Below are 57,671 nucleotides of genomic sequence, written 5' to 3'. Positions count from 1 at the left end.
CAAAGGGAGTTCCTTTACCATATATCTTCCAAAAGAAGCGTAAACTCAAAACATCTAAGCCATACTTTACTTTGTATGGCTTTTTTATTGCTTCTTAATCAAATAGTGGAAATTCTATAACATTTAAAAAAATTGTTATAACACATACCTCTTTTTCTGTTTGCATCTTTGTAATGTAATCAAACATTAATATTTACAAACCTAAATAATATAAATCATGCAAAATTTACTTTACATCGCCGCGATAGTTTGTATCATTCTATGGGCACTGGGATATTTTGTTTATAGCTTAGGAAGCTTAGTTCATGTTTTATTGCTTATAGCAGTAATAGCAGTTCTATTAAGGATAATAAAAGGAAAACCATTATAAATTTAAAAATTAAAGATTATGAAAACAGACAAAGTAGTATTAGGAATTTTAGGAGCAGCGGCCGTAGGAGCAGCATTAGGAATTTTATTCGCTCCAGATAAAGGAAGTGTAACTAGAAAAAAAATTTCATCTAAAGGAAAAGATTTGAAAGACTCATTAAAAACAAATCTGAATAATTTATCAGAGAAAGCTAATGAAGTTTATTCTTCCTTGAAAGGTGAAGTAAAAGAAGCTAAGGATGATTTTGATCATGAGATAGCTAACCTAAAAAATATCAATAAATCTATTATGTAACATAAAAGCAAACAAAATGGACAATCAATCAGCAAATACAAATCCTCTTTTTGAAAAAATAGAAAGTTTTACTAAAACTAGTTTAACCCTATTCAAACTGAGTTCTGTCGAAAAATCAGCCGATGTGGTTTCATCCCTTATTACCCGAATCACCATTATCGTAATTGCCTCATTGTTCATTTTGTTTGCTAATATAGGTTTAGCCTTTTGGATAGGAAAATCATTGGGAGAGTACTTTTTAGGTTTTTTCATTGTTTCTGGTTTTTACATTATCCTTTTAGCTTTTGTATTTATTTTCAGATACAAAATGATAAAAAAACCAATCAGCGATATGATGATACAAAAAATGATTCATGAAGCAGAAATAGACAACATCATTCAAAACAATTAAAAATGAAAGCCATGAAAAAGGATAATCTTTCTATAAAACTAAAAACTGCCATTTCGATTTTGGAAGAAAAACAGAAAGCAGAATTTAGAGTTTTAAAAACCGAATGCGAAACAGTAATTAATGATTTTAAGCCTCTGAATATGATGGGGCAAATTTCAAGGGTTATTACATCTGAACCAAATATAAAAAATGGTATTTTAAACTCACTTATTAGTTTAGGAGTAGGATATGTATCTCAGAAATTTATTCCTAAAAAAGTAAATTCTTTTTTGAATAAGATAGTCCATTTTGCCTCAAATTTAAAACTAGCATAAAAACATATTTAACCATAAAATTATAAATCATGAAAGCAATTAAATTATTTGCTGCACTGACAATACTTGTTTTTGTAGCCACGTCGTGTAAAAATGAGAACGAATTAAAAGCAGAAAAAAATGTCAATCAATATGCATCTTATGTTGATTCTATTATTAAAGTTGAGCCAGAAGTTGCCGCAGAAGATTGGGTAGATATTGAAGCGAGTGCCGAATTTAAAAAATCTGAAGCATTAGAAGCTCTTGATGCCATTGAAGGAAGAGAGATTTTCGACAGCAAATTAGAAGAAAGTTCTAAAAAATTTGATGTGTATAAAGAAGGTGTAGAATCTAAAATGGAAGTTGCTAGTGGAACTGGAGCAGGAAACACGACACAAACAACTCCATTAAGTAAAAGCCTTTTTGGAATCGTGATTGGCAAAGATCTTAACTTTAATTGGGTGAATAAAGACAATATTCATCAAGTGTATAAAAATTTTGTAAATACCGTTTCAGCCAATAAAAAAACATATTCTCGAGAGGATTGGGACGAAATCAAATTACTTTACGAAGCATTAGACACTCGTAAAAACACTGTTGAAAAAGAAGGCCTTTCTACTAAAGACAATTTAAAAATTGCAACTTTAAAAACAGAATTTGCCACTATGTTTAAACTTAACAGAATAGGAGCAAAATCTGAAGAAAATTCAGATGCGAAAAGTTAGTAATAAAAAAAGACCAGCCATTACAGCTGGTCTTTTTCACTTTAATTTATTTACTTGATTAACTTAACTTCTACTCTTCTGTTTTGTGCTTTACCCGCTTTTGTTTTATTGTTTGCAATTGGTTTTGTTTCTCCATAACCAACTGACGAAAGCCTAGAAGCATCAACACCATTTTCAATAAGGTAATTTTTTACTGCTGCTGCTCTATCTTCAGATAATTTTTGATTCAATGTATCTTTACCATCACTGTCTGTATGCCCTTCAATTGAGAATTTAGAAGATGGATACTCTTTTAAAATAGCAACCATTGCTTGCAATACAGTATAGGTTTGCTGTTGGAATGTCGCCTTACTTGTATCAAACAAAATTGTTTTAGCATAATCATTTAATTTTTTGACAACCTCATCAGTAACTTCAGGACAGCCATTGTTTTTTACAGTTCCTTTTACATCTGGACATTTATCTTCTTTATCAGCTACGCCATCCTTATCAGAATCCGGCCAAGGACAACCTTTATTTTCTTTTGGTCCTGGCACATCTGAACATTTATCGTCTTTATCTAAAATTCCATCTTTGTCTGAATCTTCCCAAGGACAACCTCTATTTTCTTTTTCTCCAGCAACAGTTGGGCATAAGTCTTCTTTATCAATAATACCATCTTTATCCGTGTCTTTATATGGACATCCTCTGTTTTCGAAAGGACCAGCAATGTCAGGACAAATGTCATCTTTATCTAAAACTGTATCTCCATCCCTATCATTTACTTTAGGAGTTCTTTTGGCTCCATAAATAGGAACTCTTAAACCTGCATAAATATCAGCTCCTTTAGATTCATCAGTAATCAAATTTGTAATTATAGAGCCAGAACCTAAAAATAATGGCCCTGCTCTAAAACCAAAACCTGCTTGAAAATCCCTATACTCCGAATAATTTACAGGAAGATAAATACCTATCCATTTTGATTCGTAACGAGGTGTCAATATAACCATTGTGGGATTAAAATTTTTATTTAATCCATCCTTAGCTGTTAATCCAAAATCGCTGTTTAAATTCAAGAAAAATCTTTGATAGATATTCCAATCAATGTTAACATGCAAGGCTGTTGGCAAAACAGCTTTTACCGATTTTACAATTTCAGGATTTGGGTCAAACAATTCCAACACATCTCTGTAATCGTTAGCATTATCAACAGCTATGGCCGAAACTGTCCTGTTATTAAATGAATACTTTCTTAGGGTATCATTTTTAAATTTTAAAGATCCTAAATCAGTAACAGACAATCCCAGTTTAAGTTTGTACTTGCTAAGACTATTAACAATAACTTTCTCAGGTCTCCATTCATACACAAGCCCTAAATCTGCAGCAAAACCATTTGATTTTGAGTCAAAATCAAAATCTTTAGCAGTTTTCTCAAAATCTGAAACTCCTCCATATGTGATTTCACCACTTGCGGTAACTGTACTTAATGCCGGAACTATATTATCGTTATATGTAATATTGACATTTTTACCACTTGAATAAGCATTGGCTATACCTCTTAAGTATTTTGCAGTTATACCCGCTTTTAAAAAATGTTCGCTTTTATCAAGAAGAATTGTACCATAGGTAAGACCTACTTCAGCCCAACTATTTCCGGTAATGCTGTAATCCCCTTCATTTATTGTAAAATCATTGTTCCCTAAAAAACCAGAATCTATTCTACTAAAAGTTGTACCATTAATATCAGTAGCGTTAACTATTGCTCTTCCTCTTGTAAAAAGTCCTAATGAATGCTTGGGAGCAATATTAAACATTACCGATAAACCTTGAGTATCAACATTTATGTAACCATTATTACTAATACTTGGGAATTTCTTAGCACTTGCTTCAAAATCATAGTCCTTTTTTAAAACATCCGTAAATTTAAATCCATAATAATCATTTGATCCAAATACACTTCCAGAAATCAAATTAATATCGATTTTATAAGGAGAATCAGCGACATTGGCTGGGTTATAGAGAAGTCCTTGAGTACCACTGTAATTATCACTAAAGTACCCTAAATATGATTGTGCCTTAACGGAGTAAACTATTACAGCCATTAAAACTATTAAAAGATTTTTTTTCATTTAGATTTAGGTTAAAATTAGCCAAAACAATAACTCCCAAACACAATAAATATTGTATTTGGGAGCATAAATTTATGAAGAAATTTTATATTGATTTTAACTAAAAATTAAAACACTTCGCTTTCTTTTAGTTTTTCAGTGTTAGATACAAGTTGAAGTTCATCAATGAATTTTTGAATTTTTCCAGCCATAACACCATCCATATCAAAAATATCCATACCAATTCTGTGATCAGTAATACGTCCTTGAGGGTAATTATAAGTTCTAATTTTTGCTGAACGGTCACCACTACTCACCTGAGAATTACGCTTTTTAGCATCTTCTTCTTGCTTAATTGCTAGCTCCTTCTCATACAAACGTGAACGTAGTACCGTTAATGCTTTATCTTTATTTTTATGTTGCGATTTCTCATCCTGACATTGCGCCACCAAACCTGTAGGAATGTGTGTCATACGAACAGCTGATTTTGTAGTATTTACCGATTGACCTCCAGGACCTGACGAACAGAAGAAATCAATTCGAACATCATTCATGTCAATTTGCACATCAAATTCTTCAGCCTCAGGCAAAACCATAACTGTTGCTGCAGATGTATGTACACGTCCTTGAGTTTCTGTTTGAGGTACACGTTGTACACGGTGCACTCCTGCTTCAAATTTCAAAGTCCCGTAAACATCTTCTCCAGTTACTTCAAAAATAACCTCTTTAAATCCGCCTGAAGTACCTTCATTTAAATCTACAACAGAAGTTCTCCAGCCTCTACTTTCACAATATTTTGTGTACATTCTAAATAAATCTCCAGCAAAAATAGATGCTTCATCACCACCAGTACCAGCACGGATTTCAACCATAACATTCTTAGCGTCTTCTGGATCTTTAGGGATAAGCATAAACTTAATTTCGTCTTCTAACTGAGGCAAACGATTCTGAGCTTCATCTAATTGCATTTTTGCCATCTCAACCATTTCGGCATCACTACCATCAGCAATAATCTCTTTAGCTTCTTTAATATTCCCATCAAGATTGATGTACTCTTCACGTTTTTCAACAAGAGCTTTTAAATCTTTATATTCTTTATTTAACTGCACATAACGCTTTTGATCGGCGATAATATCTGGCTGAATAATCAAGTCTGAAATTTCGTCGAAACGCTGTTTTACGTATTGAAGTCTGTCTAACATTTTATTGTCTTCTATTTTGGAGTGCAAAATTACAAAAAAGATTTCAGATTTTAATTTTGATTTTTCAGAAGCTATTTCCAGCTTTCGCCTTTATCTTTTTGTGGCAACTTCGAGAACACTTCGACAAGCTCAGTGTGGCACCTCAGCTACCACAAAAAGGATATCATCTCAATCTGGGCTATTTTTTTTAAATTTGATAAAAACCTAAAACCAATAAACATGAAAAAAGTAATTTTTTATTCAGTAACAATAATAATTTCATTATTATTTACTTCGTGTTTAAAAAAAGATGACAAAAAAGATTTGGCCGAAACAAAAAAATACGAAAAACTAGAAAATGCTAAATGGATAATAGGCTCTTGGGGCAACACAACTAAAGAAGGTGTTTTAAGTGAAACTTGGAGTCAGCTTAACGATAGTACTTTATCTGGAAAAACAGCTTTCATTACAGGAAAAGACACTTTGTTTACAGAAACAATCGAAATAATTCAAATTAACGATAGCTTGTTATACAACACTAAAGTCTCAAATCAAAATGAAGGTAGAACTGTTTCTTTCAAAGCATCTACCCTAACCGAAAATCAAATCGTTTTTGAAAATTCTAAACATGACTTTCCACAAAAAATAACCTACAATAAAATTTCGTCAGACAGTTTAGTCGCTAAAATTTCGGGTAAAAAAGATGGAAAAGAAGCTTCAGAAGAATACCCAATGAGGAAAAACAAACATTAAAAAGACAAAATGCCTTAAAAAATTAAATCATAAAACACTACAAAACAATCACTTAATTTATTTTTAAAAAATTTATTTAAATTTAATCTAAATAAGTTTTAGAAATCGAGAAATACATTTTATTTTTGCACTCGAAATCAAACCTTATTTTAATTAATTCTAAATAAATGAAAAAATATCTGTCTCTTCAAGCTGTATTTTTACTCCTTACTACAATTTCTTTTGCCCAAACAAGCGATCTATCAAAAGCAGAACATGATTTAGAAGATTATTCTGAATTACATGATAGCGTAAAAAACAAAAAAAGAAAAGTCCTTGACCAAATTACTATAACGGCAAACAAGCAAAGAAAGCCAGTAAGTGCGGTAAGATCTGGCTTGAAAAACATGGACAATCCCCAAAGTGTTCAAATTATTGGAAACGAAATCATTGAGCAACAACAAGCTATTCGATTGAGTGAAGTTATTAAAAACACCAATGGTGTTTATGTAGGTTCAGCTCGTGGAGGAGCACAAGAATCTTTTTGGTCAAGAGGTTATGATATGGGAGCCAATAATATGTTTAAAAATGGTTTTCGCTACAATTCTGGATCAATCCCAGAAGTATCATCTTTAGAAAAAGTTGAATTCTTAAAAGGAGGTTCTGCACTACTATATGGAAATGTTACTCCTGGAGGAATTTTAAATTTAGTTACTAAAACTCCAAAATTTACTAAAGGTGGCGAAATCAACATGCAACTAGGAAGTTATGATTACTACAAACCATCTGTTGATTTTTATGGCCCTTTAAATAATTCAATTGCATACCGTTTTACTGGATCATATGAAAAATCGAACAGTTTTAGAGATTATGTAAAAAATGATCGTATCTATATCAATCCATCCCTTTTATTTAAAATTTCTGAAAAAACAGATATTACTTTACAAGGGGATTACTTAAGTGCCGACTGGACTCCAGACTTTGGAACAGGAATTATCGGAAAAGAAATTTTAGACTTACCTCGTAACACTTATTTTGGAGCGCTTTGGTCAACTGGTAATACAAAATCTGCTAGTGCATCGTTATTATTCAACCATGATTTTAATAAAAACTGGAAATTAAGCTTTAACTCTTCTTTCCAATCATACAGAAGAACTCAAAAATCGACTGCACAAATGTCTAGCTTAGACACCTATCCTGTTAGAGGTGACTGGAAACGTGGATTAGTTCAAAATGATGCAGCTGAAAGAATATTTGGAGATCAATTAAGTTTGCAAGGAACTTTCTATACTGGCAGTATTAAACACCAAATATTCACAGGAGTTGACTTTGAAAATTCTACTGCACCAAGTTACACTTTTGGATTCTTTGCAACTCCAAATGGGACAACTGCAATAACAACTGAATCAACTGCCATAAATCTTTTCAACTATGATTATAGCACACAAAGTCTAAATGCTCCATTCCCAAGCAGAGCTACTCAACTGGCAACAACAGATACAAAACGTTTTGGTGCCTATGCGCAAGATTTAATTTCAATCACTGATTATGTTAAAGTTTTAGCAGGCATACGTTGGTCTTGGCAAGAAAGTCAAGTTACAACTACAAAAGAAGTAATAGAAAAAATAAGTGGTGTTGATGTACTAACAACAAGACTTGAAGATGCAACCCCTGTAGAAGCAAACAAGATATTAAATAGAGCTTTCTCTCCAAAAGGAGGAATAGTAATCCAACCTAATAAGGACTTTTCATTATTTGCTAGTTATTCAAACTCATTCACTCCCAACTCAGGAACAAACGTTAATTTAGAACCACTTAAACCTTCAATAATTGATCAATATGAAGCAGGTATCAAAAAAGATTTTTGGAGAGGAACTCTAAGTGCAAACATAACTGCTTACATGATTGAAAACAATAATTTGGCACAAACCGCTCAATTTTTAGCTGACGGTATTACTCAAAATGCTAACTCTAATATAAAAGAATTAGTAGGAGCTACTAAAGGAAAAGGATTTGAAATTGATGTTACTGCAAAACCTATTGAAGGCTTAAACATTATGGCTGGTTATAGTTTTAATGAAACAAAAGTTTCAAAATCATCAGGAACAAACGGAAGTCTTATCGTTGGAGATATTTTGGCAAGAACACCAAAACATACTGCCAATTTAAGTTTCTTTTACAAAGTACCTAATGGAATATTTAAAGGTTTAAGTTTGGGGGCTATTGGAAATTATATTGGAGATCGTACAGGAGGGTGGAATGACGACTATCAATGGACAGCTGTAAAGCCAACCCCTGCAAATCCAAATCCAAATCCTGCTTATATTGTAAGTATTAGAGATCGTGATATTCCTTTAGAAGGATACTTCACAGCAGATGCCTCAATAGGTTATGAATGGGATCAATTTTCATTACTTTTCAAATTATCTAACGTAACAAATGAGTTAAACTATACAGTTCACGAAAACTATAGTGTTAATCCTATTGCTCCAAGACAAGTAATGACATCTATAAAATACAAATTTTAATTTGAGTTAATTTCCAAAAGAAGATGAATAGTTGTTCTTTCATTTTCTTATATTTTTTTGTTTAGTTAATATTACACCTCTCAAAAGTCTGCTAACGCAGGCTTTTTTGTATTTAATAAGTAACTATTTTAAAGAAATTTTTATAATATTTTATTTAAAATTAGTCTAAATAAATTTTGCAATTACCCTCTTGATGACTATTTTTGTTTTACTATTTTAATTTATTCTAAATAAAAATGAGAAAACAAAACTTAGCCTTTTTTTTAATTGCGTTATGGGGCTTTAATCTTCAAGCGCAAGAAACAAACAAAATTCAACAAGACTCAATAAAGAAACTTAATGAAGTTTCAATAAACGGTACAAAAAACAAATTCAAAAGAGAAAAAAGCAATACCGTGTCAAAAATGCCACTTGCTGACATTGAAAACCCACAAGTATATAATGTTGTCTCTTCAGAATTATTGAAAGAACAAGTTGTAACAAACTTTAATGATGCTCTTAAAAATGCAACAGGTATAAGTCGTTTATGGGAATCTACTGGACGTGGAACTGATGGAGCGGAATTTTATTCGATGCGTGGATTTGCTGTACAGCCAACAATGATAAATGGCTTACCAGGCATTAATAATGGGAAAATTGATCCAGTAAACGTTGATAACATTGAGGTAATCAAAGGCCCTTCTGGAACATTATTTGGGAGTAGTTTAATTTCGTATGGTGGATTAATCAATATCGTTACAAAAAAACCATATCAATCATTTGGCGGAGAGATTGGCTATGTTGCTGGGACTTATGGTTTAAATCGTGTTACCGCAGATGTTAATACTCCATTATCAAAAGAAAATGATGCATTTTTAAGAATCACAACAGCATACCAAAAAGAAGGTAGTTTTCAAGATTCTGGCTTCAATAAATCATTTTTTATTGCTCCTTCATTAAGCTATACAGTTAACGATAGATTATCTTTCCTAATCAATACAGAATTTACACAAAGCGAAGCTGCAAACGCTCCAATGATTTTCTTGAGTCGTTATGCTCCTTTATCATTCAATTCGATGGACTTATTTAAAAAAAACTATAAAAATTCATTTAACTCAAACGAATTAACAATTAGCAATCCAACTTTTAATCTTCAGGCTCAAATGTTTTACAAATTATCCGAAAACTGGACTTCACAAACAGTTCTTTCAAGAAGTAATAGTAAAACAAATGGATACTATTCTTACTTATGGGATTCTGCAAATGGAGATGAGTTTACAAGATTCATATCTAAAGCAAACGGAGAAACATATGCAACTGACATTCAACAAAATTTCATTGGTGATTTTAAAATCGGGAGTTTAAGAAACAGAATTATTGCAGGCTTAGATTATTACAAATCTACCATTACAAGTGCAAGCCCAGGATGGGTTACCAATGGCACTGTTTCATTAGTTAACGGTACAGATGATGGAGATTTAACACAAGCAGGTGTTGATAATTTATTAGTTGGATCATATACAGGTATTTCTAAGGCAGAAAATGAAGTGTATAGTGCTTATGTTTCTGATGTTTTAAACATTTTGCCTGAATTGTCTGCTATGGCAAGTTTACGTATTGACCATTTCAAAGGAGCAACAAACACATATTCTGAAGAAAACAAAGGTCAAACAGCGCTATCTCCTAAATTTGGAATTCTATACCAACCTATAAAAGATAAAGTATCAATTTTTGGAAATTACATGAATGGTTTTATCAATATAGCCCCTCAAGAAAAAATAGATGGAACTAATTTTCTGGGCATGCAAACTTTTGATCCTGAGCAAGCAAACCAATATGAATTTGGTGTAAAAGTAAACTTATTTAGTGATAAAATATCTGCTACTGCAAGTTATTACAACATCAATGTAAAAAACAAAGTAATGACTTACAACACGTTCACATTTGTACAAGGTGGTGAAGTTGAAAGTAAAGGTTTTGAATTTAGCTTAATTGCTAATCCAATAGAAGGAGTAAACATTGTAGCGGGATTCAGTAATAATAAGAGTGAAGTGACAAAAGATATTCCAGACAATGGTTATTTAGGATTACGCCCTGAAGAGGCAGGACCAGAAACATTAGTTAACTTATGGATTAATTATACTCTTCGAAATGGCAAACTAAAAGGTCTTGGTATTGGTCTGGGTGGAAACTATGCTAGTGAATACAGAACATTAAACAGATCAAATATTGGAACCTTTGAATTACCTGATTATAGCATTTTAAATTCCACAATTTCATATAACACAAATAAATTTGGCTTATCTCTTAAACTAAATAATATGTTCAATGAAAAATATTATTCAGGTTGGTCAACAGTTACTCCTCAAAAGCTAAGAAATATTGCAGCAGGATTAACGTATAAATTTTAAGCAGAGTTCATTTGTTTATACTTTTTTTGTTTGAATAACTCCTCATTCATTTGAGGGGTTTTTTACCTTATTACATGAAAAAAAAATCAATAAAGAAAAAAATAGGCAAGCTCCATTTGTGGTTTGGATTAACCATTGGTGTATTTGTATTTATCATTTCTCTAACTGGAGCACTTTATGCTTTTCAAGCAGAAATTACTAATTATTTACGTGAAGATGTTATTTATCATGAAGAGAAAAATATTCAAACTAAATCTGTTTTACCGCTAAAAGTTTTAGAGAAAAAAGTAAACGAATATACTAAAGAAAAATACCCTGTTCATTGGGTAAATGTTCCTATTGATAAAAATTTAAGTTATATTTTTTACTACTATGAACACAATCCCAAAGCATGGAATTACTTTGACGAATATGTAATTTACAAATCGGTTTATGTGAATCCTTTCACAGGAAAAGTTCTTGGTGAATATGATGAAACTCTTGACTTTTTCAATATAGTCAAATCAATACATTATAGTTTTTTACTAAAAACCGAATGGGGAGCCTATATTTGTGGAATTCCAACATTGATTTTTGTTTTCATGCTTATCTCCGGAATTATTCTTTGGTGGCCAAAAAACAAAGCGGCAAGAAAACAGAGATTTTGGTTCAATTGGGAAAATGTTAAAAATTGGAAACGCAAAAACTACGACTTGCATAATATTTTAGGGTTTTATGCTTCTTTTTTGGCTCTAATAGTTGCCATTACGGGTTTATTTTATTCTTTCTTTTTTATCCAAGCTGGAATTTATTTCATCTTTTCTGGAGGAAGTACAGTATTTCCTGATTTTTCAAATATAACTACTAAAGCACCTATTGAATTAAAAACTGAGACTACATTAGACAAAATTGGAAAAAAAGTAGAAGAACTCTACCCAACTGCTTATGGATATTCACTTGATTTTGGTCATAAACACATTGATGATCACGAACATCCAAATTATTCAGTTTTTATAAAACAATTATCCTATTCATACCATGTAAACCATAGTTTAATTTTTGATGAAAATTCTGGTGAACTATTACTCGTTCATGATCACAAGGAGAAAAATATGGGTGAAAAAGCTATAGCTGCAAATTATGATACTCATATAGGGGCTATTTGGGGGTTACCTGGAAAAATCTTAGCCTTTGTGTTGAGTCTAATTTGTGCTTCATTACCAATAACAGGCTTCTTAGTATGGTGGGGACGAAGAAATAAAAAGAAATAAATATGTGTTGCAATTATTCAATAATAAACGAATCAAACCAAGGAATGTTGGTCTTTTTAAAAGGATGTAAAAAGTATCAGCTTACTTATAAGAATTTGTGTTTTAGTTTAAATCACAATGAGCTAATTACATTACATAAATTTCTTATTAGAATTGATAGTAATTATTGGGAAAAAGAATATTCAAATTCTATTTATTCCAAAAAAATTCCAATTCCTACATTGCAAAGCAATTTCTTAATCATGATTGATGAATTTGAATTATTTGAATTACAACATCTCACAAAACCGAAAACTAAAAAATATTTCATTTGTTTTAAAAAGCCTATTTTTCCAATCAATTGGAATTAGGCAACAAAAAATCCCTTCTTACGTAAGAAAGGATTTTTATTTCATACATAAACTCTCTTTAAAATATAAAGAACCGTAACTTAAATTATGGACATTGTTGTGTTCCACTTACCCAAAGAGTGCATACTAATACACCATTTGCGTTGTAATCATATTCACAGCATCTTCTGATTGCTGCTCCCACAATTTTTTTTTGCTCTGTCTTGCTTAATTCTTGAGCTCCTGACAGATTTGAAAGATTCTTAATCATAGTTTCTTGGTTTTTTAATTGTAAATATTTTCTTATATAAAATTAATTAAACCACTAAGAACCCATTACGGTTTTTCCGCAAAAAAAGTTAAAAACTCATCACCGAAATTTTATCTTCTTCCTCTAAAATAATCTTCAAAATAAGAACAATCACTGGTCAGTTTTATATAATCAGCACTATAATCATTCTTCAAATCTGAATAATATTTGTTTTTGCTTAAAATGTAAGCTCCATAATCCGCTATTTTACTATCATAAGTGTAAGGATATAAATATTCAAGTCTGTTTCGTTCACAACGTGCAATCATACGCATACATAAAGCCTTAAACTTTTCTGTTTTAGCATTAATTTTTGCGAGTGTATAATATTTTTTGGCTAGATTACATTGAAAATATTCAGACTCATCTTCAAGTATAGAATGATTACCATCACTACTCCACAAATATCTTCTCATCATCCATGCGTTACCATGTTGAGTCATATTATAATAACAGTTTGCAACTAGAAAATAATAATAATCCCTGTCTTTTTCTTTTTTATCATTAGCCAAGTCTATATACTTTATTAACTGACTTGTAATCGAAGTCTTTGTGAGATGTATAGTATCTTTAATAGGAATGAATGATGGTGTATATTTTAATTCATAAAAAGGATTTTTATCAAACACATTACTGCCATCCCAATTATAATTGTTACGCTCCCAAGCAGAATAACGTTCATTCCAAAAAGAAATATTCACTTTTTTAAAATTTAACAACGCTTTCGAAAGTTTATTTTGACGAATGTATTTTGTACCTACTAAATCATACAATTCTGGAAGCTGCTTTTTAAGAAAACTATATTTCCATTGTGAAAACTCATCTTTTTTTGTAGCATTAAAACGAACATCCTTAATAAGTTGTTCAACTTGTTGTGGTGTATACATTACATTTATATAATCGAAACAATCAGAATAAAAATCTGAATAAGTGTCCCCTTTGTTTTTAATAGTTTTCCAATAGGCAACTTCATAATAATCATGCCCTTCAGTCACCTCATTATCATGCATTTTTGAGTACAAGAGTGCTGCATCAGTAGTATTTCCTTTATATTCTAATTCCCTACCAATTGCAAAAATGAATTTGTTAAAACCTTTGTTTTTCAATATAATTAACTGTATTTCAGGAGAAATAAAAGCTTCTCCATTTTTCTGATTGGCAACAGTAGCCAAAGCTTTTAACATTTCAAGTTGGTTAAACAATAAATCCGATTTTTTTATTGAATTTTCCAATTCTCCTATCAATGCAAGACTTTCAGAATAGTCTTTGGTAACAAACAAAAGATATGCTTTACAGGTTTTCCAAAATTGAGAGTCATTTATTTTATTCAAATCAACTTTATTTACAAACTGTAACACTTTAAGAGCATAAGTTCTATCCTTTTCCACTCTTCTAAGGATATTTTGTATAGAAATCTCATCACTATTCCAACTATTAGTTTCTATAGAAGGGCTAAACAAAGAATAATATGGAGTGAAAACCCAGTCTTCTATTTTGTTTATTTCTCGTAACAACAAGAAATTTAATCCATCAAAATTTGAATCATACTGATAAACTTTTTCTAAGTATTCAATGGTTTTATCATGTTTCTTAATCCCAGCTAAAAGATAAATATTTGCCTTTTCTTTATTTGTTTTAGCATATTTTAAAACAGATTCCAATGGAACTTTTGAATCAAAACCTTGCGCAATCATAAACCTTTTATCAGGGGCATTTACAAATACTTGAGCAGCATAAAAATTAGCCAAAGCCTTATCGGTTTCAGCTAATGAACGAAAATACAAACTCCAATAGTCAATTATATTTTGCTGCTTATCATTTTTAAAAACAGAATCATAAATATTTCTTACTGTTTTAAGATCCTGATTATAAAATGCCAATCGAATTGCTAAAAAGGCATAACGAAATCTTAACTCATCCCTTTTAGACTGTTTAGATAATTTAATAGCTTCACTTAAAAGTTTTCCTCTTTTGGGCAAAACCATTCCTTCATTACGTTCCCAAGGATCATCCATCCAAGAGTTAAAAAACTCACATTCTTTTGCGAACTTTAAATAATTTAGGGCTTCATAATCCTTTATTTTATATAAATATTGAAGTAATTTATTCTTATTACTAGGGTTAATATCATATGAACTTAATTCATTTAAAACCAATCGTATATCAGAAATTGGAACTTGATTTTGACAATAATTCAACCATAATTTTTCATTAGGAAGAACTTCATTATCCTTATAAACAGCTCTAGGTTCAAAAGTATTCGCAGAATAATTAAACTCAGCATAAGAATAATATCTTGACTCAGCAAGTCGGAAAAATGAAAAACGTAATTCCTCTCCAAAGGGATAAAATCCACAAGCAAAAAGAGATTTACTTACTAAAATCAGTATAAAAACTAGAAAGTTCTTCATTAGAATAATTGGTTAATTGTTGTACATCAAAATGAAATAACGTTACTGTAACTTCTTTCCTTAAATTGGCATTATTCTTAATGACATTAATGGCCTTTTTAATTTTATCAGCATCCATTTCTTCATACTTTATTTTATCACCAATTCTTAGATAGGTTTCTTCAACAACAGTGTCTCTCAAAACTTCAAACCAAAGAGGTTTTATAGGTTTTAGAATTTTCCTGACAGTTTTGTTATTTGTATAAATAACATTTGAAAATTGATTGTTTTGATACACTTGCATCCAAGAATAAACAGGTAATGCAACATCTAAATGCAATGGATATTTATTATTTGTATTGAGATAACTTTTAAGTTCATCAATATCTAAAATTGAATTTTTATCATGATTCTCCAAAGGATTTATTAAGTTATAACACATTAAAGTAGCCTTATCAACTGGAGGGATACCCATTTTTTCAGGGTATTTATAGGGGTATAGACGTAATGTACAACTAATCTCTTTCTTTGAAATATTTTTTAATTTTTTCAGAAAATAAAAATAATTGTCTCTAGATTTTTGAGTCCAATCACAATCCATCTGAAATTCTTTTACTGATTGTTGTCTTTGAAATTTTTCTTTACAGTACTTATCAATTAAAAAATTCACATTATCAGCAAGTGTATCAAGACTTCCTTTACTGGCTTTTATAAAAACTGAATTTCGGAGATATACCGTTGGCACGATTTGCATGCTATCATGTCTGTAAAAATTGATATCTGTTTTTGCAACAGGATAATTCCCCATGGCATCACTATGTTCTACTTCAAAAAACTTAACATAAAATTTATTAACCTTTACATTATTAATTATAGAATCTTCTTTATCTGACAAACTCCATTCGTTACTTTTCCAATAATAAAAGGCTCTCTCAACCTTTTCTACTTTATTAGAACATGACAAAAAAAGGAATAAAATGATTATTGAAAAAAGTAACTTCTTCATAAAGTATATGGTTTTTGTTATAACTTAAAATCCTATAAAATTATATAAAGCCAACCATTTTATTACAAAAAAACCTGCTTAAAATTAAGCAGGTTTTCTAATTATTTTAAATCGATAGTATTTAATTTTTAGCAGGTATATTTTCCAATATCTCTAAAAGAAATTTCCAGAATTTTTGAGATGATTTAATCGATGCTCTTTCATCTGGGCTATGTGCTCCATGGATTGTTGGACCAAAAGAAATCATATCCATTCCTGGATAATTTGTTCCTAAAATACCACACTCTAAACCAGCGTGACAAGCAACAACTTTTGGCTTTTCATTATTTTGTTTTTCGTAAATATTAACCAAAACATCTAAAATCTCTGATTTTACATTTGGTGTCCAACCTGGATATGAACCAGCAAAAGTAACTTCGCATCCAAATAATTCATACGCTGAACGCAATGCATTTGCCAAATCAAACTTAGACGATTCTACAGAAGAACGAGTTAGGTTTTGAATAGAAATTTCCCCGTCCTTCACCACTACTCTAGCAATGTTATTTGAAGTTTCTACTAAATCCTCCATATCAGCACTCATTCTATATACACCATTGTGAGCAGCATAAATAGAACGTAAAAGCCCTTCCTGAACGCCAAGATCCATAACCTTTTGAGGTAAATCAGCTTTTTCTATAAGGATTTCTAATTTTGGCTCAGTGGTTTTAAACTCAGCTTTAATATCATTGATTACTTCCTGCATATCAAAAACAAAAGCTTCATCATACATTCCTGCAATAATTACTTTTGCAACACTCTCACGAGGAATAGCATTACGTAAACTACCGCCAGATATTTCTGAAATTTGCAAACCAAAATTTTCAAAACCATCAAACAATAAACGATTCATAATTTTATTAGCATTACCTAATCCTTTATGAATGTCCATTCCTGAATGTCCTCCGTTTAATCCTTTTACAGTAATTGTGTATCCTACAGATCCTTCTGGAGTTTCTTCTTCATTATACTCGCGAGTAGCTGTTACATCTACACCACCTGCACATCCAATATCAATTTCATCATCTTCTTCTGTATCTAAATTTAAAAGAATCTCGCCTTTTAAAATTCCGCCTTTTAGGTTTAAAGCACCAGTCATTCCTGTTTCTTCATCAATTGTAAACAATGCATCGATTGCTGGATGTGGAATATCTTTACTTTCTAAAATAGCCATGATTGCAGCAACTCCTAAACCGTTATCCGCACCTAATGTAGTTCCTTTGGCACGAACCCAATCACCATCAACATACATATCGATTCCTTGCTTATCAAAATCGAAAACTGTATCGTTATTTTTTTGGTGAACCATATCTAAATGCCCTTGCATTACAATGGTTTTACGATTTTCCATACCTGGAGTAGCTGGCTTACGAATAATTACATTTCTTATTTCGTCTTCGAATGTTTCTAAGCCTAAACTCTCTCCAAATTTTTTCATGAACTCGATTACACGCTCTTCTTTTTTTGAAGGGCGAGGCACTTCATTTAAATCGGCAAATTTGTTCCACAGTGCTTTTGGTTCCAAATTTCTTATTTCTTGACTCATTTTAAGTAGTTTGATTATTGAAAGTGTCAAAGTTACAAAGTTTAAATTCTTTTTTGACTAATTCATATTGCATATATTTACGCATAATTTAATTTTTTGTGAGCCGAAAATACTATTTATCGTTTTTTTTATTGATTCAATTCATTGGATTGAAAATACTTACCTTCTTTCCAGAATTTATTGAAAAATGCTACACCAACGGGTTATACATTTACATTTCACATTTTTCAAGAACTCTTTTTGGTTGGATTCCTTTTTCATTTGGAGATATAATCTACACTTTAGTCATTATTTGGATTATCATTTGGTTTTATAAACACAGAAAAGAAAACTGGAAACAAAAAACAATTGCTGCATTAAACTTTATATCTGTTTTTTATTTCTTTTTTAATTTATTGTGGGCGTTGAATTATTACAGAGTACCACTCTATCAAAAGCTAAACATAAAGACAGATTATACTGATGAGCAATTAATAACATTTACCAAAAAATTAATTGCAAAAACTAACGAAGTTCACCTTCAGATAACAAAAGACTCAACTAAAAAAGTTGAAAGTCCATTTGCAAAAGATGATGTTTTTAAAACTGCTCTAATAGGTTACAAAAATTTGTCTGATGAATATTCGTATTTCAAATATGAAATTCCAAGTCAGAAAAAATCGCTGATAAGTTATTTCCTTTCTTACATGGGTTTTGGAGGATATTTAAATCCGTTTACAAATGAAGCGCAAGTAAACAGTGAAATCCCAATGTATGCTTTTCCAGCTACTTTATGTCATGAAATGGCGCATCAAATAGGTTTTGGAAGCGAAAGTGAGTGTAATTTTATTGGCTTTATGTCAGCTACAAAAAATGATAACTTATACTTTAAATACGCTGGATACACTTTCGCATTGCGATATTGTTTAAATAACATTGGCTTTAAAAACGAAAAGTTATATGATGATTTAAAGAAAACTGTTCATCCTGGAATTTTTGAAAACTATAAAGAAAGTGAAGCTTTTCATAAAGCACATGAAACATTCGTAAATACTTTTTTTGAAGCTTTTTACGATAATTTCCTAAAACTTAATCAACAAAAAGACGGATTGCAGAGTTACAGTAAATTTGTTGATATATTGATTAATTATTATAAAACTAAAGAATTATAATCAAACCTCATCACTTGTGAATGTCGTAAAACTTCTCTTTTTATAAGGTCTTATAATTAATCTTCCTTCTCTATCAAAACGAATATAATTGTAAACCCAGTTTAGAAAAACGACTGCTTTATTTTTAAAACCAATCAATGAAAAAAGATGCACAAACATCCAAACAAACCATGCAAAAACCCCTTTAAAATGATACTTAGGCAAATCGACAACAGCTTTATTTCTTCCAATAGTTGCCATTGAACCTTTATCATTATACTCAAATGGTTCCATAGATTGATTTTGAGTAAATTTAATCAAGTTATCACCTAACAATTCACCTTGTTGAATGGCTGGTTGGGCCATCATAGGATGTCCTTGAGGATATAATTCTGATTCCATAGAAGCGATATCTCCAATTGCGAAAATATTATTATATCCTTTTACCTGATTAAACTGATTCACCTTAATTCTTTCAACTCTTTCAACTAATGAATTTGCATCAAGCCCAGATACTGCTGCTCCTTGTACTCCTGCCGTCCAAATTACTGTAGCAGAGTCGAAAGTCAAATCTGAATTGGTAGATATTATTCTTCCGTCATAGTTTGTTACTCTTACATTCTTCCAAATTTTCACTCCTAACCCTTCTAAAAACGCTTCAGACGCATTAGAAGAATCAACACTCATAGTATTTAAAATTCGGTCGCCACTTTGAATAAGGTTGATTTGCATTTTTTGAATATCCAAATCAGGATAATCTTTTTGCAGAATCGCTTTTTTCATCTCGGCAAGAGCTCCAGCAAGCTCAACTCCTGTTGGTCCACCTCCTACCAATACAAAATTGATTAATGCTTCTCTATCCGCTTGATTTTTTGTTAAAACTGCCTGTTCAAAGTTTTCTAAAATTAAGCTTCGAATATTCAAAGCTTGTGGTATGGTTTTCATTGACATAGAGTTTCGCTCTATTTCCTTATTACCAAAATAATTGGTTTTTGAACCAGTCGCGATTACTAAATAATCGTAATACAAATCCCCAATTTCGGATATTACTTTTTGAGATTGAGTGTCAATTTCTTTTACTGAAGTCAATCTAAAATAAAAATCTTTACAACCTTGAATTACCTTTCTAATTGGATAAGCAATAGAACCAGCTTCTAGCCCTCCAGTTGCAACTTGGTACAATAATGGTTGAAAAGTATGATAATTGTGTTTATCGAGTAAAACGACTTGTAGGTTTTTATTTTTAAGTTTTTTTGCCAATGCAATTCCTGCAAAACCGCCACCAATTATGATGACTCTTTTTTTATCAGACTGAGGTATGTTCATTCTCTTGAAATGATTGAATATTTATAAATTAAAGATAAAATTTTTACCTATTCTATTCAATTATATTTGTAACAAAATATATAATTCTACTACTTATTACACATGAGTAATGAACTAGAAAAGTCATTTGTTAGTCAACTAAAAGAAAATCAGAATATAATTCACAAGATTTGTCGGCTTTATACACATGGTGAAGAAGAACACAATGACTTATTTCAAGAAATTACCATTCAGCTATGGAAAGCTTATCCAAAATTTAGAGGTGAAAGTAAATTTTCTACTTGGGCCTATAGAGTAGCTCTTAATACTGCTATTACGTTATATCGTAAATCGACAAAAAAAGTCAACACTATTGAGTTTGAAACTGGCAGGCATTTTATTTCCCAAGAAGAATATAATTATGAAGAAGAGGAACATATAAAATTGCTTTATAAAGCTGTTCATCAATTAAATGACATTGAAAAAGCATTAGTTTTTATGTATCTAGAAGACAAAGATTACACAGAAATAGCAGAGACACTAGGTATTACCGAAGTCAATGCTCGTGTAAAAATGAACAGAATAAAAACTAAACTAAAACAAATTATTAATCCGTAAAGATAAAGGCATAAATGGAAGAGTTGGATTTATTAAAAAAAGACTGGAAAAAGAATCAAAATTTCCCAGAGATTTCTGAAAATGAAATCTATGGCATGTTACACAAAAAATCGTCATCAATTGTAAAACTTATTTTAATAATAAGCGTTTTAGAAGTTGCTCTTTGGTTTTTTGTTGGTCTTCTTTTTGATTCTGAAGAATACTTTAGAAAGCTAAACTCTAGTTTTTTAGTTGATTTCTTCAATGTATTTACAGTCATAAATTATGCAGTAATAGCAGCATTTATTTATATATTTTATAAAAATTACAAAAACATCTGTGTGGTTTCTTCAACAAAACACTTGATGAAGAGTATTTTAAATACACGAAAAACTGTCAATTATTACATATGGTACAATCTTGCAATGATTATTGTTGGTACTATTTTAGGATTTATCTTGGCTTTCAATACAGACCCTAATTTGATAAAACTTACAGAACACAATGACAGTGTATTTTATATTGCAATTGTTATTTGCTTAGTCGCAATAGTTGTATTAGTTGGTGTTTTTTGGCTATTCTACAGATTACTTTATGGTATTCTGCTTAAGAAATTATATAAGAACTATAACGAATTAAAGAAAATAGATTTATAAAAAAAGTCCCAAGTTTGGGACTTTTTTTATAAATCTATATGCCATCGGCGAAGTCTGTCTAATTCTTTTTGCTCTTCGACTTCTTCAACTGAAAGTACTTTCAAGAAAGATGGATGCTGTTCTATTGCATATTCTATTTTTTCTACAATTTGATCCACCGTGTCATTTTCATAATCTATTTCTAAAGGTTCTTTTATTATGAATGATTGTAAGATTCCTTTTTTCTTTAAGCGTAATCCTTTTTTATCAAAAGACCTTCTAAAACCATCTATTACAATAGGAACAACAACTGGTTTGTAATGTTTTATAATATGAGCCGTTCCTCTTCTTACTGGTCTAAAAGATTTTGTTGTACCTTGAGGAAACGTAATTACCCAACCATCTTCAAGGGCTATCTGAATATTTTTAAAATCACTTAAATTAACTTTTTTTTGTTCATGCTTTTCAAGATCTTTCCCATCTGCCCTCCAAGTTCTTTCTACTGAAATTGCGCCAACATAAGCCATTATTTTAGTTAAAAGATTTGCCTGTAAAGTCTCTTTTGCACCAATATAGTACATATTCAATTTTGGTTTCCATAGATAACCAATGTTTCTAATATTATCTTCTCTACCTTTTAAACTGGCATTAAAAACATGAAACATTGCTACAACATCAGCAAAATAAGTTTGATGATTAGAAATAAATAAAACATTTCTATCTGGTAAAGTTCGAATAATTTCTGAACCGTCAATCTGAAGTTGATTAAAACCACGATATCTACGATGCGTAAAGGCACCAAAAACCATTATTATTAACCGCTTTAAAAAAAGTATATGCCCAAAAGGATTTCTCTTAAATAATCCCATATTTTTAAAAAATAAGCTGCAAAATTACAAAAAGTATTGCACTATAATATCTTTTTGAACATTTCTTTAAGTTCACTCATCATCATTGCTGTTGCTCCCCAAACCAAATGTTCCTCAATTTGAAAGGCTGGAACACTAATATTTACAGCATAAGATGTTGACATATTTACATTTACAACTATACTTTCATCTAAAAACATTGCAAGAGGTAACTCTATTATATCTGAAACTTCCTCAGGATTTGGATCAAAAGACAATTCTATATTAGAAAAACCTAAAAATGGAGATACCAAATAATTGCTTGGCGGAATATAAACTTCACTAAAAGCTCTAATTACATTTACTTTTTCTTTCTCAACGCCAATTTCTTCATGGGTTTCTCTTAAAGCTGTTTGAGACAAATCGGCATCATAAAGTTCTACTTTACCACCAGGAAATGCTATTTGAGAGGCGTGAATACCAGGATATGAATTTCTCACTATCAAAGCCAAATGTGTTATTTCGTTTTTAGGGTACAAAAGCATTAAAACAGCTGCTTTTTTGGGTACTAAACTCGAAAAGTTGTTAGCTTTCAAAAAATCGATTCTCTCCGGCGGAACCATTTTTGCATGTGCATCGGTCGCAGGTAGCGTTTCTTTTGTTATTTTTGGGACATATTTTAAAAACTCAGAAAAGTCCATTTTTTTGATACTTTTTAACAATAGTTATCCTATTGATTTTCAGTCAACACTTTCATAAAGATAACTTATATTTTTTAATTTAACAATTATATCCTTTACAAACTCATGTATAGCAAAGAAGAAAGTCAGAGAATAAAACGTGAATTTTGGATTCAGTTTGCTGAAACTTATCCAAGAAAATGGATGCTTTACGATACAAAGATTAAAGATTTTTCTTTTAAATTTTTTGTAGATAATAAAAAAGCACAAGTTTTATTAGACATAGAACCTAAAGATGATGAAAAAAGAAAAATATACTATGAAAAAGTAGAATCTCTAAAATCTATTTTAGTTGAAGATTATTTACCTGATGCAGTTTTTGAAAGACATTTTTATCTAGAATCAGGAAAAGAAATTAGTCGCATTTGGGTTGAATTACTAAATGTAAGTGTCAATAATAAATCTACTTGGGATGAAATCTTCGATTTTTTTAATGAAAAAATGACCAACTTCGAAATATTTTTCTACGAAAACCAAGACTATATCAAGGATTTAGAAATAAATACATAATTTTTTTACTTTTTTTGTAACAATTGATTTCGGTTTGTATCATAAGAGAAAATAAACAAACTAAAAATCAATAATCATGAAATCAACTATTCAAAAAAACAAAAAAGTAATCATCTTAGTATTAGCAATCTTTGCATTTATAAATGTATTTGCTCAAAAACAACAATCATTTGAAGTAAAAGTAATTGGAAAAGGAAATCCAATAATTTTAATCCCAGGTTATTCATGTAGTGGTGAAGTATGGAACGAAACTGTTGATCATTTAAAAAATAATTATCAATTACACGTTATCACAATTGCAGGTTTTGGAGAAGCAAAACCTATCCAAAATGACGAAATTCTAAAAACAGTTCGTAACGAAATTATCCTATATGTAAAGGATAACAAACTAAAAAAACCAATGCTAATTGGTCATAGTTTAGGCGCTTTTATGACACTATGGCTACAAAGCACAGAACCAGATTTGTTTGGCAAAAGCATTTGTGTTGATGGACTTCCTTTTGTATCTGCTGTAGGCAAACCAGAAACAACTGCAGATGCTGTTAAAGCTAACCCTCAATTTAATAAAGAAGCAGTTATTAAAAACTTCAAATCATTACCCGCAGAAGGTTATGTAAAAAACATGACTAAACAAATGCTATATCAAGTAAATGATTCAGTGAGAGCTAAGCAAATTGCTGAGTGGAGTTTTAAAAGTGACAGAACAACTTTAGGAAGTACAATTGTAGAAATGTCTACTACTGACTTAAGAAAAGAAATTGCTAAAATAAAACAACCCATTCTAGTTATTGCAAGTCTTTGGGAAACAAAAGAAGCAAGTGAAAAAGAGTATAATTTACAATATGCTGAACTTAAAAATAAAACTATAAAAGTAGCAGATGCAAAACATTTTATTATGTACGACCAACCACAATGGTTTTATAACGAAATTGATTTATTTTTAGGTTCAAAATAACCAACTAGATATCTGTGGAAAATCAATTTAAACAAATCTACACCGATTATTCTCAAAAAGTTCACCGTCTATGTTTAGGTTATACAGGAGATAGCATGCAAGCCGATGATTTAATGCAGGAAGTCTTCATTAAAGTTTGGGAGAATTTACCAAAATTTAGAGGTGAATCTCAAGTAAGCACTTGGTTGTACAGAATTGCAGTAAACACATGCCTATTACATTTAAGAGATGCAAAAAAAAACACTAAAGTAGATATTGAGAAAACTACTTTAAAAATTAGTGATGATAATAATGACAAAGAAGGACAAGTTCAATTATTATATAAGTGTATAAGTGAATTAAATGAAACCGACAGACTTATCATCACATTAATGCTGGAAGAAGTACCTTATAGTGAAATTGCCGAAGCTACATCAATATCTGAAGGAAATTTGAGAGTAAAAATTCATCGAATCAAACAACAATTAAGCGAAATCTATTCTAAATATGAAAGACTTTGATAACATAATGGATGTCTGGAAACAGCAGAAAGAGGTTAAAATTCCAGATGCTGACTCAATCATTCAAAAAGCAAAAAAAGAACAAAACACCTTTACCAATAAAATAATTTTACAAGTAGCTATTCTTTTACTAACAATTGTAGCGTTGATTTGGGTAGGAACAACAATAAATTTCAAAATGATAACTTCCTATATAGGTTTAGGATTGATGTGTCTATGTGTATTAGGATTTTCTATAATAAGGCTCTATCAAATGTTTCAAATTAAAAAGATTGACTTCACTCAAAATCCATCTTTAACACTGATTGAATTAGAAAAAACATATACTTTCCAGCAATTTGTAAGCAACAAAGTTGGTCTAATGTATTTTATTCTATTAAACTTAGCATTTGTATTTTACTTTATTGAAGTAATGCAACCAATGTCATTACAATTAAAATTGATCGTACTTACTGTATATACTAGTTGGATGTTGTTTGCTTACTTTTATTTAGGTAAAAAACAAAAGAAGAAAGAAAATAAAAGAATTCAGAAAATGATTGATTCTATAAAAGAAATGGAAATCAATTATGAGAAATAAAAAAGGATATGCACTGCCTTCAAAAACAAAAAATGAAAAGACGACAGTGCATACTTTTAAAAGGTATTAAAAAAGGCTATTCAATAATTTGATGTTTCTTTTTATTGAAAACCCAGAAAATAATTGGAAAAACAAGCAATGTTAATACTGTTGCAGTCACTAAGCCTCCAATAATTACAATTGCTAAAGGCTTTTGGGATTCTGAACCAATACCTGTAGAAATAGCTGCAGGTAATAATCCAATTGATGCCATTAGAGCCGTCATTACAACTGGTCTTGTTCTAATTTTTACTGCTTCAATAATAGAATCGTTTAAAGTCATTTTTTCTTTGAGATTTTTATGAAATTCCGAAATCAGGATTACACCATTTTGAATACAAATACCAAAAAGTGCAATAAAACCAACTCCAGCTGAAATCCCGAAATTCATACCTGTAAGATGTAAAGCAATAATACCTCCTATAATTGCAAAAGGAACATTGGCCAAGACCAATAAAGAATCTTTAATATTTCCGAATAAGATGAATAGCAAGATAAATATTCCTATCAAACTAATTGGAACAACTTGCCCTAAACGATTAGTAGCTCTCACCTGATTTTCAAATTCACCCGTCCAACCAATTTTATAACCCGCAGGCAATTTTATGTTTTTGGCTACTTTAGCCTGTGCATCTGAAATAGTACTTCCTAAATCGCGTTCACGAACTGAAAACTTTACTCCAATGAAACGTTTAGTGTTATCTCTATAAATGAAAGCTGGTCCTGTAGCTTTTTCTACTTGTGCAATTTCTTTCAATGGAATTTTTACACCATCAATGGTAGGCACTTTAATATTAAGTACATCATTCTCGTCAGAGCGATATTCTTTTGCATAACGAACACGTACATCAAATTTTTTCTCACCTTCATATTTCTGTGTTGCTGTTTTTCCTCCAAATGACATTTCCAAAACTGCTTGTGCATCTGAAAGTGTGACACCATAAGCAGCCATTTTTTCTCTATCTAAAATTACACTAACCTCAGGTTGACCAATGTTTCGCAAAATACCTACATCTTTAATTCCATCCACATTTTTAATTTGATCAATCACTTTATTAGCTATTTCATCGAGTTTATTTAAATCATCACCATATATTTTCACTGCGTTAGATGCGTTGATTCCAGCAACACTTTCAGCAACGTTATCAATAATTGGTTGCGAATAATTATATCCAATTCCTTGATATTTACTCAATTTTGTATCCATTTCCTTGATAAGTTCTTGTAACGAAATTTTACGTTTCCACTCGTCTTTTGGTTTTAGATTAACCTGCATTTGCACATAATAAAAACCACTGGGATCTGTACCATCATTACTTCGTCCTGTTTGGGAAAGGACTCCGTTAACCTCATCAAAGCTGTTGATTTCTTTTCTTAAAACATGAACCATTTTTACAGTTTCATTTAAACTCTGACTCATAGGCATTTTCGCTTCAACCCAAAGCGCTCCTTCGTTTAGTTCTGGCAAGAATTCGGTTCCTAAAAACTTAGCAGATACAAACGTTATTATCATAAACAGAAGCGAGAAAACAAGTGTTTTTCTTTTATGTCTAAATGTCCATGCAAAACCTCTTTCTACAAGGCGATTCCAAAAATTAACAAACGGATTATTTTTCTCTCGTACATTTTTATTTAACAGAAGATGCGATAATACAGGAACAAGTGTCAATGTAAAAATCAAAGCTCCAAGTAATGCAAAACCTAAGGTAAATGCTAACGGTGAGAACATTTTTCCTTCTACTTTCTGAAATGAAAATATTGGAATTAAAGCTGTGATGATAATCAATTTAGAAAAGAAAATAGCTTTACCCATCTCTGTTCCTGTTTTTTTGATTACACTTCCAATGGCTAATTTGTTATAGGCCTGCATTCCTTTTTTATGAGCCAAATGGTCGAGCGTGACAAAAATCCCTTCTACCATGACGACGGCACCATCGATAATAATACCAAAGTCAACTGCTCCTAACGAAAGTAAATTGGCACTCATTCCCTTTAATTTCAGACATAAAAAGGCGAAGAGCAAGCATAATGGTATAATTATGGCAACGGTAAGCGTAGTACGCCAATCTGCCATGAACAAGAACACGATAACTGTTACAAAAATGATTCCTTCAAAAAGGTTATGCATTACTGTTGCAGTAGTGAAATTCATCAGATTGTCACGATCATAAAACGTTACCATTTTAACATCTTTTGGAAGGACTGAATTGTTTAATTCATCTATTTTTTCCTTAACACGTTCAAGTACTTCTTTCGGGTTTTCACCTTTTCGCATTACGACGATTCCTTCAACAACATCATCGTTCTTGTCTAAACCAACTTGACCTACTCGCGGATATGAACTTTCTTTTACATCTGCAAGATTTTTAACTAAAACAGGATTTCCTCCAGCATCAGTAACAATAATATTTTCAATATCTTTAATAGAGCTTAATAAACCTACTCCACGTACAACATAAGCTTGTCCGTTCTTTTCTATAACATCACCTCCTACATTGAGATTACTTTTATTTACTGCCTCAAAAACTTCAAGAGGTGTAATATCATATTTAGATAATCTTCCCGGATCTACACTAATTTCATATGTTTTTTCTTGACCTCCAAAAGCAACTAAATCAGCAACTCCTGGAACAGAACGAAGTTGTCTATCAATTACCCAGTTTTGAAGTGTTAACAAGTCTCGAGTATCTCTGTCTTTACTTTGTAATGTATATCTAAAAACCTCACCTGTTGGTCCATAAGGCGGTTGCACATCTGGCTCAACACCATCGGGAAGTGAAACAGTTCGTAACTGATTATTAACCTGCTGACGTGCAAAAGAATCATCAACATCATCATCAAAAATTATTTTAATAACTGATAGTCCAAACATTGTAACGCTACGAACACTCGTTTTTTTCTGAACTGAGTTCATAGAAATTTCTATTGGAGTAGTTACAAAACGCTCTATTTCTTCAGTGCTTCGCCCATTCCATTCAGTTACAATGATAATTTGTGTGTTAGTTACATCTGGAAAAGCTTCTATAGGCATATTTTTGAATGCTACAAAACCAGAAATCACAAGGATTCCAACCCAAAAGAAGGTGAATGCTTTATTCTTTAAAGAAAAAGCAATTATATTTCGAATAAATTTATTCATAATTAATCATTTAAGGCATCATAAACCAATAGTTGATTGTGAGTCATTACTTTTTCTCCATTACTCAAACCGCTAGACACATAAGTAATATTGCCTACCTGACGGAAAATTTCAATAGGTCTTGTCTCAATGTTATTCCTGTCTTTATATACCATGACAAAATTCTTGCTCTTATCAAATATTACAGCATCAGAAGGAATAGCCAACATTTTATTATTATTTTCTGTGTAGGATAATTTTATGTTAGCACGCATTTCGGGCTTTAGAATGTAACCTGGATTAGGAAGTTTTATTAAGACCTTCATAGCTTTAGTCTCTGGATCAATGATATTAAAAATTTTATCAACTTTTCCATTAAAAACTTTATCAGGATAACTCAATGTTGTAATTGCTGCGTTTTCACCCTCTTTAACCTGATTAATATCACTTTCATTAACATTCGCAATAGCCCAAACATCATTGATTTCAGCAATATCAAAAATGTTATCACTTCTGTCATTACGAAGTAACATATCTTGATTTATTTTTTTCTCGATTACGAATCCGTTTAAAGGCGAACGCACTTCATAAATGGCTCCTTGTCTGATGTTGTAAATTTTATAGGTTTCCTGAATACGATACAGCTGAGACTTAGCCTTATCAAGATTACTTTTAGCTTCAAAAACATCACGCTCAGCATTTAATTTTCCTTCAAAAAGTTCTTGTGCAACTTTTAAATTATTTTTAGCAACAACAACGTCATTTTTAGCATCTTCCAATTGCTTTTCGAAATCTGCAACTTCAGTACTTCTTATCGTAGCTAACAATTGACCTTTTTTTACATAATCGCCTAACTCGACATACACTTTTGAAACACTACCTCCTACAACAGGAAATACTTCAATAGTTTTATTATTATCAGTAGTGATTTTTCCATAATACGTTAATTCATTTTTTAACGGTTGCATGGAAACAACAGAAGTTTTTGTTGTTTCTAACATTTTGTCACTTAAAACAAAAGTTTCTTTTATTTCTCCTTTTTCAACTTCCTTTTTGCAAGAAGTTAAAGCTAAGGCTGACAAGGTTATGATAATTAAATGTTTCATTTTAAAAAACAATAGTGTTAACAATATGATTAAGTTCTTCGCTTGAAAGTATAAACTGTTTGCGCATTTCATTTATTTGAAGAATACTTTGGTTGTAACTCTCCATGAAATCTGTAAATTCAAACAACGTGATATTACGTTTTTGGAAATTTTGCAACACACCATTATAGACAGTATCTAGATTTTGATTAATAGATTGTGACATTGAGCTGTATTGCTTTTTTTGTTCATTCCAAAGTGATAGTGCATTTTTTAAATCTTGTTGCAATTCAAGTGTTTTGTAATCTTTACTGGCTCTAATTGCTCCAAGTTGAGCTTCGGCAAGTTTAATATTCCCTTTATTTTTATTCCAAAGTGGTAGCGGAATTCCCAATGTAAAATTCACTTGATTGTGAAATGCTCCACCGTGCTGATCATAAGAGAATCCAGCATTTATATCAGGTACAGATAATGATTTTTGTAGTTTTATAGCTGTTTCCTGATTCTCAACTTGTTTTACTGCAAGCAAATAATCTGGACTTTTTTCTTGGGCAAGTTTAAACAAGCCTTCTTCGTCATATTTGGGTTCATTAAATTTTTGAATTACTTCAAACTCATTCACCGTTGGTGTAATTATTTCAGAGTTTCCTGTTAAAAGAGCCAAATTTTGTCTTTGTTGACTAATATCTTTTGCAATGGCTATTTTATCGTTTTTTAAATTTAGTAGTAACGACTGTAGTCTAACAACATCTTTTAATGGAATGTTTCCTTTTTCTGCCTGAATCTCATACGATTTTAACAGCGTTTCAATTTGAGTTGTTTGCGATGCTATACTTTCAATTTTCTTCTGATCAAAATAAATTGAGTAAAAACTTTGTCTCAAATTGTACTTCAAATCATTCAAAAGTTGTTCAAACTGAAGTTCTGCTAGTTGAGCATTAGATTTTGCTAAGTCAACTTCATTTCTTTTTTTACCCCCTAAATAAATAAGTTGTTGAATAGCGACTGCTTTTTGACCATTCTTACCAATAACAAAAGTTTTATTAGCATCAGGATTTAACAAGTTTATTTCCCCAGAAACGTAGGGTTGATCCCAAATTCGGGCTTGTATTATTGCAGCTTTTGAAGCATCGATGCCATATTGCTGCGCAATTAAAATTAGATTGTTTTTTTGCAAAGCATCATCACAATCCTTAAGTGTCATATTTTTTTGCGAATAAAAAGTATGCAGAAAAAGCAAACTGGTTATTAAGATTGGTAGTCTCATTTGTATTGTAATTAAATCAATACAAATTTTCAAACACTAACCTTAAAACAGCCTTAAATCTGACCTTAAAAAAAACTTAAAAATGATTAAACTTTTTTAAGCAATAGGAAACTTGATTGTAAACAAATGTGAGTTGTTTTTATATTCGTACGAAAGTGAAGCTTTATGAATATCCAATACTCTTTTTGCAATCCTCAAACCAAGACCAGAGCCAGCAATTTTTTGGTTGTTGCTTCCTCTTAAAAAAGGTTTAAAAATTTTATTTTCTTCATCAGAATTCAATTTTTCTCCTGAGTTAATCAGTCTAATTTCTAATTCATTACTTTTAGTCTCTTCTATTAAAACATTTATTTTTTTATCATTAGAATACAAATAAGCATTTTTGAAAAGATTACAAAAAACGATTTCCAGCAATCCATAAATTCCATTAACTTCTAGACTACTCTCTTCACTTATAATTTCAAAATTCATATTGAAATCAGTAAATGATTTTAAAGTTTTCTCATAGGAACTGAAAATAATTTCATCTACACGTTCTTTTTTAAATTTTGGAGTAAAATTACTTGAGTTAATCTGCGCTAATAATAACATCGAATTAATCAAATCTGAAATCTGATTAATATCATTACGCATGCTCTTTAAATAATCAAAAGTCACTTCAGAATGATTATCTTGATTTAAAAGATTATCAAGTTGTAGTGTAAGCCTACTAACAGGAGTTCTTAATTCATGTGAAGCGTTTGATGTAAACTCTTTTTGAGCAATATAAGAAGTTTCGATACGTGACATTAACTGATTGAAAGCAATAGAAAGCAAATTAATTTCATCAGCACTAGAGTTTTCTTCCAATTTGGTATTTAATTTATTGATGGAAATTGTTGTAATTACTTTTTGAAAATCGTCTAACGGGCGCAATAATTTTTTAATGAAATAATAGGTCATTAACCAAACTAAGGTTGTTCCTGCAAAGAAGACTACAAGTAAAATTTGTAACAAATGCTCTAGTTTGTTGTTTCCATATTTATCTTCTGCGGCAATTAAAACATAATAATCTTCTTTTTCGTAGTCATAGAAAATTCCGAAAATATCGTTTTCACCATCTCTGGAATAAACTCTTTTACTTTTTTTTATTTTTTTTAATAAATCGATATTCCATTTCACAGAAGTATCATCAATACTACTGTAAATAAGCTTGAAATTGTGGTTAAAAATTAGTGTTTTTTCGTTGTAGAGTTTATTAATTGTATTTCTATCAATTACTTTTAGTATCTGATTATCAATTTCCTTTACTTCAAGAAGTAATTTAGTTGTAGTTAAAGCTTTTTCTTCTAAGCGATTCATAAATTCTTGTCTTCGAAAAGAAGAATATGAAAGATATATCAATACTGCAGAAACACCATATAATATTGAAAATGCAATACTAACATTAACAGCTATTCGTCTTTTTAAAGTCATGAGTCAGCTTTTAAATAATACCCAAAACCAGGTCGTGTATGAATGAGTTTCACCTCATGATTCCTGTCTATTTTTTTTCTTAAGAAGTTGATATAAACTTCAATCGTATTTAGATTGGTATCAAAATGTACATCCCAAATTTGCTCAGAGATACTTTGTTTAGAAAGAACTCTACCTTTTGCTTTAGCGAGTAATAATAGTAACTGATATTCCTTTTGGGTTAGATCAATAGTATTTCCAGCTCTTTTTACAATCATTGTATCTGGCGAAATTTCTAAATCTTCTACTATTATGAGGTTTTCTTTCAATTGGGGAACCGAGCTTCTTCTTAATACCGAATAAATTCGAATCAATAATTCTTCTAAGTGGAAGGGTTTTACCAAATAATCATCACCACCCAATTGAAAGGCATCCATCTTATCGTTTAAATCACCATAAGCGCTAATCATTATTATTGGTGTATTTTTATCTGTTACTCTTATTTTATTACAAACATCCAGACCATTGAGTTTGGGAACATTTATATCAAGAAGGTACAGATTGTAACTATTAGATTTTATTTGACGGAAAAACACTTCTCCATCAAAAACACAATCACAATCCATATCATTAGCCTTCAAAAAATTACTAATTTCTTTAGACAAGATTAAATCGTCTTCCAACAATAGGATTTTTGTCATTTTGTTCTCTTTGAAGTAAAGGTAAGAAAGTAAAAATAATGGAACAACCGTAAATAAAAAAAGCACTCAAATTGAGTGCTTTTTGTGGGCGATGAGGGGTTCGAACCCCCGACCCCCTCGGTGTAAACGAGGTGCTCTGAACCAGCTGAGCTAATCGCCCGAAATTATTTTGAATGTCTTCGAGAAACATTTGTGGGCGATGAGGGGTTCGAACCCCCGACCCCCTCGGTGTAAACGAGGTGCTCTGAACCAGCTGAGCTAATCGCCCAATAACATTGGAAGCATGTCTTCCGTTATTGTGGGTGCAAATATAGGACAGTTTTTTATATCTGCAAACATTATTTAAAAAAAATTACACAATTTCTGCAACAACGAAGGTACTTCCGCCTATGTAAATAAAATCATTCGAAGCTGAAACTTTCAACACTTCCTCATAAGCTTTTGACACCGAATCATATACATCCCCAATTAACCCATACTCTTTTGCTTTTTCTTGAAGAAGGTCTGCATTTAATCCTCTTGGCACATTTGGCTTAGAAAAATAATATTTTGCGTTTTTTGGAAAAAGAGGCAAGATATCTTCCAAATCTTTATCATTTACAACCCCTAAAACAAAATGAAGCGTATCGAATTTTTGCTTCTGAATCTGATTTAAGACTATTTTTAAGCCGTGACTATTGTGAGCCGTGTCACAAATCACTTTAGGGTTTTCATTTATTTGTTGCCAACGACCAAGCAAACCTGTATTTTCGACAACATTTAAAAGCCCTTTCTTAATATCATCTTCAGAAATATTCAATTGCTGTTTCAAAATAGTTATAGTTTGAAGAACAGTCTTTTTATTGCGATACTGATAGTCTCCAAGCAATCCGGAAGGATAATCTTCTGAAATCAAATCGGAAGCAAAATAAATATCTGAATTACATTCCTCTGCCTTTCTCATGAAAACTTTTTTAGTTTCTTCGGTATACTCACCAATAACAACTGGAATATAAGGTTTTATTATTCCGGCTTTTTCGTAAGCAATCAATTCTAACGTATCACCCAAAAAATGAGTATGATCAAATCCAATATTCGTAATAACCGAAACCAGTGGTGTAATAATATTTGTAGAGTCTAGTCTACCTCCCATCCCTACTTCTATCACTGCAATATCCACGTTTTCCTGAACGAAGTAATCAAACGCAAGTCCTACAGTCATCTCGAAAAAACTAAGACTATTTTCTTCAAAAAATGACTTATTCTTTGTTATAAATTCAACCACAAAATCCTCAGAAATCATTTCACCATTAATTCTTATTCGTTCTCTGTAATCTTTTAAATGTGGTGAAGTATACAAACCTACCTTTAAACCAGCTTCTTGCAATATTGAAGCAATCATAGACGATGTAGAACCTTTACCGTTGGTTCCTGCAACATGAACCGCTTTTATTTTATTTTCCGGATTTCCTAAATGATTCGTCAGTAATACTGTATTCGTTAAATCTTTTTTATAGGCTGATGCTCCTTGCTGTTGATACATTGGCAATTGGGCAAACATCCAGTTTATAGTTTCTTGATAAGTCATTTTACTTCTATTTTATCACTTCTGTACTATACACAAAATAAAACCTATATTTTTTAGTTATTTAGATTATAGACTTTTATCTTTAGTGCAAAATTGAGATTTTTTTTTAAAATACATTACAACAAATAAGACTTATGATTGGATTTTTATTACAGGCTCAAAACGACACAATTGCTCAAGCCGCAGGTGCAGTGGTTGAGAATATTGCTCCTAATACTGAAATATCTGTATTAGAATTTATTTTTAAAGGTGGTTTTTTCCTTATCCCTATTGCTTTACTATTATTTTACACGATTTATATTATAATTGAACGCTATATATACATTAAAAAAGCTACAAAACACGATCCTCATCTATTAAAAGACATTAGAACTCATTTGAGTAGTGGAAATATTGATTTAGCCGTAACAGCTGCAGAAAGAGATGGAGCAGCATCTGCTAATGTGATTAAGGAAGGCATCATGACGATAGGAAGACCAATTGCAGAAATTGAATCAAATATGGAAAAAGTAGCCAATATCGAAATTGGTCAAATGGAAAGAAAACTAGGAGTTTTAGGACTTATTGCCGGTATTGCTCCAACTTTAGGATTCATTGGTACTATTTCAGGAGTTATTAAAATTTTCTACAGCATATCAGTTACTGAAAATATTAGTATTGGTAATATCTCGGGAGGATTATACGAAAAAATGATTAGTAGTGGTGCTGGACTAATTGTGGGTATTGTTGCCTACTCGGCTTACCATTTATACAATAGCATGATTGATAACTACTCATTAAACATGCAACGTCACGTATTAGAATTTGTTAATATAATTCAGAGACCAAATGCCGATAAAACGAAATAAACGATTTGAAGCTGAAGTAGCAACAAGCTCACTCAGTGACATCATGTTCTTCTTGCTTTTGTTCTTCTTGATTATCTCGACATTAGCAAATCCGAATGTGATTAAAATGACATTGCCAAAATCTAAAAACAACGAAAAAACAAATAAGCAACTTATTAGCTTATCTGTAACAGAAGAAAAACGTTTTTATTTAGACAAGCAAGAAGTTCCTTTTGAAGAGCTAGAAACACAACTTTTAGCAAAAATTGGAGACAATAAAGAACAAGCAGTTGTTGTGCGCATTCCTTACAACTTGCAAGTTCAAGACTTGGTAGATGTATTACAAATAGGTGTAAAAAACAATTTGAAGTTCGTAATTGCCACGAGTGCCAAATAATATTTTTAACTAATTAGAATCTTTCTTTTAGCCTGATTTTTTCAGTATTTAAGAAAGATTTTTTTATACCCGCCAAAATGAACAAAATAATCGTATTCGCATCTTTATTCCTTTTTGGATGCTCCTCATTTGACAAAATAGCTAAAGTAAATAAATTTGATAAAGAAGAGGGATACAATTCTTTTACAAATTCAGAATTAAAGTTAAAATCTCTTTCGTTTGGAGATGTGTTTTTTGCAAGTAATTTGGCAGAATTTAAAAAGCTAAGTCCTAAGAAAAAACCTGAATTCAAAAATATTATTGTTTACGGCAAAACCATTTATGACCCAATTTATGATTATTATATTTTATCCAAAGATGATACTTCAGGAAATAAGAATTACACGACTATAGACAGTAGTTTTACAGATTCAAAATTCATCATCAAAATATCTAAAAAGACACCAAAAGATGATTATAGTTTTATTTTAAAAAACTTAACTCCTCTTCAATAAAAAAGCCGACCAAATGGTCGGCTTTTTTTATTTTTTATTAATTCAAACTAAAGTTGTAAATAATCTTACCCACTTGCCTATCGGGTGCATCGTCACTGGCTTGCCATTTAGTATTCATTGCAGCTATTTTGGCTTGCTGCAACAAGCATGACGCTGTATTTGTAGTTCCTTTTACACCAGGAACAGCCTCAATAGTATTTCCGTTTTTATCTACAGTAACTTGGACAGCCACATTTCCTTCTTCATTACAAGTATAATTAGGTCTCGGCTTAGACAAGGCTTTTCTATTCCCTAGAGAATATCCAATTCCGCCGCCGTTTCCGCTTCCAGAACCTCCGCCTGAACCAGATCCGGAACCGCTTCCCGTTCCTGTTCCGTTGCCAGTACCATTACCGCCTCCGGTTCCTCCACCAGAGCCACCACTACCGTAATAATCGTTAGAACCTAAACTTCCGTTAGCTTTACCTTTATTTCCAGAGCGCGAATCATCACCATCTCCACCTTTTTTGGAACCACTCAAAATACTTGATAAGGCATCATTAGTATTTTTAGACACTTTAGGCTTTGTTTCGACAACAGGTTTTGGATCAATTTTAACCTTTGGCTTTTCGGTTTTTACAGGATTTACTTTTTTAGGAATAACCGCTGTATTTTCATCAGTACTACTTTCACTAGAAATAATATCTTCTTCTGGTTCAGATTGTGCTGGTGTTGGTTTTGCAATGCTTTTTACATTCAGTTCTTCATTTTGAAAATCTTTTCCAGAACCAAAATCACTGTTACCAAAATTAATGGTTACTCCGCCTCCACCGCCTCCACCAGCTAGCATCGCTAAATCCTTAGCATTAGCGGGAGGCCAAAAACGTATAAAAAATAAAATCAGCAGAAAAAGCACATAAATCACAACCGTTAAGAGTAATGATTTACGTTTTTCTTCTGCTGATAATTCTAAAGTCTTCATTGTATTGCTCTTGTTAACAATAATAGTAACGAAAATACTATTTTTTTGTTATGTTACAGAACAAAAATACAAGAATTATACCATTCTTTGCTTCGACTATGCTCAGCATAAACTCGTTCAGAAACCGAAATTGTTAAACAAGTTGTTTAAGGGCAATTTCAAAAGCTCTTGCACTTATATTCTTTTTATCTGAACCTGCGTCAAATGTTTTTTGGATTGCTTTTTTAATTACTTCTGAAGTATCGTTAAAGATCGCCTCATCTGTCATAGCAACTTTTTTCTCCATGAAGTAAGCAAATACACGAGCCATACCACAGTTAGAAATAAAATCAGGAATTAAACTCACTTTACTATCTGTTTCTTCCATGATAGGACCAAAGAAAATTTCTTTATCTGCAAACGGAACATTAGCACCACAAGAAATAACTTCTAAACCAGCTGAAATCATATTTTCAACTTGCTCTTTTGTAACTAATCTTGAAGCGGCACATGGCGTGAAAATTTCGGCACCAATAGTCCAAATTTTTTGATTAATTTCTTCAAAAGAAATCATGTTATCAGCTACTAATTTGTTTCCGTCTTTATTAAGGAATAATTGAGTAATTTCTTCAAATGAAAAACCATTTTCATTAATTAAACCTCCGTCTCTATCAATAATACCTACAACTTTAGCACCCATTTCTGCTAAATAGAAAGCTGCTGCTGAACCTACATTTCCAAATCCTTGAACAATTGCTTTTTTACCAACAATACTTCCACCATAAATATCATAATAATGGCGTACAGCTTGCGCTACACCATAGCCTGTAATCATATCGGCAACAGTATATTTTCTTTGGATATCAGGTGAGAAGGTTGTGTTTTCAATTACCTTAACCACACCTTGACGTAATTGTCCTATGCGATTAATTTTATCTGCCTCAGTTGGCTTAAAATGTCCGTTAAAAACACCTTCTTGCGGATGCCAAACGCCACAATCTTCAGTCATTGGGATCACTTCGTGAATTTCGTCAACATTTAAATCACCTCCAGTACCATAATAGCTTTTTAATAATGGAGACACGGCTTTATACCAACGTTGCAAAACTTCTTTCTTACGAGGGTCGTTAGGATCAAAGTTAATTCCTGATTTTGCACCACCAATTGCTGGTCCAGAAACAGAGAATTTAACTTCCATTGTTTTTGCTAACGAAAGAACTTCATTCATATCTAACCCTTTTCGCATACGAGTTCCACCTCCAGCAGCACCTCCTCTTAGCGAGTTTATAACTGTCCATCCTTCAGCATCTGTTTCAGGATCTTTCCAATTAAATACTACTTCAGGTTCTTTATTTTCGAATTTTTTTAATAGTTCTTTCATTATGTTGTGGTTTGTTAATTTTTGTGCAAATATAAAAAAATAGAATAACGCAAAATTATGCATTATTCTATTTTAATTTTTATTTAAAAAGAATGTATTAGTTCGCTTTTCCTAATAATTCATTTTTTAATTTATCATCAACTGGTTTATCAGACAACCAAATTCCAAATAATGCTTTTTTGAAGTCTGTTCCTTGGATTTTTCCTTTGAATTTGTCATTTTTAAAAATATGAACTGAAGTATCTGTAGGATTATAAATTAAGTTGAAAACGTCTTTTTCTACAATCTCATCACTTAAATATTTCTTTAACTCTTCAATTCTAGGTCTTAATTCGTTTATGTTATCACCTGCCGATTTCTCAAAGCCAATCTCCATATTTCTTGTCAATTTTCTTGAAGAAACTAACGAAGAAGTTATTTGAATACGGATTGCCATTTCAGAATCACTTTCTAAAATATCTTTAGGATCTTGAGAAAGTCTAGATAAATATAAAGCTTGAACGTAAACATCAACAAACATCTTTGAACGAGTTCCGTATCCATTTAGCTCTAAAGTTTTATTTTCGAAAGAAATTGTTCTTGGAACAACAACTCCATCTTGTTCAAATTGAGTTTGAGCAGAAGCCGTAAATGATTGAATCCCAAATAGTAGGATAAACAAAGATAAAAGGGCATTTTTCATTTTGAGGTTTTTTAAAAATTTGCGCAAAATTAGACATTAATATTTTACAAAAAGCCTTCAAAATGTTAAAAAAAATAAAAAAATTATATTCTGTAAATATTCCCTGAACTATGGTCCTTGATTGCACCTGTTACACTCGCTAAAACATTAACTTCGTTTCTAATTTTTAAAACCCCTAGCAAAGCAAAAATCAAAGCTTCTTTAAATTCAATGGTCTTTGTATCAGGTATTTTAATTATTATTTCTGGAAGATAAAACTTCATTCTTTCCAAAAGAAAATCATTATAGGCACCCCCACCTGTCACTAGTAAGGCTCCTTGTTTTTTAGGCAAAGCCAAAGAAATTTGAAATGCAACATGTTCAACAAAAGTTCGCAATTTATCTTTTTCAGATATTGAATAGGTTTCTATCAAAGGTAACATTTCTGTTTTAACAAATTCAAAACCTAATGATTTAGGGTACTTCTTTTTATAGTAGCCAAAATTATTTAAGTCTGTAAACAATTCATTTTTAACAAATCCACTTTTCGCAATTTTCCCACCATCATCATACTTAAACCCTAATTTTTCGGCATAAAAATTAAGGACAGTATTTACGGGTGAAATATCAAATGCAATTCGATTATTATTTTCCTCAAAAGAGACATTTGAAAATCCACCCAGATTTAAACAGTAATCAAAATTTGAAAATAAAATCCTATCTCCAATAGGAACCAAAGGTGCACCTTGCCCTCCCATTTTAACATCTTGAACCCTAAAATCACAGACTACATTTTGATGAATCAAATTAGCTATTTTAGGCAAATTACCTATTTGAAGCGTTATTCCCTTTTGGGGTTGATGTAGTATAGTATGACCATGTGAACAAACGGCATCTAAATTTTCTATTTTATTTTTACTAATAAAATTTGAAATGATTTTAGATAATAAACTTGTATATTCTTCATTTAGCTCTGTTAATTCTGTTTCAGAAAAATCAACAGCTATTTTTAATTTACTTATCCATTCTTCTGAGTAAGCAACTGTTTCACTTTCATGAATTTCAAAAGTCCATTTACCTTCTTTAATTGTGAAATTTATATGTGCTAAATCAACTCCGTCAAGCGAGGTTCCTGACATAACACCTACAACGTTATAGCTTTCATTTTGCATGGGTTAAAATTAATAATTCTTATTGAAAAATTGGTTTTAATAGCTATATTTGAAAACTTTTTAAAGATTACAAACAAAACACAAAATAAAATGAACTTTAACTTATCTGAAGAGCAATTAATGATTCAGCAAGCAGCGAGAGATTTTGCTCAAAATGAATTACTTCCTGGAGTGATCGAAAGAGACGAACACTCTATTTTTCCTACTGAACAAGTAAAAAAAATGGCTGAACTAGGTTTCCTAGGTATGATGGTAGATCCAAAATATGGTGGAGCTGGACTTGATAGCCTTTCTTATGTTTTAGCAATGGAAGAAATTGCAAAAGTTGATGCTTCTGCAGCGGTAATTATGTCTGTAAACAACTCTTTAGTTTGTGCAGGTTTAGAAAAATATGGTTCTGAAGAACAAAAAGTAAAATATTTAACACCCCTTGCAAAAGGAGAAGTAATTGGAGCATTCTGTTTATCGGAACCAGAAGCTGGTTCTGATGCTACTTCACAAAGAACAACTGCAATTGATATGGGAGATCATTATTTAGTAAACGGTACTAAAAACTGGATTACTAATGGTGGTACTGCCTCAACATATTTAGTAATTGCTCAAACAGATGCTTCTAAAGGTCACAAAGGAATCAATGTTCTTATTGTTGAAAAAGGAATGCCAGGTTTTGAAGTAGGACCTAAGGAAAAGAAAATGGGTATTCGTGGTTCAGACACTCACACATTATTATTTAATGATGTAAAAGTTCCAAAAGAAAATAGAATTGGTGAAGATGGTTTCGGATTTGCTTTTGCAATGTCGACATTAAATGGTGGTCGTATTGGTATTGCTTCCCAAGCATTAGGAATTGCTCAAGGATCTTATGAATTAGCATTAAAATATGCACAAGAGCGTGTTGCTTTTGGCAAACCAATTTTCCAACATCAAGCAATTGCATTCAAATTAGCCGATATGCATGTAAAAACCACAGCTGCTCGTTTATTAGTACACAAGGCTGCGGCTGAAAAAGATCAAGGTTTAGATATTGCTCATTCTGGAGCTATGGCCAAATTATACGCTTCTGAAGTTGCACTAGAAGTTGCAAATGATGCAGTTCAGATTCATGGAGGTAATGGTTATGTTGCGGAATACCATGTTGAAAGAATGATGAGAGATTCTAAAATTACTCAGATTTATGAAGGAACTTCAGAAATTCAAAGAATTGTAATATCAAGAGGATTAGTTAAATAATAATTCTTCGATTAAACTCGATTAAATAAAAAAAGGCTGGGCGTTAAAAAACCCAGCCTTTTCCTCTCATTTTCAATTAACTAAAAAACACCTATTTCTCTGAAATAACTTTTAAAACACTTTGACCTCTATCAGTCGTTACTTTAACAAAGTACAATTGTGCTTCACCAACACTGAATTTTGGTGTAATTGTAACTTCTTTATTAAAATACGCATCATTATCATCTTGTGACATTAATAAAGTTCCTGTTGAATTATAAATATCAATTTTAGCTTTTGAAATATAGTCAAATTGATATCTAATAGTCAACTGATCTCTAAACGGAACTGGATAAACGGTAAAAATAGGATCCGAACTTACAAGTGAATTATAAACAAAAGTAGTTGGGAGTGATGTCACTTGTAATGGAACTCTAACTCTACACTGATCAAATGCATTGTTTATTGCATCTACAGCTTTATTAACATCTGAATGATTCAAACCTCCAATATTCATTCCACCCAGAGCATCATTCGCTAGGTTAAATAAATTACCAACTGTTGCTCCTCCATGTGATGTAAAATAATTTATAACTGAAGATGGTATTGTGAATTCTTTATAGGTCCCCGGAATAGGAACACTAGAACCACAAGCAACATCTTGAGTAGCAAATTTAATTTCTAATGGAAAGCTAAGAAGTGTTGGATCAACATGTATATTAAAGAACAACGTCATTGTTTGACTCAACAAATTATTATTTATAGCTCCCATTTTTGGACCTGATTTAGTAAGCGGGTTACCATCATTTCTCCATGAAGATGGTACTCCCGCTGGATTATCGTAGTAATCATAGCCTACCAATGCTCTTGGTGTTCCACCACCAGGCAACATTATAAAGATTTTATTATTTGCTATATTAGCAGCTCCAGTAATATCAGAAGCGAATAATCTAAAATAATTTCCTGTTGCTACTCTACCAAAATCAAATGTACCTCCAACATCGGTTATTGCATCCAACATAATTAGATAATCATTTGTTGGAGCTCCTTCTACAGTACAAGCACTACCGTTATAAGCACCATAATATCCTTGTGTATAAGTACAATGAGGACCATCACAAACTATTAAACTAACTCTAATTTCCGCACTATCTCGACAATCATTACGATCTAACAGTACAACTGTATGTAGTCCAGTACCAAGATTATTGAACACATGTGGTGAAGTGGCTGGCTCAAAAGGACTTCCGTCGATACTAATTGTATAGCTGCCTGCTCCTCCAGAGAAAGTAGCAGTAATACTACCGCTGTTAGTTCCAGCACAATTTTCAGGTTCAGCAGTTAAAGAAAGTTCAACTTCTGTTGGTTGACCTACTTGCTCACTACCTTCATAGATACAATTATTAGCATCTCTTACAATCCAAGGATAATTTCCGGCTGCAAGATTACTATAAACAACTCCTGAAACTTGTGATGCAAAACCTCCTCCGTTAAAGTTTATCATATAAGGACCTGTTCCGCCACTAAAGTTTAAAGTAACTGATCCTGTTGAACCACTGTTACAAAGTACATCGGTATGAGAATCGCTGACTTGTAATTCAGACGGTTGATCCACTGCTTCACTACCTTCATATGTACAGTTATTAGCATCTCTCACAATCCAAGGATAGTTTCCGGCTGCAAGATTACTATAAACAACTCCTGATGCTTGTGATGCAAAGCCTCCTCCGTTAAAATTTACCATATAAGGTCCTGTTCCTCCACTAAAGTTTAAAGTAACTGATCCAGTAGAACCGCCATTACAAAGTACATCAGTATGAGAATCGCTAGCTTCTAAAGCGGATGGTTGACCCACTGTTTCACTGCCCTCATAAGTACAGTTACTAGCATCTCTCACAACCCAAGGATAATTTCCAGCTGCAAGATTACTGTAAACAGCTCCTGAAACTTGTGATGCAAAGCCTCCTCCGTTAAAATTAACCATGTAAGGTCCTGTTCCTCCACTAAAGTTTAAAGTAACTGATCCAGTAGAACCGCCATTACAAAGTACATCAGTATGAGAATCGCTAGCTTCTAAAGCGGATGGTTGACCCACTGTTTCACTGCCTTCATATGTACAGTTATTAACATCTCTCACAACCCAAGGATAATTTCCAGCTGCAAGATTACTGTAAACAGCTCCTGAAACTTGTGATGCAAAGCCTCCACCGTTAAAATTAACCATGTAAGGACCTGTTCCTCCACTAAAGTTTAAAGTAACTGATCCAGTAGAACCTCCATTACAAAGTACATCGGTATGAGAATCGTTAGCTTCTAAAGCGGATGGTTGACCCACTGCTTCACTGCCTTCATATGTACAGTTATTAACATCTCTCACAACCCAAGGATAATTTCCAGCTGCAAGATTACTGTAAACAGCTCCTGAAACTTGTGATGCAAAGCCTCCACCGTTAAAATTAACCATGTAAGGACCTGTTCCTCCACTGAAATTCAAAGTAACTGATCCAGTAGAACCTCCATTACAAAGTACATCGGTATGAGAATCGTTAGCTTCTAAAGCGGATGGTTGATTTATTGTAGCTGTACAAGCTGAGCCGTTTTCTATTGTAGTGGTTGCATCAGTAGTAATTGCCACATAGTTTCCTGCGGTTAAATTATTAAAAGGAATTGGCACTCCATCAGTCAATATGTTCAAAACTTGAGCAACTGGTGTAACCAAATCAGGTAATCTGTATAGATAAACATTATACGGTAATGCTCCTCCTGTTGGTACTACACTAATTGATCCTGTAGCTGCTCCGTTACACAACACATTAGTTGATGTAGCAATACATTGTACAGCACAACCAAACTCTAATGTCCAGGTAGCACTACAATCATTTATACATCCAGTGATTTCATTTATTACTGTCCATTTTACCGTAACTGATGTACTAATTATTGTTGGATTATTAAATGCCAATATTAATGGTGCATCGCCTACATTTGGTGGAGTGGCTCCAGCTGAATAGGTATAACTAGGAGTAATTACATAATCTGAATTCAAAGTAGGATTAAGTCCTGCAAATTGACTCATCCATATTTGGAAATCTGAGTTAGCTTGTGCTTGAGCTATAGATTGTGTTACACCGCATAGTACTGGAGCTGATGCATTTTCTGGACAGATTACTACTGGTAATGCATTTACTGTTACAACTGCTCCATCGTTATTTGTACATTGATTACCATCTGTATAGGTATAGGTAACATTGTATAGACCTGCGCTAAGACCTGCAGCATTGAACAATCCTGAAGCACTTATATTAGCGCCACTCCATGTTCCGCCGGGAGGTGTTGCCGATAGCTGAACTGTAAACCCTGTACAAACTTGGGCATCATTAGTCACAACAGTAGATAAAGCATTTACTGTTACAACTGCTCCATCGCTGTTTGTACATTGATTGCCATTAGTATAGGTATAGGTAACATTGTATGGACCTGCGCTAAGACCTGAAGCATTGAACAATCCTGAAGCACTTATATTTGCGCCACTCCATGTTCCACCAAGAGGTGTCGCTGATAACTGAACTGTAAGCCCTGTACAAACTTGAGCATCATTGGCTACAACATTAGGCAACTCATTCACTATCAAATTTGCCGTACAAGGAGATTCCGTTGGAACTCCATTTTTATCACGAACAATTACTGAATATATCCCCGCTACACCAACAGTAATTGATGCTGTTGTTGCTGTAAAGCCATTAGGACCTGTCCAAGAATAACTATATGGTGCTCCGCCAGATCCATTAATTCCAGTTGCCGTAAACGTAGCTGTTGAACCAGCACATACTTGAGCTGAAGAAGGGCTAACAGAACATGTTGGTGGAATGATAACGGCATCAGAAGCCATTTGTTGATCTTGACTACCTAAAACAACACAGTTACTAAGTGGAGAACATATTTGCTGAATATGGAAATGGTAGGGTGATCCGCTTATTGCAGAAGCTCCATTACCAATACCCCAACCTCCACAACCTACTGAATTTTCGGCAGCCACATGACATCCTAATGCCAACAAAACTTTTGTAGCAGTAGGAATAAATGTTACTGTACAGTAAGTTTGTTGAGTACTTGTTCCTTCTTCATTTCCCCAAACATATGTTATTCCTGTTACTGTTCCATTATAAATCCAAATAGAATTTTTTTCAGGCGACCCTGCATCATTTGTTTGTTGGCAAGCCATTTTGATGGCTGTTTGATCATAATATCCGGCAGGTACACCTCCAGTATTTCCAGCATTAGGTATAGGAAATGTGAAAAGTGATCTTGGACCATAACCAGATAAACCATCTAAAGGATTAACAGTTTCAGCAATACGATTGGCTCCTGTAAAAAAGTCAAAAGCATGTTTAACATTACTCCCCTGGATAATATTAATATTAAATGTTACAGAAGCTGGGACATTAGGAGTCAAATCTACCAATTCAATACGAGTAGGGACTGACTCTCCTTCTCTAAAATGTGAATTTGTCCCTTGTGCATTCCCGTTAGCCCAATTAACTGGACTCGCAGGTGCCGAAGCTGGTCCATTTTTACCCCATTGAGAATTATTAGTATTTGACTGACCATAAAAAGAAGTCTGACAAAAAACTAAGAATAAAAATGACAAAGAAAAGAACCAACCTTTTTTAAATTTAATTTCCTGACAACAGGAACATAAAAGATAATCTACAAACACCCTCGTTGAATGTTGAAAAGAATCAATTAAACATAGGGAATTTTTACGACAAAATAATATAACTTTTTTCATAATAATACGGTTTTAGAACCATATCATTAGTAGATTACAGATAGAAAGAGCTTTTAGTAAAATCAAATTTTTTCCAATCATGAATTGAAACTTTAAAAGTCTTAAGTAAAATAAATACGTAGAAAAAAAAATTAATTGATTATGCGGTAGTATTATTGCATGTAGCAACACAATTAACCAATAGAACCATCTAGTGAGTGATTGATTGATGTGGAAGTATTTAATTGCCTATTGGCAATCACAATCTATCAATAGAACTTTCCATTTAACCTTTTTGAAGGTTTGCTAAGCAAAATTAGAACAATTTTCAATACACTTTCAACAATCACATACGTTTTATAAAATTTTAACAATTTTAACAAGTATCTAATTATCAATTACTTACAATTTATACCTAAAATTAGTTAGAAAGAAAAATAAGTTAAATATTTCATGAAAACATCTGTACAACTTTTCCTTATTTTAAAAAATTCAACATTAAAAAAATGAAAGAAAAAAGTTATAATAATTCAAAAACCATACTTAAAAAATACAATTAAAAAATTTACACAAACAATTGATATATAGATTATTACAGAAAATATTTATCAAATTTTAAAACTAAAAAAAATCAAAATATAATGAAATTCTCATAAATCTAACAAAAAGATGTATTTCATCGATTATTTTGTTAATTTCATCGATTATTTTATATAACTATTTAATTTTGAAGCAGTTAAAAAATGATTTATGAGAAAATTAATTTGTATTGCACTACTTTTTATTGGAACATTCGGAATTGCACAAAGCAAAAATGATTTATGGAAAAAGAGTAATTTAAAAGAGAATACTGAAAAAAATTCCAAATTAAACTTACCTCAAAAAAATATTTTCGATTTAGATTTATCATCAATGAAAAAGATGTTGGCAAAATCTCCAAAAAGAGAAGCAACTAACATTACATCTAACACTATAATCACTTTACCAAACGCAGAAGGTCAAATAGAAAATTTCAGAGTTTATGAAAACACTGTAATGGCTCCTGAATTAGCGGCTAAGTATCCTGAAATTAAATCTTATGTAGCTGTGGGTATTGATAATCCAAATGCTCGTGCCTATTTTAGTAATTCTCCGCTAGGTTTCAAATCAATAACTACCTATCCTAATAAAGAAACAGTTTTTATTGAGCCAATTAATGCTGACAATACAACTTATACCGTTTATAAAAAATCAGAAAAAGAAAAATCATTAGACAATTTTGAATGTAGCATCATTGATGTTGCATCACAAACTACTAGTCAATCAACAACTACATTTGCTCGTGGGGCTGATGATAGCAAATTAAGAACTTTACGTTTAGCATTAGCTTGTACAGGAGAATATGCTGCTTATTTTTCAGGATCAAAAGCTACTACTCTTGCTGCAATGAATAATACAGTTACAAGAATCAACAGTATTTTTGAACGTGATTTTGGAATCAAATTAATATTGGTTGCAAACAATGATCAAATTATTTATACAAGTCCTTCTACTGACCCATATTCTGATTATGCTACTAAATATAACTGGGGAGTTGAGAATCATAACAATTTAACTTCAGTTATTGGTTTGTCTAACTTTGACATAGGCCATTTATTAGGGGCAGGAACTGTAAGCAGTGGAGACTCTGGTGGTATTGGTTCAGTTTGTTCAGACTTATACAAAGGTAGAGGTTATACTTGTGCTTATTCTGGAAACTATCAAGGTGATGCTTTTGATTTGGATTTTGTAGCTCATGAAATGGGTCACCAATTAGGAGCAAGACATACATTTACTCACAAAACAGAAACTGGAAATAATGATCAATTAGAAGCTGGAAGTGGTTCTACTATTATGAGTTATGGAGGTACTTCTATAAAAGATTATCAAAGTTATAAAGATTCTTATTTTCATGCAATTAGTATCCAACAAGTAACTGATTATATTAAGACTAAAACATGTCCAGTTATTATTTCAACAGGTAATGCTGCACCAGTAGTAAATGCAGGATTGGATTTCACGATCCCTAAAGGAACTCCTTTTATGTTAACAGGTTCAGCATCTGATGCTAACACTAGCGATTTGCTAACTTACACTTGGGAACAGATGAATTTAGGAGATGCAAATGTAACAATTCCTTCAGCTACAAGCACTTATGGCCCTTTATTTAGATCATACGCGCCTTCAACTTCTTCTACAAGATATTTTCCTAATATGAACACAATATTAGCTGGTTCAACTAGTACTTCTGGATTATATATCCCTTCAGAAGTTTTACCAGGAGTAGCTAGAACTTTGAATTTCCGTTTAACCGTTCGTGATAACAAAATAGGCGGTGGTGCTAATAATATGGATGATATGATTGTAACTGTTGATGGTATTGCTGGACCTTTTACTGTAGATACTCAAAACACTTCAGTATCATATGCAGCAGGTACTTCACAAACAATTAATTGGACAGTAGCTGGAACAAATGCTAATGGCGTAAATTGTGCTAATGTGGACATTTTATTATCTACTGATGGTGGACAAACTTTCCCTATTGTTTTATTAGCTGGAACTCCAAATGACGGATCACAAAATGTAATGATTCCTAACAATCCTGGAACAACAAATAGAATTATGATTAAAGGAACTAACAATATTTTCTTTGATGTAAATAATGCTAATTTCACAATTACAGGCTCTGTTTCTGCAGATACTACTGCTCCAACAACTTCAACAATTTCAGCTTCTGGAACTACAACTTCATCAACTAACTTATCATGGACTGCAGCTACAGATAACATAGGAGTTACTGGATATAATGTATATCAAAATGGAGTATTAAAAACTACAACTACTGCTACATCTTTAGCGGTAACTGATTTATCTGCTTCTTCAACTTATAATTTCTATGTAACTGCTAAAGATGCTACTGGAAATGTATCTGCTACAAGTAATATTGTGTCTGTTACAACTCAGTCTTTAGTAGATACAAGTGCTCCAACAACTTCAACAATTTCAGCTTCTGGAACTACAACTTCATCAACTAACTTGTCATGGACTGCAGCTACAGATAACATAGGAGTTACTGGATATAATGTATATCAAAACGGAGTATTAAAAACTACAACTACTGCTACATCTTTAGCGGTAACTGGTTTATCTGCTTCGTCAACTTATAATTTCTATGTTACATCTAAAGATGCTGCTGGAAATGTATCATCTGCAAGTAATACTACAAGTGTTACAACACAAGCATTAGCCGATACAACTGCTCCAACTGCTTCGACAATTTCAGCTTCTGGAACTACAACTTCATCAACTAACTTATCATGGACTGCAGCTACGGATAACAATGGAGTTACTGGATATAATGTGTATCAAAATGGAGTATTAAAAACTACAACTACTGCTACATCTTTAGTAGTAACTGGTTTATCTGCTTCGTCAACTTATAATTTCTATGTTACTGCTAAAGATGCGGCTGGGAATGTATCATCTACAAGTAATACTGTATCTGTTACAACTTTAAGTCCAGCTTTAACGTATTGTAATTCGAACGGAAGTACTGGTAGAGAATACATCAATAAAGTCCAACTTGGAACTATTAACAATGTTTCAGGAAATAACAATGGTTATGGTAACTATACTAGTCTAATTACAACTCTTGCTACTGGTTCATCTGCAACAATTACAATAACTCCAGCTTGGAATGGAATGTCAGTTAATGAAGCATATGCAGTTTGGATAGATTATAACAAAAATGGAAATTTTGAATCAAACGAACTTGTTTACAGCAAATCTAAAAGTAAATCTACATCAGTAAGTGGTAGCTTTGTAATTCCTTCTACTGCATTGACTGGAAACACTAGAATGAGAGTTTCAATGAAATATAATGCAATACCAACTGCATGTGAAGTATTTACAAATGGTGAAGTAGAAGATTATACAGTTAACATTGTTACAGGAACTATTGTTAAAGATCAAACAGAATCTCAAACAGCAACTAATACTAAAGATGAAAATTTAGAAATAACTTATAAAGAAGAAATACTTAAAGAACCATTCAAACTATATCCTAATCCAGTTAGAGATGGCATAGTATATTTTAAAGGAATTGGAAATGATGCAACTTACAAAATTTTTAATCTAATAGGACAAGTTGTTGCTAATGGCACAGTAAGTGAGAATTCAGCAAACATAAATAACTTGACACCAGGAAATTATATAATACAAATTTCAGATGACTCATCTGTAAAAACCAAACAATTTATAATTTTATAAATTGATTAAATACGTTAGATTTTAAAAGCTGCCTTAAGGCAGCTTTTTTGTTAGTATCTCACATAAGAGACCTTTTAAAAAATTAATTAACTAAATCCAATCAATTGATTATCAAATTATTATAACACAAATTATTCATAAGAATGAATTCCCCTTCAGAAGGCATAATTTGTGATTTACATGTTATAAGAGTGGCTCCTAGAATTGGCTTAATCCCCGAAACCAAAGACGGGAACAAAGTTGAAAAACAGCTAATGCAAGTTTTACCAAAAGAAATTTGGGGAGAAATTGGCATGGCTATTTCATTTTTAGGGCGCGAAATCTGCCGACCTACCAATCCTAAATGTGATCAATGTCCGATTAATATTCATTGTGACTACTTCAAGACGCTTAAAAATTAGACTGAAGCACAAAATATAACATATTAAAAATCAACACAAAGCAGTTTTTTTTTATGGCGTGCCCCTAAAGGGTGTCGGGCTGTCCACTATATCTTTTGCATTTAACTTGCAAAAGGATATCGTTTCCATCCCTCACGCTATATTTTCAATAAAATAACGGGGCAATTTTTCATTTTTTTATTTCATAAAACTATATAAAACAAAAAACCCCTCATCGAATGATGAAGGGTTTTCTAAAGAAAGGCAGCGACATACTCTCCCACAGGATTGCAGTACCATCTGCGCAGGCGGGCTTAACTTCTCTGTTCGAGATGGGAAGAGGTGAGCCCCGCCGCAATAACCACCTTAAGGTCGTTTTGCAAGGGTGATTTGGTTAAAACCAGACCAACATTACACAATATCTTAACATACTGAGATAAAAATCATTGATCCCTGAGGTATACTCGAAGGGAGAAAGTTTGCCGCGCCCCTTGCGGGGCGCATGCACGTACATAAGCTTACGGGTTATTAGTACTACTCGACTATGACATTACTGCCTTTACATCTATAGCCTATCAACGTGGTCATCTTCCACGACCCTTAAAAGAAATCTCATCTTGTGGTGGGTTTCGCGCTTATATGCTTTCAGCGCTTATCCCTTCCCGACGTAGCTACTCTGCGATGCCCCTGGCGAGACAACAGATACACTAGAGGTCAGTCCAATTCGGTCCTCTCGTACTAGAATCAGATCCACTCAAATTTCTAACGCCCACAGTAGATAGAGACCGAACTGTCTCACGACGTTCTGAACCCAGCTCGCGTGCCACTTTAATGGGCGAACAGCCCAACCCTTGGGACCTTCTCCAGCCCCAGGATGTGACGAGCCGACATCGAGGTGCCAAACCCCCCCGTCGATATGAGCTCTTGGGGGAGATCAGCCTGTTATCCCCGGCGTACCTTTTATCCTTTGAGCGATGGCCCTTCCATGCGGAACCACCGGATCACTATGCTCTACTTTCGTACCTGATCGACCTGTATGTCTCTCAGTCAAGCTCCCTTATGCCATTGCACTCTACGCACGGTTACCAAGCGTGCTGAGGGAACCTTTAGAAGCCTCCGTTACTCTTTTGGAGGCGACCACCCCAGTCAAACTACCCACCAAGCAATGTCCCCCACAATATGGGGTTAGACCTCAGATAAGCAAAGGGTGGTATTTCAACAATGACTCCACAACGCCTGGCGACGCCATTTCACAGTCTCCCACCTATCCTACACATCACTTATCCAAGACCAATACTAAGCTATAGTAAAGGTGCACAGGGTCTTTTCGTCCCACTGCGGGTAAACGGCATCTTCACCGTTACTACAATTTCACCGAGCTCATGGCTGAGACAGTGTCCAGATCGTTACACCATTCGTGCAGGTCGGAACTTACCCGACAAGGAATTTCGCTACCTTAGGACCGTTATAGTTACGGCCGCCGTTTACTGGGGCTTCAATTCAATGCTTCTCCGAAGATAACATCTCCTCTTAACCTTCCAGCACCGGGCAGGTGTCAGGCCCTATACTTCATCTTACGATTTTGCAGAGCCCTGTGTTTTTGATAAACAGTCGCCTGGACCTTTTCACTGCGGCCAGCTTGCGCTGGCGACCTTTCTCCCGAAGTTACAGGTCTATTTTGCCTAATTCCTTAGCCATGAATCTCTCGAGCACCTTAGGATTCTCTCCTCAACTACCTGTGTCGGTTTACGGTACGGGTTCTTATAATCTAAGTTTAGAGGTTTTTCTTGGAAGCCCTTAGGCACACTATCCCTTTGTCCGAAGACGCCGAGTACTATCGCATTTCACCAAATTCTCCGGATTTGCCTAGAGAACCTATAGCTAAGTGCTTTAACGAACTATTCCGTCAGTTCGCGGTGCTTTCATCACTCCGTCACCCCATCACAATTATAAGAAGTACGGGAATATTAACCCGTTGGCCATCGACTTCCCCTTTCGGGTGCGCCTTAGGACCCGACTAACCCGCAGCTGATTAGCATAGCTGCGGAAACCTTAGTTTTTCGGTGTGCGGGTTTCTCGCCCGCATTATCGTTACTTATGCCTACATTTTCTTTTCTAACCAGTCCAGCATACCTTACGATACACCTTCAACCCTGTTAGAATGCTCCCCTACCACTTGTATATAATACAAATCCATAGCTTCGGTAGTATACTTATGCCCGATTATTATCCATGCTCGTCCGCTCGACTAGTGAGCTGTTACGCACTCTTTAAATGAATGGCTGCTTCCAAGCCAACATCCTAGCTGTCGATGCAGACAAACCGCGTTCTTTCAACTTAGCATACATTTGGGGACCTTAGCTGATGGTCTGGGTTCTTTCCCTCTCGGACTTGGACCTTAGCACCCAAGCCCTCACTGTTAGTGAACATTATATAGCATTCGGAGTTTGTCAGGAATTGGTAGGCGGTGAAGCCCCCGCATCCAATCAGTAGCTCTACCTCTATATAACTTTATAACTAACGCTGCACCTAAATGCATTTCGGGGAGTACGAGCTATTTCCGAGTTTGATTGGCCTTTCACCCCTACCCACAGGTCATCCGAAGACTTTTCAACGTCAACCGGTTCGGACCTCCACTATGTGTTACCACAGCTTCATCCTGCCCATGGGTAGATCACACGGTTTCGCGTCTAACACTACTGACTAAAGCGCCCTATTCAGACTCGCTTTCGCTACGGATCCGTGACTTAATCACTTAACCTTGCCAGCAACGTTAACTCGTAGGCTCATTATGCAAAAGGCACGCCGTCACCCCACGAAAGGGCTCCGACCGCTTGTAAGCGTATGGTTTCAGGATCTATTTCACTCCGTTATTCACGGTTCTTTTCACCTTTCCTTCACAGTACTGGTTCACTATCGGTCTCTCAGGAGTATTTAGCCTTAGCGGATGGTCCCGCCAGATTCAGACAGGGTTTCACGTGCCCCGCCCTACTCAGGATACCACTATTCTTATCTTTTCTTACTTATACGGGACTATCACCCTCTGTGGTTTACCTTTCCAGGTAATTCTAATTCAATCCGCAAGAAATATCGTGGTCCTACAACCCCAACATTGCCGTAACAACATTGGTTTGGGCTAATCCGCGTTCGCTCGCCACTACTTACGGAATCACTTTTGTTTTCTTCTCCTCCGCCTACTTAGATGTTTCAGTTCAGCGGGTTTGCCCCCTATCGGGTACTATATCTTCAATATAGTGGGTTGCCCCATTCGGATATCTACGGATCAATTCGTGTGTGCCAATCCCCGTAGCTTTTCGCAGCTTATCACGTCCTTCTTCGCCTCTGAGAGCCTAGGCATCCCCCATACGCCCTTATTTTGCTTATTGTACTTTTCGTTTTTATACATTACTGTATAAAAACTGTGTTCTTTCTACTTTTTAAATGTTTTTTTATCTCAATATGTCAATGAACGGTTGTTCCTTTTGGAACCAGTGGAGAATATCGGAGTCGAACCGATGACCTCCTGCGTGCAAGGCAGGCGCTCTAGCCAGCTGAGCTAATCCCCCGTATATTTAGTCGTCAGTTAACAGTTTTCAGTTAACAGTACTTCAAACGGTTACTCAACCTCTAAAATTTCCTTTTTTAATCAAAAAAACTTAGTAGTCCCGCCCAGACTCGAACTGGGGACCCCTACATTATCAGTGTAGTACTCTAACCAGCTGAGCTACGAGACTCTGTTTTTTAATTATTGTATTATTTGAATTAACAGCAAGAGTAAAAAAAATCTTAAGAACTTTTTCCTAACTTCTTTTTATAGTCTCTAGAAAGGAGGTGTTCCAGCCGCACCTTCCGGTACGGCTACCTTGTTACGACTTAGCCCTAGTTACCAGTTTTACCCTAGGCAGCTCCTTGCGGTCACCGACTTCAGGTACCCCCAGCTTCCATGGCTTGACGGGCGGTGTGTACAAGGCCCGGGAACGTATTCACCGCAGCATGGCTGATCTGCGATTACTAGCGAATCCAGCTTCACGGAGTCGAGTTGCAGACTCCGATCCGAACTGAGAACGGTTTTGTAGATTCGCTCCTACTTGCGTAGTGGCTGCTCTCTGTACCGTCCATTGTAGCACGTGTGTAGCCCAAGGCGTAAGGGCCGTGATGATTTGACGTCATCCCCACCTTCCTCACAGTTTGCACTGGCAGTCTTGCTAGAGTTCCCGACATGACTCGCTGGCAACTAACAACAGGGGTTGCGCTCGTTATAGGACTTAACCTGACACCTCACGGCACGAGCTGACGACAACCATGCAGCACCTTGAAAAACGTCCGAAGAAAAGTCTGTTTCCAAACCTGTCGTTTCCCATTTAAGCCTTGGTAAGGTTCCTCGCGTATCATCGAATTAAACCACATGCTCCTCCGCTTGTGCGGGCCCCCGTCAATTCCTTTGAGTTTCAAACTTGCGTTCGTACTCCCCAGGTGGGATACTTATCACTTTCGCTTAGCCACTCAGATTGCTCCGAACAGCTAGTATCCATCGTTTACGGCGTGGACTACCAGGGTATCTAATCCTGTTCGCTCCCCACGCTTTCGTCCATCAGCGTCAATCCACTTGTAGTAACCTGCCTTCGCAATTGGTATTCCATGTAATCTCTAAGCATTTCACCGCTACACTACATATTCTAGTTACTTCCAAGTAATTCAAGTTCTACAGTATCAATGGCCGTTTGATCGTTGAGCGACCAGATTTCACCACTGACTTATAAAACCGCCTACGGACCCTTTAAACCCAATGATTCCGGATAACGCTTGGATCCTCCGTATTACCGCGGCTGCTGGCACGGAGTTAGCCGATCCTTATTCTTACGGTACCGTCAAGACTCTTCACGAAGAGTTGTTTCTTCCCGTACAAAAGCAGTTTACACACCATAGATGCTTCATCCTGCACGCGGCATGGCTGGTTCAGGCTTGCGCCCATTGACCAATATTCCTCACTGCTGCCTCCCGTAGGAGTCTGGTCCGTGTCTCAGTACCAGTGTGGGGGATCTCCCTCTCAGGACCCCTACCCATCGTTGCCTTGGTATGCCGTTACCACACCAACTAGCTAATGGGACGCATGCTCATCTTGTACCGTTGGAACTTTAGTAATAAATAGATGCCTATTCATTACACTATGGGGTATTAATCCAAATTTCTCTGGGCTATCCCCCTGTACAAGGTAGATTGCATACGCGTTACGCACCCGTGCGCCGGTCTCAAGGAAGCAAGCTTCCTCTACCCCTCGACTTGCATGTGTTAAGCCTGCCGCTAGCGTTCATCCTGAGCCAGGATCAAACTCTTCATCGTATAATTTTTAAAAGCTTGCGCTTTTGATTTGTAGACAAAGAATGCTAGGTTTTTCAAATCTCTCGATTTCTCTTACTCTTATTTTTTTGTGCTTCAAACATCTCTGCTCGAAGCGGCTGTCAATCCAATATGTCTATGAACGTTTCTTCTTGTTTTTCGCTAAACTTCTTTCGTTGTTTTTGCGGGTGCAAAGGTAGAAATCTTTTTCTAATCTCGCAAATAATTTTTGATTTATTTTTTATCTTTTTTCAAGACTAAAATCTTAAATTATTTACTCAATATTTCAAATGAACTTCTCTTCGTTTGCGGGGTGCAAAGGTAAAAACTCTTTTCTTATTTACCAAAACTTCTTGAAACTTTTTTTTGAGAAAATTTTCAATCCGTTTTTCTAATCAATAATACTTAAGAACCTCTCCGTTGCGGGGTGCAAAGATAACATCTTTATTTTCTTATCTCCAAATCTTTTTCGTGATTTTTTTTAATTTTTTTGCTCTCGCTTTAAACTCAATCACTTAAAGATTTTTTAACACTATGATAAAGAACTTTGCTTGTTTACAACCGTTTTGTTGTTGATTGCGGGTGCAAAAGTACCACCTTTTTTCAATTACGCAAGCCTTTTATAAAACTTTTTTTAATCTTTTTTACACTTACTCTGACCCACAGTAAGTTAGATGTAAAAGTTTTTTTTGATAGTATTACAGTGTCGAAAAGTAATGGAATTTAAACATCCGTTTTACACTATACATATATAATAAGTACCTTTCTTTTTACTATACTATATATATACTTATCCTATACACTATTATATATAGGTATACTATATATATGGTACGCGTGAGGGATTGGAGAATTTGTTTGAGCTCTTTTAAAATAGATTTTAAAAAGCGAGTGCAAAAAGCCCGACCCAATGCAAAGCATAGGGACACGCTATAAATAAAATAGA

General features: G+C 33.3%; 44 protein-coding genes, 4 tRNA genes and 3 rRNA genes (1 of these 51 running past the window's edge). 24 read left to right on the top strand and 27 right to left on the bottom strand.

Annotated features, from left to right (window positions below; translation table 11 throughout):
• The 6 genes from LJY17_RS00250 to LJY17_RS00225 all read left to right on the top strand — a co-directional run.
• Positions 1-43: the 3' portion of an ATP-binding protein gene (locus LJY17_RS00250; protein ID WP_264544808.1), read on the top strand. It extends 1,751 nt beyond the left edge of the window; 43 of the gene's 1,794 nt are visible here — the last part of the coding sequence; the start codon falls outside the window, past its left edge; the stop codon is at positions 41-43.
• 174 nt (positions 44-217) lie between these two features.
• Positions 218-370, top strand: coding sequence for a lmo0937 family membrane protein (locus tag LJY17_RS00245; RefSeq protein WP_264544807.1), 153 nt, complete (start codon positions 218-220; stop codon positions 368-370).
• Positions 371-388: 18 nt separating this feature from the next.
• Positions 389-664, top strand: coding sequence for a YtxH domain-containing protein (locus LJY17_RS00240; protein WP_264544806.1), 276 nt, complete (start codon positions 389-391; stop codon positions 662-664).
• Positions 665-680: 16 nt separating this feature from the next.
• Complete coding sequence (locus tag LJY17_RS00235) at positions 681-1,055, top strand: hypothetical protein (protein ID WP_264544805.1); 375 nt, start codon at positions 681-683, stop codon at positions 1,053-1,055.
• An 11-nt stretch (positions 1,056-1,066) separates the two neighbouring features.
• Positions 1,067-1,369 carry a hypothetical protein gene (locus LJY17_RS00230; protein WP_264544804.1) on the top strand — a complete coding sequence of 101 codons (303 nt, stop codon included), beginning with the start codon at positions 1,067-1,069 and terminating at the stop codon, positions 1,367-1,369.
• A 29-nt stretch (positions 1,370-1,398) separates the two neighbouring features.
• Positions 1,399-2,073 (top strand): hypothetical protein, encoded by a 675-nt coding sequence (locus LJY17_RS00225; protein ID WP_264544803.1) that lies wholly within the window; start codon positions 1,399-1,401, stop codon positions 2,071-2,073.
• 50 nt (positions 2,074-2,123) lie between these two features.
• On the opposite strand, the gene LJY17_RS00220 is transcribed toward LJY17_RS00225, so the two are convergent.
• Together LJY17_RS00220 and prfA are read right to left on the bottom strand one after the other, a co-directional pair.
• Positions 2,124-4,181 (bottom strand): DUF5723 family protein, encoded by a 2,058-nt coding sequence (locus tag LJY17_RS00220; protein ID WP_264544802.1) that lies wholly within the window; start codon positions 4,179-4,181, stop codon positions 2,124-2,126.
• A gap of 107 nt (positions 4,182-4,288) precedes the next feature.
• Positions 4,289-5,362 carry a peptide chain release factor 1 gene (gene prfA, locus LJY17_RS00215; protein WP_264544801.1) on the bottom strand — a complete coding sequence of 358 codons (1,074 nt, stop codon included), beginning with the start codon at positions 5,360-5,362 and terminating at the stop codon, positions 4,289-4,291.
• Between the two features lie 219 nt (positions 5,363-5,581).
• Here prfA and LJY17_RS00210 point away from each other — a divergent pair, with 219 nt between their 5' ends.
• The 5 genes from LJY17_RS00210 to LJY17_RS15855 all read left to right on the top strand — a co-directional run bounded on the left by LJY17_RS00210 (position 5,582) and on the right by LJY17_RS15855 (position 12,591).
• Positions 5,582-6,094: a DUF6265 family protein gene (locus tag LJY17_RS00210; protein WP_264544800.1), complete on the top strand. Its 513-nt coding sequence runs from the start codon at positions 5,582-5,584 to the stop codon at positions 6,092-6,094.
• Between the two features lie 167 nt (positions 6,095-6,261).
• The gene (locus LJY17_RS00205) at positions 6,262-8,601 is read left to right on the top strand and encodes a TonB-dependent siderophore receptor (protein ID WP_264544799.1); all 2,340 of its coding nucleotides are present in this window, start codon (positions 6,262-6,264) and stop codon (positions 8,599-8,601) included.
• A gap of 236 nt (positions 8,602-8,837) precedes the next feature.
• Complete coding sequence (locus LJY17_RS00200; protein WP_264544798.1) at positions 8,838-10,991, top strand: TonB-dependent siderophore receptor; 2,154 nt, start codon at positions 8,838-8,840, stop codon at positions 10,989-10,991.
• A 74-nt stretch (positions 10,992-11,065) separates the two neighbouring features.
• A complete protein-coding gene (locus LJY17_RS00195; protein ID WP_264544797.1) occupies positions 11,066-12,241 on the top strand; it encodes a PepSY-associated TM helix domain-containing protein in 1,176 nt (391 codons plus the stop codon).
• 2 nt (positions 12,242-12,243) lie between these two features.
• Complete coding sequence (locus LJY17_RS15855; protein WP_413614514.1) at positions 12,244-12,591, top strand: DUF6686 family protein; 348 nt, start codon at positions 12,244-12,246, stop codon at positions 12,589-12,591.
• An 85-nt stretch (positions 12,592-12,676) separates the two neighbouring features.
• Here the strand turns inward: LJY17_RS15855 and LJY17_RS00190 are convergent, their stop codons facing one another.
• The 4 genes from LJY17_RS00190 to LJY17_RS00175 form a co-directional block, all read right to left on the bottom strand.
• A complete protein-coding gene (locus tag LJY17_RS00190) occupies positions 12,677-12,841 on the bottom strand; it encodes a hypothetical protein (RefSeq protein ID WP_264544796.1) in 165 nt (54 codons plus the stop codon).
• A 110-nt stretch (positions 12,842-12,951) separates the two neighbouring features.
• The gene (locus LJY17_RS00185; protein WP_264544795.1) at positions 12,952-15,291 is read right to left on the bottom strand and encodes a hypothetical protein; all 2,340 of its coding nucleotides are present in this window, start codon (positions 15,289-15,291) and stop codon (positions 12,952-12,954) included.
• Positions 15,251-16,276, bottom strand: a complete 1,026-nt coding sequence (locus LJY17_RS00180) for a hypothetical protein (protein ID WP_264544794.1) — start codon at positions 16,274-16,276, stop codon at positions 15,251-15,253. The genes LJY17_RS00185 and LJY17_RS00180 overlap by 41 nt, the downstream gene beginning before the upstream one ends.
• A 121-nt stretch (positions 16,277-16,397) precedes the next feature.
• A complete protein-coding gene (locus LJY17_RS00175; RefSeq protein WP_264544793.1) occupies positions 16,398-17,861 on the bottom strand; it encodes an aminoacyl-histidine dipeptidase in 1,464 nt (487 codons plus the stop codon).
• Positions 17,862-18,010: 149 nt separating this feature from the next.
• On the opposite strand from LJY17_RS00175, the gene LJY17_RS00170 reads away from it, so the two are divergent.
• Positions 18,011-19,012, top strand: a complete 1,002-nt coding sequence (locus LJY17_RS00170) for a DUF3810 domain-containing protein (protein WP_264544792.1) — start codon at positions 18,011-18,013, stop codon at positions 19,010-19,012.
• Here LJY17_RS00170 and LJY17_RS00165 read toward each other — a convergent pair whose 3' ends face one another.
• Positions 19,013-20,317, bottom strand: coding sequence for an NAD(P)/FAD-dependent oxidoreductase (locus LJY17_RS00165; protein ID WP_264544791.1), 1,305 nt, complete (start codon positions 20,315-20,317; stop codon positions 19,013-19,015).
• A 102-nt stretch (positions 20,318-20,419) separates the two neighbouring features.
• On the opposite strand from LJY17_RS00165, the gene LJY17_RS00160 reads away from it, so the two are divergent.
• Together LJY17_RS00160 and LJY17_RS00155 are read left to right on the top strand one after the other, a co-directional pair.
• Positions 20,420-20,914: an RNA polymerase sigma factor gene (locus LJY17_RS00160; protein WP_264544790.1), complete on the top strand. Its 495-nt coding sequence runs from the start codon at positions 20,420-20,422 to the stop codon at positions 20,912-20,914.
• A 14-nt stretch (positions 20,915-20,928) separates the two neighbouring features.
• Positions 20,929-21,549, top strand: coding sequence for a hypothetical protein (locus LJY17_RS00155; RefSeq protein WP_264544789.1), 621 nt, complete (start codon positions 20,929-20,931; stop codon positions 21,547-21,549).
• Positions 21,550-21,575: 26 nt separating this feature from the next.
• On the opposite strand, the gene LJY17_RS00150 is transcribed toward LJY17_RS00155, so the two are convergent.
• Together LJY17_RS00150 and LJY17_RS00145 are read right to left on the bottom strand one after the other, a co-directional pair.
• A complete protein-coding gene (locus LJY17_RS00150) occupies positions 21,576-22,397 on the bottom strand; it encodes a lysophospholipid acyltransferase family protein (protein ID WP_264544788.1) in 822 nt (273 codons plus the stop codon).
• Between the two features lie 41 nt (positions 22,398-22,438).
• Positions 22,439-23,077: an NUDIX hydrolase gene (locus tag LJY17_RS00145; RefSeq protein ID WP_264544787.1), complete on the bottom strand. Its 639-nt coding sequence runs from the start codon at positions 23,075-23,077 to the stop codon at positions 22,439-22,441.
• 105 nt (positions 23,078-23,182) lie between these two features.
• On the opposite strand from LJY17_RS00145, the gene LJY17_RS00140 reads away from it, so the two are divergent.
• The 4 genes from LJY17_RS00140 to LJY17_RS00125 all read left to right on the top strand — a co-directional run bounded on the left by LJY17_RS00140 (position 23,183) and on the right by LJY17_RS00125 (position 25,661).
• Entirely contained in the window at positions 23,183-23,626 is a 444-nt protein-coding gene (locus LJY17_RS00140; protein WP_264544786.1) for a DUF4268 domain-containing protein, read from the top strand.
• A gap of 76 nt (positions 23,627-23,702) precedes the next feature.
• On the top strand, positions 23,703-24,581 hold the full coding sequence (locus LJY17_RS00135; RefSeq protein WP_264544785.1) for an alpha/beta fold hydrolase: 879 nt from the start codon (positions 23,703-23,705) through the stop codon (positions 24,579-24,581).
• A gap of 14 nt (positions 24,582-24,595) precedes the next feature.
• The gene (locus tag LJY17_RS00130; RefSeq protein ID WP_264544784.1) at positions 24,596-25,081 is read left to right on the top strand and encodes an RNA polymerase sigma factor; all 486 of its coding nucleotides are present in this window, start codon (positions 24,596-24,598) and stop codon (positions 25,079-25,081) included.
• Positions 25,068-25,661 (top strand): hypothetical protein, encoded by a 594-nt coding sequence (locus LJY17_RS00125; protein WP_264544783.1) that lies wholly within the window; start codon positions 25,068-25,070, stop codon positions 25,659-25,661. Before LJY17_RS00130 ends, LJY17_RS00125 begins: the two co-directional genes overlap by 14 nt.
• Before the next feature lie 76 nt (positions 25,662-25,737).
• Here LJY17_RS00125 and LJY17_RS00120 read toward each other — a convergent pair whose 3' ends face one another.
• The 8 genes from LJY17_RS00120 to LJY17_RS00085 all read right to left on the bottom strand — a co-directional run bounded on the left by LJY17_RS00120 (position 25,738) and on the right by LJY17_RS00085 (position 34,872).
• Entirely contained in the window at positions 25,738-28,839 is a 3,102-nt protein-coding gene (locus LJY17_RS00120) for an efflux RND transporter permease subunit (protein WP_264544782.1), read from the bottom strand.
• Between the two features lie 2 nt (positions 28,840-28,841).
• Entirely contained in the window at positions 28,842-29,924 is a 1,083-nt protein-coding gene (locus LJY17_RS00115; RefSeq protein WP_264544781.1) for an efflux RND transporter periplasmic adaptor subunit, read from the bottom strand.
• A 1-nt stretch (position 29,925) separates the two neighbouring features.
• On the bottom strand, positions 29,926-31,107 hold the full coding sequence (locus tag LJY17_RS00110; RefSeq protein WP_264544780.1) for a TolC family protein: 1,182 nt from the start codon (positions 31,105-31,107) through the stop codon (positions 29,926-29,928).
• A gap of 159 nt (positions 31,108-31,266) precedes the next feature.
• A complete protein-coding gene (locus tag LJY17_RS00105; RefSeq protein ID WP_264544779.1) occupies positions 31,267-32,625 on the bottom strand; it encodes a HAMP domain-containing sensor histidine kinase in 1,359 nt (452 codons plus the stop codon).
• On the bottom strand, positions 32,622-33,305 hold the full coding sequence (locus LJY17_RS00100) for a response regulator transcription factor (RefSeq protein WP_264544778.1): 684 nt from the start codon (positions 33,303-33,305) through the stop codon (positions 32,622-32,624). The genes LJY17_RS00105 and LJY17_RS00100 overlap by 4 nt, the downstream gene beginning before the upstream one ends.
• 85 nt (positions 33,306-33,390) lie before the next feature.
• Positions 33,391-33,465 (bottom strand) — tRNA-Val (locus LJY17_RS00095).
• A gap of 33 nt (positions 33,466-33,498) precedes the next feature.
• Positions 33,499-33,573 (bottom strand) — tRNA-Val (locus LJY17_RS00090).
• 84 nt (positions 33,574-33,657) lie between these two features.
• A complete protein-coding gene (locus tag LJY17_RS00085) occupies positions 33,658-34,872 on the bottom strand; it encodes a bifunctional folylpolyglutamate synthase/dihydrofolate synthase (protein ID WP_264544777.1) in 1,215 nt (404 codons plus the stop codon).
• 134 nt (positions 34,873-35,006) lie between these two features.
• Here LJY17_RS00085 and LJY17_RS00080 point away from each other — a divergent pair, with 134 nt between their 5' ends.
• The 3 genes from LJY17_RS00080 to LJY17_RS00070 all read left to right on the top strand — a co-directional run bounded on the left by LJY17_RS00080 (position 35,007) and on the right by LJY17_RS00070 (position 36,590).
• Positions 35,007-35,720 (top strand): MotA/TolQ/ExbB proton channel family protein, encoded by a 714-nt coding sequence (locus LJY17_RS00080; protein ID WP_264544776.1) that lies wholly within the window; start codon positions 35,007-35,009, stop codon positions 35,718-35,720.
• Positions 35,701-36,096, top strand: a complete 396-nt coding sequence (locus tag LJY17_RS00075; protein ID WP_264544775.1) for an ExbD/TolR family protein — start codon at positions 35,701-35,703, stop codon at positions 36,094-36,096. The genes LJY17_RS00080 and LJY17_RS00075 overlap by 20 nt, the downstream gene beginning before the upstream one ends.
• Before the next feature lie 77 nt (positions 36,097-36,173).
• On the top strand, positions 36,174-36,590 hold the full coding sequence (locus LJY17_RS00070) for a hypothetical protein (RefSeq protein WP_264544774.1): 417 nt from the start codon (positions 36,174-36,176) through the stop codon (positions 36,588-36,590).
• Positions 36,591-36,627: 37 nt separating this feature from the next.
• On the opposite strand, the gene LJY17_RS00065 is transcribed toward LJY17_RS00070, so the two are convergent.
• The 4 genes from LJY17_RS00065 to LJY17_RS00050 all read right to left on the bottom strand — a co-directional run bounded on the left by LJY17_RS00065 (position 36,628) and on the right by LJY17_RS00050 (position 40,744).
• Positions 36,628-37,551, bottom strand: a complete 924-nt coding sequence (locus LJY17_RS00065; protein WP_264544773.1) for an energy transducer TonB — start codon at positions 37,549-37,551, stop codon at positions 36,628-36,630.
• A 133-nt stretch (positions 37,552-37,684) separates the two neighbouring features.
• The gene (locus LJY17_RS00060) at positions 37,685-38,911 is read right to left on the bottom strand and encodes a Glu/Leu/Phe/Val dehydrogenase dimerization domain-containing protein (protein WP_264544772.1); all 1,227 of its coding nucleotides are present in this window, start codon (positions 38,909-38,911) and stop codon (positions 37,685-37,687) included.
• A 97-nt stretch (positions 38,912-39,008) separates the two neighbouring features.
• Entirely contained in the window at positions 39,009-39,593 is a 585-nt protein-coding gene (locus LJY17_RS00055; protein WP_264544771.1) for a chalcone isomerase family protein, read from the bottom strand.
• A gap of 83 nt (positions 39,594-39,676) precedes the next feature.
• Positions 39,677-40,744: an anhydro-N-acetylmuramic acid kinase gene (locus LJY17_RS00050; RefSeq protein ID WP_264544770.1), complete on the bottom strand. Its 1,068-nt coding sequence runs from the start codon at positions 40,742-40,744 to the stop codon at positions 39,677-39,679.
• A gap of 90 nt (positions 40,745-40,834) precedes the next feature.
• Here LJY17_RS00050 and LJY17_RS00045 point away from each other — a divergent pair, with 90 nt between their 5' ends.
• Positions 40,835-41,974: an acyl-CoA dehydrogenase gene (locus LJY17_RS00045; protein WP_264544769.1), complete on the top strand. Its 1,140-nt coding sequence runs from the start codon at positions 40,835-40,837 to the stop codon at positions 41,972-41,974.
• Positions 41,975-42,065: 91 nt separating this feature from the next.
• On the opposite strand, the gene LJY17_RS00040 is transcribed toward LJY17_RS00045, so the two are convergent.
• The gene (locus LJY17_RS00040; RefSeq protein ID WP_264544768.1) at positions 42,066-46,742 is read right to left on the bottom strand and encodes a T9SS type A sorting domain-containing protein; all 4,677 of its coding nucleotides are present in this window, start codon (positions 46,740-46,742) and stop codon (positions 42,066-42,068) included.
• A gap of 729 nt (positions 46,743-47,471) precedes the next feature.
• On the opposite strand from LJY17_RS00040, the gene LJY17_RS00035 reads away from it, so the two are divergent.
• Both LJY17_RS00035 and LJY17_RS00030 read left to right on the top strand, forming a co-directional pair.
• Positions 47,472-51,008: a reprolysin-like metallopeptidase gene (locus LJY17_RS00035; protein WP_264544767.1), complete on the top strand. Its 3,537-nt coding sequence runs from the start codon at positions 47,472-47,474 to the stop codon at positions 51,006-51,008.
• 143 nt (positions 51,009-51,151) lie between these two features.
• On the top strand, positions 51,152-51,409 hold the full coding sequence (locus LJY17_RS00030; protein ID WP_264544766.1) for an endonuclease III domain-containing protein: 258 nt from the start codon (positions 51,152-51,154) through the stop codon (positions 51,407-51,409).
• Positions 51,410-51,647: 238 nt separating this feature from the next.
• On the opposite strand, the gene rrf is transcribed toward LJY17_RS00030, so the two are convergent.
• The 5 genes from rrf to LJY17_RS00005 all read right to left on the bottom strand — a co-directional run bounded on the left by rrf (position 51,648) and on the right by LJY17_RS00005 (position 56,728).
• Positions 51,648-51,757: ribosomal RNA gene (gene rrf / locus LJY17_RS00025) — 5S ribosomal RNA — on the bottom strand.
• Positions 51,758-51,896: 139 nt separating this feature from the next.
• Positions 51,897-54,774 (bottom strand): 23S ribosomal RNA (locus tag LJY17_RS00020).
• 106 nt (positions 54,775-54,880) lie between these two features.
• Positions 54,881-54,954, bottom strand: a tRNA-Ala gene (locus tag LJY17_RS00015).
• Between the two features lie 94 nt (positions 54,955-55,048).
• Positions 55,049-55,122 (bottom strand) — tRNA-Ile (locus tag LJY17_RS00010).
• A 90-nt stretch (positions 55,123-55,212) separates the two neighbouring features.
• A 16S ribosomal RNA gene (locus LJY17_RS00005) occupies positions 55,213-56,728 on the bottom strand.
• Together the 16S, 23S and 5S rRNA genes with 2 tRNA genes alongside form the textbook arrangement of a ribosomal RNA operon.
• Positions 56,729-57,671 lie beyond the last annotated feature (943 nt).

The organism is Flavobacterium hankyongi (assembly GCF_036840915.1).
GTDB lineage: Bacteria > Bacteroidota > Bacteroidia > Flavobacteriales > Flavobacteriaceae > Flavobacterium > Flavobacterium hankyongi.
Note: the sequence above shows the minus strand (reverse complement) of the source record. Positions and strands in the feature narration are given on the sequence as shown.

Excerpts from the sequence above, each read along its gene's own strand:
- LJY17_RS00245 (WP_264544807.1), top strand. The coding sequence starts at position 218 with ATGCAAAATTTACTTTACATCGCCGCGATAGTTTGTATCATTCTATGG.
- LJY17_RS00240 (WP_264544806.1), top strand. The coding sequence starts at position 389 with ATGAAAACAGACAAAGTAGTATTAGGAATTTTAGGAGCAGCGGCCGTA.
- LJY17_RS00235 (WP_264544805.1), top strand. The coding sequence starts at position 681 with ATGGACAATCAATCAGCAAATACAAATCCTCTTTTTGAAAAAATAGAA.
- LJY17_RS00230 (WP_264544804.1), top strand. The coding sequence starts at position 1,067 with ATGAAAAAGGATAATCTTTCTATAAAACTAAAAACTGCCATTTCGATT.
- LJY17_RS00225 (WP_264544803.1), top strand. The coding sequence starts at position 1,399 with ATGAAAGCAATTAAATTATTTGCTGCACTGACAATACTTGTTTTTGTA.
- LJY17_RS00220 (WP_264544802.1), bottom strand. The coding sequence starts at position 4,181 with ATGAAAAAAAATCTTTTAATAGTTTTAATGGCTGTAATAGTTTACTCC.
- prfA (WP_264544801.1), bottom strand. The coding sequence starts at position 5,362 with ATGTTAGACAGACTTCAATACGTAAAACAGCGTTTCGACGAAATTTCA.
- LJY17_RS00210 (WP_264544800.1), top strand. The coding sequence starts at position 5,582 with ATGAAAAAAGTAATTTTTTATTCAGTAACAATAATAATTTCATTATTA.
- LJY17_RS00205 (WP_264544799.1), top strand. The coding sequence starts at position 6,262 with ATGAAAAAATATCTGTCTCTTCAAGCTGTATTTTTACTCCTTACTACA.
- LJY17_RS00200 (WP_264544798.1), top strand. The coding sequence starts at position 8,838 with ATGAGAAAACAAAACTTAGCCTTTTTTTTAATTGCGTTATGGGGCTTT.
- LJY17_RS00195 (WP_264544797.1), top strand. The coding sequence starts at position 11,066 with ATGAAAAAAAAATCAATAAAGAAAAAAATAGGCAAGCTCCATTTGTGG.
- LJY17_RS15855 (WP_413614514.1), top strand. The coding sequence starts at position 12,244 with ATGTGTTGCAATTATTCAATAATAAACGAATCAAACCAAGGAATGTTG.
- LJY17_RS00190 (WP_264544796.1), bottom strand. The coding sequence starts at position 12,841 with ATGATTAAGAATCTTTCAAATCTGTCAGGAGCTCAAGAATTAAGCAAG.
- LJY17_RS00185 (WP_264544795.1), bottom strand. The coding sequence starts at position 15,291 with ATGAAGAACTTTCTAGTTTTTATACTGATTTTAGTAAGTAAATCTCTT.
- LJY17_RS00180 (WP_264544794.1), bottom strand. The coding sequence starts at position 16,276 with ATGAAGAAGTTACTTTTTTCAATAATCATTTTATTCCTTTTTTTGTCA.
- LJY17_RS00175 (WP_264544793.1), bottom strand. The coding sequence starts at position 17,861 with ATGAGTCAAGAAATAAGAAATTTGGAACCAAAAGCACTGTGGAACAAA.
- LJY17_RS00165 (WP_264544791.1), bottom strand. The coding sequence starts at position 20,317 with ATGAACATACCTCAGTCTGATAAAAAAAGAGTCATCATAATTGGTGGC.
- LJY17_RS00160 (WP_264544790.1), top strand. The coding sequence starts at position 20,420 with ATGAGTAATGAACTAGAAAAGTCATTTGTTAGTCAACTAAAAGAAAAT.
- LJY17_RS00155 (WP_264544789.1), top strand. The coding sequence starts at position 20,929 with ATGGAAGAGTTGGATTTATTAAAAAAAGACTGGAAAAAGAATCAAAAT.
- LJY17_RS00150 (WP_264544788.1), bottom strand. The coding sequence starts at position 22,397 with ATGGGATTATTTAAGAGAAATCCTTTTGGGCATATACTTTTTTTAAAG.
- LJY17_RS00145 (WP_264544787.1), bottom strand. The coding sequence starts at position 23,077 with ATGGACTTTTCTGAGTTTTTAAAATATGTCCCAAAAATAACAAAAGAA.
- LJY17_RS00140 (WP_264544786.1), top strand. The coding sequence starts at position 23,183 with ATGTATAGCAAAGAAGAAAGTCAGAGAATAAAACGTGAATTTTGGATT.
- LJY17_RS00135 (WP_264544785.1), top strand. The coding sequence starts at position 23,703 with ATGAAATCAACTATTCAAAAAAACAAAAAAGTAATCATCTTAGTATTA.
- LJY17_RS00125 (WP_264544783.1), top strand. The coding sequence starts at position 25,068 with ATGAAAGACTTTGATAACATAATGGATGTCTGGAAACAGCAGAAAGAG.
- LJY17_RS00120 (WP_264544782.1), bottom strand. The coding sequence starts at position 28,839 with ATGAATAAATTTATTCGAAATATAATTGCTTTTTCTTTAAAGAATAAA.
- LJY17_RS00115 (WP_264544781.1), bottom strand. The coding sequence starts at position 29,924 with ATGAAACATTTAATTATCATAACCTTGTCAGCCTTAGCTTTAACTTCT.
- LJY17_RS00110 (WP_264544780.1), bottom strand. The coding sequence starts at position 31,107 with ATGACACTTAAGGATTGTGATGATGCTTTGCAAAAAAACAATCTAATT.
- LJY17_RS00105 (WP_264544779.1), bottom strand. The coding sequence starts at position 32,625 with ATGACTTTAAAAAGACGAATAGCTGTTAATGTTAGTATTGCATTTTCA.
- LJY17_RS00100 (WP_264544778.1), bottom strand. The coding sequence starts at position 33,305 with ATGACAAAAATCCTATTGTTGGAAGACGATTTAATCTTGTCTAAAGAA.
- LJY17_RS00085 (WP_264544777.1), bottom strand. The coding sequence starts at position 34,872 with ATGACTTATCAAGAAACTATAAACTGGATGTTTGCCCAATTGCCAATG.
- LJY17_RS00080 (WP_264544776.1), top strand. The coding sequence starts at position 35,007 with ATGATTGGATTTTTATTACAGGCTCAAAACGACACAATTGCTCAAGCC.
- LJY17_RS00075 (WP_264544775.1), top strand. The coding sequence starts at position 35,701 with ATGCCGATAAAACGAAATAAACGATTTGAAGCTGAAGTAGCAACAAGC.
- LJY17_RS00070 (WP_264544774.1), top strand. The coding sequence starts at position 36,174 with ATGAACAAAATAATCGTATTCGCATCTTTATTCCTTTTTGGATGCTCC.
- LJY17_RS00065 (WP_264544773.1), bottom strand. The coding sequence starts at position 37,551 with ATGAAGACTTTAGAATTATCAGCAGAAGAAAAACGTAAATCATTACTC.
- LJY17_RS00060 (WP_264544772.1), bottom strand. The coding sequence starts at position 38,911 with ATGAAAGAACTATTAAAAAAATTCGAAAATAAAGAACCTGAAGTAGTA.
- LJY17_RS00055 (WP_264544771.1), bottom strand. The coding sequence starts at position 39,593 with ATGAAAAATGCCCTTTTATCTTTGTTTATCCTACTATTTGGGATTCAA.
- LJY17_RS00050 (WP_264544770.1), bottom strand. The coding sequence starts at position 40,744 with ATGCAAAATGAAAGCTATAACGTTGTAGGTGTTATGTCAGGAACCTCG.
- LJY17_RS00045 (WP_264544769.1), top strand. The coding sequence starts at position 40,835 with ATGAACTTTAACTTATCTGAAGAGCAATTAATGATTCAGCAAGCAGCG.
- LJY17_RS00040 (WP_264544768.1), bottom strand. The coding sequence starts at position 46,742 with ATGAAAAAAGTTATATTATTTTGTCGTAAAAATTCCCTATGTTTAATT.
- LJY17_RS00035 (WP_264544767.1), top strand. The coding sequence starts at position 47,472 with ATGAGAAAATTAATTTGTATTGCACTACTTTTTATTGGAACATTCGGA.
- LJY17_RS00030 (WP_264544766.1), top strand. The coding sequence starts at position 51,152 with ATGAATTCCCCTTCAGAAGGCATAATTTGTGATTTACATGTTATAAGA.